The sequence below is a fragment of the Rhizobium sp. PEPV16 genome, from assembly GCF_008919455.1.
In the GTDB taxonomy this organism is placed as follows: domain Bacteria; phylum Pseudomonadota; class Alphaproteobacteria; order Rhizobiales; family Rhizobiaceae; genus Rhizobium; species Rhizobium leguminosarum_Q.
Genome location: NZ_VSZV01000339.1, coordinates 1 through 57671, shown reverse-complemented (window position 1 = coordinate 57671; position 57671 = coordinate 1). Strand labels below are relative to the sequence as shown.

General features: G+C 62.5%; 49 protein-coding genes, 2 pseudogenes and 1 riboswitch (1 of these 52 running past the window's edge). Of the genes and pseudogenes, 31 read left to right on the top strand and 20 right to left on the bottom strand.

Going from position 1 to position 57671, the window contains the following annotated elements:
- The 4 genes in view from FY112_RS25865 to FY112_RS25850 are tightly spaced (at most 11 nt apart) and all read left to right on the top strand, a layout consistent with a single transcriptional unit that may run on beyond the window.
- A protein-coding gene (locus tag FY112_RS25865; protein WP_151519598.1) for an ABC transporter permease crosses the window boundary here: on the top strand, positions 1–511 show its 3' portion. 323 nt of this gene lie to the left of the window's left edge; the window shows 511 of its 834 coding nt (coding positions 324–834); its start codon lies beyond the left edge, outside the window; the stop codon is at positions 509–511.
- Complete coding sequence (locus FY112_RS25860; protein ID WP_151519597.1) at positions 508–1299, top strand: ABC transporter ATP-binding protein; 792 nt, start codon at positions 508–510, stop codon at positions 1297–1299. The genes FY112_RS25865 and FY112_RS25860 overlap by 4 nt, the downstream gene beginning before the upstream one ends.
- The gene (locus FY112_RS25855) at positions 1296–2075 is read left to right on the top strand and encodes a dipeptide/oligopeptide/nickel ABC transporter ATP-binding protein (RefSeq protein ID WP_151519596.1); all 780 of its coding nucleotides are present in this window, start codon (positions 1296–1298) and stop codon (positions 2073–2075) included. The genes FY112_RS25860 and FY112_RS25855 overlap by 4 nt, the downstream gene beginning before the upstream one ends.
- An 11-nt stretch (positions 2076–2086) precedes the next feature.
- Positions 2087–3181, top strand: a complete 1095-nt coding sequence (locus FY112_RS25850; protein WP_151519595.1) for an aminotransferase class V-fold PLP-dependent enzyme — start codon at positions 2087–2089, stop codon at positions 3179–3181.
- A gap of 60 nt (positions 3182–3241) precedes the next feature.
- On the opposite strand, the gene FY112_RS25845 is transcribed toward FY112_RS25850, so the two are convergent.
- Entirely contained in the window at positions 3242–4645 is a 1404-nt protein-coding gene (locus tag FY112_RS25845) for an aminomethyl transferase family protein (RefSeq protein WP_151519594.1), read from the bottom strand.
- 52 nt (positions 4646–4697) lie between these two features.
- Positions 4698–5573: a methylenetetrahydrofolate reductase gene (locus tag FY112_RS25840; RefSeq protein ID WP_151519593.1), complete on the bottom strand. Its 876-nt coding sequence runs from the start codon at positions 5571–5573 to the stop codon at positions 4698–4700.
- Positions 5574–5873: 300 nt separating this feature from the next.
- On the opposite strand from FY112_RS25840, the gene FY112_RS25835 reads away from it, so the two are divergent.
- The 8 genes and pseudogenes from FY112_RS25835 (at position 5874) to FY112_RS38630 (ending at position 14109) form a co-directional block, all read left to right on the top strand.
- The gene (locus FY112_RS25835) at positions 5874–6626 is read left to right on the top strand and encodes a GntR family transcriptional regulator (RefSeq protein WP_151519592.1); all 753 of its coding nucleotides are present in this window, start codon (positions 5874–5876) and stop codon (positions 6624–6626) included.
- Positions 6627–6740: 114 nt separating this feature from the next.
- Positions 6741–7919, top strand: coding sequence for an ABC transporter substrate-binding protein (locus FY112_RS25830; RefSeq protein ID WP_003549244.1), 1179 nt, complete (start codon positions 6741–6743; stop codon positions 7917–7919).
- Positions 7920–7982: 63 nt separating this feature from the next.
- The gene (locus tag FY112_RS25825) at positions 7983–8843 is read left to right on the top strand and encodes a branched-chain amino acid ABC transporter permease (protein WP_151519591.1); all 861 of its coding nucleotides are present in this window, start codon (positions 7983–7985) and stop codon (positions 8841–8843) included.
- On the top strand, positions 8840–9886 hold the full coding sequence (locus FY112_RS25820; protein WP_151519590.1) for a branched-chain amino acid ABC transporter permease: 1047 nt from the start codon (positions 8840–8842) through the stop codon (positions 9884–9886). The genes FY112_RS25825 and FY112_RS25820 overlap by 4 nt, the downstream gene beginning before the upstream one ends.
- The gene (locus FY112_RS25815) at positions 9883–10632 is read left to right on the top strand and encodes an ABC transporter ATP-binding protein (protein ID WP_029875323.1); all 750 of its coding nucleotides are present in this window, start codon (positions 9883–9885) and stop codon (positions 10630–10632) included. The genes FY112_RS25820 and FY112_RS25815 overlap by 4 nt, the downstream gene beginning before the upstream one ends.
- On the top strand, positions 10629–11354 hold the full coding sequence (locus FY112_RS25810) for an ABC transporter ATP-binding protein (RefSeq protein ID WP_029875322.1): 726 nt from the start codon (positions 10629–10631) through the stop codon (positions 11352–11354). The genes FY112_RS25815 and FY112_RS25810 overlap by 4 nt, the downstream gene beginning before the upstream one ends.
- A gap of 107 nt (positions 11355–11461) precedes the next feature.
- Positions 11462–12325 (top strand): glycerophosphodiester phosphodiesterase family protein, encoded by an 864-nt coding sequence (locus FY112_RS25805; RefSeq protein WP_181018281.1) that lies wholly within the window; start codon positions 11462–11464, stop codon positions 12323–12325.
- A gap of 129 nt (positions 12326–12454) precedes the next feature.
- Positions 12455–14109, top strand: a pseudogene (locus tag FY112_RS38630) (GGDEF domain-containing protein).
- A 46-nt stretch (positions 14110–14155) separates the two neighbouring features.
- Here the strand turns inward: FY112_RS38630 and FY112_RS25795 are convergent.
- Genes FY112_RS25795 through FY112_RS25765 form a run of 7 tightly spaced genes read right to left on the bottom strand, consistent with a single transcriptional unit; the run spans position 14156 to position 21340 of the window.
- Entirely contained in the window at positions 14156–14965 is an 810-nt protein-coding gene (locus tag FY112_RS25795; RefSeq protein ID WP_151519588.1) for an inositol monophosphatase family protein, read from the bottom strand.
- The gene (locus tag FY112_RS25790; RefSeq protein ID WP_151519587.1) at positions 14965–15969 is read right to left on the bottom strand and encodes a LacI family DNA-binding transcriptional regulator; all 1005 of its coding nucleotides are present in this window, start codon (positions 15967–15969) and stop codon (positions 14965–14967) included. The genes FY112_RS25795 and FY112_RS25790 overlap by 1 nt, the downstream gene beginning before the upstream one ends.
- The gene (locus FY112_RS25785; RefSeq protein ID WP_151519586.1) at positions 15953–16732 is read right to left on the bottom strand and encodes a glycerophosphodiester phosphodiesterase; all 780 of its coding nucleotides are present in this window, start codon (positions 16730–16732) and stop codon (positions 15953–15955) included. The genes FY112_RS25790 and FY112_RS25785 overlap by 17 nt, the downstream gene beginning before the upstream one ends.
- Entirely contained in the window at positions 16732–17787 is a 1056-nt protein-coding gene (locus tag FY112_RS25780) for an ABC transporter ATP-binding protein (RefSeq protein ID WP_029874936.1), read from the bottom strand. The genes FY112_RS25785 and FY112_RS25780 overlap by 1 nt, the downstream gene beginning before the upstream one ends.
- On the bottom strand, positions 17787–18629 hold the full coding sequence (locus FY112_RS25775; protein WP_151519585.1) for a carbohydrate ABC transporter permease: 843 nt from the start codon (positions 18627–18629) through the stop codon (positions 17787–17789). Before FY112_RS25775 ends, FY112_RS25780 begins: the two co-directional genes overlap by 1 nt.
- Positions 18630–18631: 2 nt before the next feature.
- A complete protein-coding gene (locus tag FY112_RS25770; protein ID WP_151519584.1) occupies positions 18632–19933 on the bottom strand; it encodes a sugar ABC transporter permease in 1302 nt (433 codons plus the stop codon).
- A 60-nt stretch (positions 19934–19993) separates the two neighbouring features.
- The gene (locus FY112_RS25765; RefSeq protein WP_151519583.1) at positions 19994–21340 is read right to left on the bottom strand and encodes an extracellular solute-binding protein; all 1347 of its coding nucleotides are present in this window, start codon (positions 21338–21340) and stop codon (positions 19994–19996) included.
- Positions 21341–21588: 248 nt separating this feature from the next.
- On the opposite strand from FY112_RS25765, the gene FY112_RS25760 reads away from it, so the two are divergent.
- The gene (locus FY112_RS25760; protein WP_003549231.1) at positions 21589–22047 is read left to right on the top strand and encodes a YbaK/EbsC family protein; all 459 of its coding nucleotides are present in this window, start codon (positions 21589–21591) and stop codon (positions 22045–22047) included.
- An 84-nt stretch (positions 22048–22131) separates the two neighbouring features.
- A complete protein-coding gene (locus tag FY112_RS25755; protein ID WP_151519582.1) occupies positions 22132–23127 on the top strand; it encodes a Tim44 domain-containing protein in 996 nt (331 codons plus the stop codon).
- 27 nt (positions 23128–23154) lie between these two features.
- Here FY112_RS25755 and FY112_RS25750 read toward each other — a convergent pair whose 3' ends face one another.
- Positions 23155–24186, bottom strand: a complete 1032-nt coding sequence (locus tag FY112_RS25750; RefSeq protein WP_151519581.1) for a hydroxyacid dehydrogenase — start codon at positions 24184–24186, stop codon at positions 23155–23157.
- A 276-nt stretch (positions 24187–24462) separates the two neighbouring features.
- Here FY112_RS25750 and FY112_RS25745 point away from each other — a divergent pair, with 276 nt between their 5' ends.
- From FY112_RS25745 to cydX, 7 genes are all read left to right on the top strand, one after another.
- Positions 24463–25062: a HupE/UreJ family protein gene (locus tag FY112_RS25745; protein WP_151519580.1), complete on the top strand. Its 600-nt coding sequence runs from the start codon at positions 24463–24465 to the stop codon at positions 25060–25062.
- 296 nt (positions 25063–25358) lie between these two features.
- The gene (locus FY112_RS25740) at positions 25359–25937 is read left to right on the top strand and encodes a GbsR/MarR family transcriptional regulator (protein WP_024320112.1); all 579 of its coding nucleotides are present in this window, start codon (positions 25359–25361) and stop codon (positions 25935–25937) included.
- A gap of 4 nt (positions 25938–25941) precedes the next feature.
- Complete coding sequence (gene cydD / locus FY112_RS25735; RefSeq protein WP_151519579.1) at positions 25942–27687, top strand: thiol reductant ABC exporter subunit CydD; 1746 nt, start codon at positions 25942–25944, stop codon at positions 27685–27687.
- The gene (locus tag FY112_RS25730; protein WP_151519578.1) at positions 27684–29375 is read left to right on the top strand and encodes an ATP-binding cassette domain-containing protein; all 1692 of its coding nucleotides are present in this window, start codon (positions 27684–27686) and stop codon (positions 29373–29375) included. The genes cydD and FY112_RS25730 overlap by 4 nt, the downstream gene beginning before the upstream one ends.
- A 75-nt stretch (positions 29376–29450) precedes the next feature.
- On the top strand, positions 29451–31031 hold the full coding sequence (locus tag FY112_RS25725; RefSeq protein WP_151519577.1) for a cytochrome ubiquinol oxidase subunit I: 1581 nt from the start codon (positions 29451–29453) through the stop codon (positions 31029–31031).
- 5 nt (positions 31032–31036) lie between these two features.
- Positions 31037–32191 carry a cytochrome d ubiquinol oxidase subunit II gene (cydB, locus tag FY112_RS25720; protein ID WP_151519576.1) on the top strand — a complete coding sequence of 385 codons (1155 nt, stop codon included), beginning with the start codon at positions 31037–31039 and terminating at the stop codon, positions 32189–32191.
- A gap of 100 nt (positions 32192–32291) precedes the next feature.
- Entirely contained in the window at positions 32292–32414 is a 123-nt protein-coding gene (gene cydX, locus FY112_RS25715) for a cytochrome bd-I oxidase subunit CydX (protein ID WP_017957645.1), read from the top strand.
- Between the two features lie 42 nt (positions 32415–32456).
- On the opposite strand, the gene FY112_RS25710 is transcribed toward cydX, so the two are convergent.
- From FY112_RS25710 to FY112_RS25690, 5 genes are all read right to left on the bottom strand, one after another.
- On the bottom strand, positions 32457–34460 hold the full coding sequence (locus FY112_RS25710) for an aldo/keto reductase (protein ID WP_151519575.1): 2004 nt from the start codon (positions 34458–34460) through the stop codon (positions 32457–32459).
- 39 nt (positions 34461–34499) lie between these two features.
- Positions 34500–35582 (bottom strand): sn-glycerol-3-phosphate ABC transporter ATP-binding protein UgpC, encoded by a 1083-nt coding sequence (gene ugpC / locus FY112_RS25705; RefSeq protein WP_151519574.1) that lies wholly within the window; start codon positions 35580–35582, stop codon positions 34500–34502.
- 12 nt (positions 35583–35594) lie between these two features.
- Positions 35595–36431, bottom strand: coding sequence for a carbohydrate ABC transporter permease (locus FY112_RS25700; protein WP_003549196.1), 837 nt, complete (start codon positions 36429–36431; stop codon positions 35595–35597).
- Positions 36428–37288 carry a sugar ABC transporter permease gene (locus FY112_RS25695; RefSeq protein ID WP_020047639.1) on the bottom strand — a complete coding sequence of 287 codons (861 nt, stop codon included), beginning with the start codon at positions 37286–37288 and terminating at the stop codon, positions 36428–36430. Before FY112_RS25695 ends, FY112_RS25700 begins: the two co-directional genes overlap by 4 nt.
- An 89-nt stretch (positions 37289–37377) precedes the next feature.
- Positions 37378–38652, bottom strand: a complete 1275-nt coding sequence (locus FY112_RS25690) for an extracellular solute-binding protein (protein WP_003549193.1) — start codon at positions 38650–38652, stop codon at positions 37378–37380.
- Positions 38653–38738: 86 nt separating this feature from the next.
- On the opposite strand from FY112_RS25690, the gene FY112_RS25685 reads away from it, so the two are divergent.
- From FY112_RS25685 to atzF, 8 genes are all read left to right on the top strand, one after another.
- Entirely contained in the window at positions 38739–39656 is a 918-nt protein-coding gene (locus tag FY112_RS25685; RefSeq protein ID WP_151519573.1) for a helix-turn-helix domain-containing protein, read from the top strand.
- A 203-nt stretch (positions 39657–39859) separates the two neighbouring features.
- A riboswitch (guanidine-I (ykkC/yxkD leader) is annotated at positions 39860–39968 on the top strand.
- A gap of 74 nt (positions 39969–40042) precedes the next feature.
- Entirely contained in the window at positions 40043–41116 is a 1074-nt protein-coding gene (locus FY112_RS25680) for a putative urea ABC transporter substrate-binding protein (RefSeq protein ID WP_151519572.1), read from the top strand.
- Positions 41117–41181: 65 nt separating this feature from the next.
- Complete coding sequence (locus tag FY112_RS25675; protein WP_094088955.1) at positions 41182–42000, top strand: ABC transporter permease subunit; 819 nt, start codon at positions 41182–41184, stop codon at positions 41998–42000.
- Entirely contained in the window at positions 41997–42827 is an 831-nt protein-coding gene (locus FY112_RS25670; protein WP_131643592.1) for an ABC transporter ATP-binding protein, read from the top strand. The genes FY112_RS25675 and FY112_RS25670 overlap by 4 nt, the downstream gene beginning before the upstream one ends.
- Complete coding sequence (locus FY112_RS25665; protein ID WP_151519571.1) at positions 42824–43645, top strand: urea amidolyase associated protein UAAP1; 822 nt, start codon at positions 42824–42826, stop codon at positions 43643–43645. The genes FY112_RS25670 and FY112_RS25665 overlap by 4 nt, the downstream gene beginning before the upstream one ends.
- Before the next feature lie 11 nt (positions 43646–43656).
- Complete coding sequence (locus tag FY112_RS25660; RefSeq protein ID WP_151519570.1) at positions 43657–44307, top strand: urea amidolyase associated protein UAAP2; 651 nt, start codon at positions 43657–43659, stop codon at positions 44305–44307.
- Positions 44308–44310: 3 nt separating this feature from the next.
- Positions 44311–47850 carry an urea carboxylase gene (uca, locus tag FY112_RS25655; protein ID WP_151519569.1) on the top strand — a complete coding sequence of 1180 codons (3540 nt, stop codon included), beginning with the start codon at positions 44311–44313 and terminating at the stop codon, positions 47848–47850.
- Position 47851: 1 nt separating this feature from the next.
- Positions 47852–49657: an allophanate hydrolase gene (gene atzF, locus FY112_RS25650; protein ID WP_017957634.1), complete on the top strand. Its 1806-nt coding sequence runs from the start codon at positions 47852–47854 to the stop codon at positions 49655–49657.
- Between the two features lie 97 nt (positions 49658–49754).
- Here atzF and FY112_RS25645 read toward each other — a convergent pair whose 3' ends face one another.
- The 3 genes from FY112_RS25645 to FY112_RS25635 are packed head-to-tail and all read right to left on the bottom strand — an operon-like array spanning position 49755 to position 52302.
- A complete protein-coding gene (locus FY112_RS25645; protein WP_151519568.1) occupies positions 49755–50165 on the bottom strand; it encodes a VOC family protein in 411 nt (136 codons plus the stop codon).
- An 18-nt stretch (positions 50166–50183) separates the two neighbouring features.
- Entirely contained in the window at positions 50184–51281 is a 1098-nt protein-coding gene (locus FY112_RS25640) for a Gfo/Idh/MocA family oxidoreductase (RefSeq protein WP_017957632.1), read from the bottom strand.
- A 10-nt stretch (positions 51282–51291) separates the two neighbouring features.
- A complete protein-coding gene (locus tag FY112_RS25635) occupies positions 51292–52302 on the bottom strand; it encodes a Gfo/Idh/MocA family oxidoreductase (RefSeq protein ID WP_094088950.1) in 1011 nt (336 codons plus the stop codon).
- Between the two features lie 367 nt (positions 52303–52669).
- Between FY112_RS25635 and FY112_RS25630 the strand changes: the two genes are divergently transcribed.
- Complete coding sequence (locus FY112_RS25630) at positions 52670–53830, top strand: fumarylacetoacetate hydrolase family protein (RefSeq protein ID WP_017957630.1); 1161 nt, start codon at positions 52670–52672, stop codon at positions 53828–53830.
- A gap of 1 nt (position 53831) precedes the next feature.
- Here the strand turns inward: FY112_RS25630 and scpA are convergent, their stop codons facing one another.
- Positions 53832–55970, bottom strand: a complete 2139-nt coding sequence (scpA, locus tag FY112_RS25625) for a methylmalonyl-CoA mutase (RefSeq protein WP_151519567.1) — start codon at positions 55968–55970, stop codon at positions 53832–53834.
- Between the two features lie 230 nt (positions 55971–56200).
- On the opposite strand from scpA, the gene FY112_RS25620 reads away from it, so the two are divergent.
- Positions 56201–57559 carry an LLM class flavin-dependent oxidoreductase gene (locus tag FY112_RS25620; protein WP_131709876.1) on the top strand — a complete coding sequence of 453 codons (1359 nt, stop codon included), beginning with the start codon at positions 56201–56203 and terminating at the stop codon, positions 57557–57559.
- A gap of 1 nt (position 57560) precedes the next feature.
- Here FY112_RS25620 and FY112_RS25615 read toward each other — a convergent pair.
- Positions 57561–57671 (bottom strand): annotated as a pseudogene (locus FY112_RS25615) (ABC transporter permease); the annotation flags it as partial.

Here is a 57671-nt window from a genome sequence, read left to right as displayed (position 1 = left end):
GGCGCTGATGCGGGTGGTCGACGCCTTCCAGATCGTGCCGGCTTTCCTGCTCGCTCTCGCTTTCGTCAGCACCATCGGCGTGTCGACGCCGGTTGTCGTCCTTGCCATCGCACTCGGCACCTGGGCCGATCCGGCGCGGTTGACGAGAGCGCAGGTGCTTGCGATCCGCGAGCAGGATTATGTCGCTTCGGCAAGGGTGATCGGCATGCATCCGGCCGAAATTGCTTTCCGGGAAATCCTGCCGAACGCGTTGCCGCCGGTGTTGGCGCTTTCGGCCACCATCGTCGCCGGTGCGATCCTCACCGAGGCAGCGCTTTCCTTCCTGGGTCTCGGCAACCCCAATATCGCCACCTGGGGTTCGATGATCGCAGAGGGCCGCAGCGTGTTGCGTTCGGCATCCTATCTCTCGGTCATACCGGGTGCGGCACTCGCCGTGACCGTGCTCGGCGTCCATCTCTTCAGCGAGGGTCTCGGCAAGGCGCTTGGTGACAATGGCGTGAGGGCGGCATGAGCGGGATTTTTTTGAGCCTGCGACAGCTTTCGGTCACCTATGGGGGCAGCAGCGGTGCAGCCGCGCTAGACCATATCGACCTTGATATCGTCGCCGGCGAAAGGCTGGCGATCATCGGCGAAAGCGGTTCCGGCAAGAGCACGCTTGCCCGCGCGCTTGCCGGTCTGCTGCCGGAGGGAACGAAGGTCGGCGGCGAGATACTCTGGCCCCGCCTTGGCCATCCGCCCCGCCCAGGCCGCGATTTCGGCTTCGTCTTCCAGGATCCGGGCTCCAGCCTCAATCCCGTTTTGACGATCGGCGAGCAGATCGCCGAGGGCGCCAGGCGCCATCTCGGCCTCAGCTGGAAACAGGCCTATGTCAGGGCCGAGGAATTGCTGGAGCGGGTACGGATACCGCAGCCTGATAAGGCGATGCGGGCCTTTCCGCATCAGCTCTCCGGCGGCCAGCGCCAGCGCGTGGCGATTGCGGCGGCCATTGCCGCGAGGCCGGCGCTGCTGATCGCCGACGAGGCGACCAGCGCGCTCGACGTCGTCGTCCAGGCCGAGATCGTCCGCCTGCTCGACGGGCTGGTGCGCGAGGATGGCATGACGCTGCTCTTCATCACCCACGACATCGCGCTTGCCTCCGGCTTCGTCGACCGCATCGCCGTCTTCCGCAATGCAAGGCTGGTCGAAGCAGGCCCCGTCCGTTCGGTGCTCTCTGCGCCGAAAAGCGACTATACCGCCGCCCTCATCGCCAGCCATCGCGACCTCGCGACGCCGCCGCTGATCGAAGAGGTGGCGTCATGAACGACGGGCTGCTTTCCATCGAAAACCTGTCGAAGGGGTTTTCCTCCTCCGGCCGTCGGGTTGCCGCCCTCGACAATGTCTCGCTGACCATCGCGGCCGGGGAAACGCTCGGCCTCGTCGGCGCCTCCGGTAGCGGGAAGTCGACGCTGTCGCGCATCCTGCTGCGGCTTGTTGCTGCCGATGCCGGCTCGATTCACTTCGAGGGCGCAGACTGGCTTGCGCTGAACGGCGCGCCTTTGCGCCGCCGGCGGGCGCGTATGCAGATGGTGTTTCAGGATCCGCTCGCCGCCTTCAATCCGTTGGCGAGCGTTGATGCAGTGCTCGACGATCCGCTTCGCATCCACGGCGTCGCAAAAGACCGGCGCCGCGGGGAGATCGTCGAGCTGCTGGAGCGTGTCGGCCTCACCGCCGATCACGCTGCCCGGCCGGTGCGTTCGCTCTCCGGCGGTCAGCGTCAGCGTGTGGCGATCGCGCGGGCGATTGCGACGCGGCCGTCGCTGCTGGTGCTCGATGAGGCGGTGTCGGCGCTCGATGTGACCGTGCGCGGCAGGATCCTGGAGCTTCTGGTCGATCTGCAGAAAGAACAGGGCATTGCCTGTCTGTTCATTTCGCACGATCTTGCCGTGGTCCGCGCCGTCTCCCACCGCATCGCCGTTATGGATGGCGGACGGATCGTCGAGACCGGACCGGCAGCGGCGGTCGTTGCCGCGCCGCAATCCGATGCCGCCCGCGCACTCGTTGCCGCCGTCCCCCGTCTCGTGACCGATCCTTGCTGAAGGAAGTGCCCATGTCCGATCTTGGTTGGAATCCCCTGCATGGCGTGCTCTCCTATCCCGCGGAGCGCTACGCCGTCCTTGCCGACAGGGTCGGCGGTATCTTGCGCAGCCGCAACGACATACTGCTGGTGCAGGCAGAAGCGGTGGTGGCGCTGGAGGCGGCGGCGGTCAGCCTTGTGCGCCCCGGCCTTTCAGCACTCAATATCATCACCAGCCCCTATGGCGGCTGGTTCGGGCAATGGCTGCGGCGAGGTGGCGCGACGGTCAAGGATGTTGTCGCCGAGCCGGGCCTGCCGATCGAGATCGAATCCGTTGCAAAAGCGCTCGACGCCGGTCCTCACATCGATGTGCTGGCGCTGGTTCATGCCGAATCCGCAAGCGGCATTCTCAACCCCCTGCCCGAAATACTGGCGCTTGCCCGGGCTCGCAACATCGTCACAGTTGTCGACGCAGTCGCCTCGGTCGGCGGCCATCAGCTCGACGTCGACGATCTCGGCATCGACATCGCGGTGATCGGCCCGCAGAAAGCGCTCGGCGGGCCGGCCGGCGTGTCCGCGCTCTCGGTCAGCCCTGGCGCCTGGGATCTGATCCTCAGAGACGGTGCACCGCGCGATTCGATCCTGTCGCTGGCCGATCTGAAGGCTTGGGTCGACGGTGGCCGGCATGGCCTGCCGGGAACGCCGGCGCCGCTGGAATTCTTCGCACTGGAGGCGGCGCTCGACCGGATCGAGGCCGAGGGCATGGAGAATATCGTCGCCCGCCATGTGCTGGCGGCATCGGCGACACGGGCGGGGCTTGCCGCACTCGGAGCCCCGGCCTGGGTGCCGGCAGCAAAGGCTTCGAACCTGGTGACGGCCGTACCGGTGCCGGAGGCGCTGGCGCCTGCCGCGCTGATCGCCACCGCCGGGCAGCTCGGGGTCGAGCTGAGCGAAGGCGTCGGAACCGCGCCGGCCCGTCTCCTGCGGCTGAACCATACTGGGCCGCGCGCTGCATTCCAGACGGTACTCTCGAATGTCGTGGCGTATGGCGCGGCCCTCAGGCAGGCCGGCCATCCCTCGGACATAGCCGCCGCTTCGGAGGCGATATCCGCAGCCTACCGATCCTGAGAGGATGCTCTCAGGAGCGGGAAAGCGGCATCGGCGAATCCGCTTTCAGGGCGCCCTTGCTTACGCCGTCTGCCGGGTGCGCCAGCTGTCGGCATAGGCCTCGCGCGCATCGCGAGCATAAGGAACCGGCGCGACCTTGACGCGGATCTCAAGCTGCTTGTGACGTTCGACGGTGGTCTTACGGGTCCCACCGTCCGGTTCGCCCCAGACGAGGGTCAGCACGTCGCCGACCTCCACATCGGGCTCGACCGTACCGAGTGAAAGCATGGTGCGTTCGTTGTGGCTGTAGCCTGAGAACATCGACAAGCCGATCGTCCGGCCGTTCTTCAGCACCTTGTCGTAGCTGGACGAAGCATAGTTCGACAGTGGCAGATCGATATACTTGTAGTTATCGGCGGAGGGGTCGAACAGCGATTGGAAGACTTTGGCGACATCGTCCTGGTTCCAGGCAAATGTCACCTTCCTGCGATGCGGCTTGTCGGCAATCTTTTCGAGCGCCGCGCGGCCGATGAAGTCGTGATCGAACTTGACGAACGGGCCATAGCCGAGTTCGTACGGGGTCAGGTAATAGTCCTCGATATTGTCGGAGACGAAGCTGCCGCCGATCGAGCCGGTCGCTTCATAGCTGTCGGCGCCCAGCCATTCGCGGAAGGATTTCATGCGCTCGTCGGTATACACCGCCGGCAGCGGCGACGGAATCCAGCCGGATTCCAGCGTGTTGGTCGCATAGGCGCGGGCACCGACCTGGCGCAGGCCGAATTCTTCGCCCGCTTCCAGGATGACGTTGCGGATCTCGTCACCTTCTTCATAGGGTCCGAAAATCTCGAGGCCGGGGGCGCCTGACATGCCGTGGCGCAGCGTGCGCACGCGGCGCCCGCCGATGTTCATCGTATCCATGTTGAAGAACTTGACGTCGGCGAGCGGTCCGCCGTTGACCTTTTCGAGGATCTTCCAGGCGTTCGGTCCCTGGATCTGGTAGCGGTACCGCCGGCGCACGACCGGTTTGCCGCCGGGGCGCGATGGTGACCGGTCGTCGCGGTCGAGCTTCACGTCGTAGCCGCCGGTCTGCCCGTGGAACTCTACCCAGTTGATCGTCGGTGCGCGGCCGACGATGAGATACTGGCTTTCGGCAAGATGGAAAAGAATGACATCGCCGATGACGTGGCCGCTATGGCTGACCGGCACGAACTGCTTGGCGCGATTGACCGGGAAATTGGCGAAGCTGTTGATGCCGAGATGCGAGATGAGCTTCAGCGCATCCGGCCCCTCGATCATCAGTTCGGCCATATGGTGCGACTGGTCGAAGAGCACGGCGGTTTCGCGCCAGGCGCGCTGCTCGTCGCGCCAGTTGCTGAATTCCGGCGGTACGACAGGATAGATATAGGCGCCGATCTGCGAATTGCGGAGCATGTCCACCGTGTCGCCGGCGGCATTCAGCTTCTGCTCGAGGCTCTGTTTCGTCATGATATTCCTCCCATTGAAAAGATGCTTGTCGAGGCCTTGCGGCCGGTTTCAGTCAGCGATCCACCTGCTGCTCTGCCCAGCGGATGGATTGGGCCGGATCGCCGAAGGTGAAGAAATGCACGCCGCTGATGCCGAGATCCGGTTCGGCGGCCCGTGCTGCGGCAATCTCCATCAGCAACTCTTCCGGTGTTTCGCCCGAAAGTACGTTGCGGGCGATCTCGCTTCTTTCGCGCAGCGCCCGCAAGGATGCACCGACGCCGCAGCGAAGCGCGTATTTGAGAAGCTTTGTGCGGCTGGCCGGCCCGGCGATGCCGACGCTCAGCGGCGCCGTCACGCCCCGTTCGCGAAGCCGCCTTGCAAAGTTCAGGAGCGGTTTCGGATCGAACAGGAACTGGCTCACCAATAACACATCGAGCCCCGCACGTGCAGCCGCATCGATCTTTGCCGTCAGTGCCGCATCGAGGATGGCGCCGGCGATCCGGGGATGCCCTTCCGGGTAACAGGCGATGGCGATCCGGTCGATGCCATATGCCTGAAAGAGCCCTGTTTCGATCAGTTCCAGGCTGGAGCCGAAGGCTCCGGCGGCATCGTCGCGATCACCGCCGAGGACGAGCGTATGGCGGACGCCGGCCTCCTCAGAAAGCCGGGCAAGCATAGTGTCGAGTTCCAGGCGGTTTCGGATGTTGCGGGCGACGATGTGGGGAATCGGCATGAAACCGGCATCTCTCAGCCCCGCCGCGGCCCTTACCAGAAGGCCGATGTCCTCCTTCGGAAGATGGGCGATGAAGACCTCGCAACCCTGCGGCAGGGTGGCCGTCATGCTCTCCAGCGACTGGAGGTCCCGCGACGTCACCTCGATGGAATAATGCGAGAGAAGATCGGCAAGCGGCGCCTCCTCCCGGCTCTCGCTTTGCGGCGCAATCATCATAAGCCTCTCTCCTCACCCTGTGGGATTTATATGTGTCCAGGCTGTATACAATGATAGGCCGAAATTTGTGCCGTCATCAAGTGACATAACGAATATTGCGAAAAAATACCAAAATATAGTCATATCGATAACCATCTGGATATGAAATGATGTGGCATTGATCATGTAATAATCACTTGACAGGCGTTGGTATACACGTCGTACTCTTTTCGAAAAGGAATGGGGAATATCGTCCGCGACACGTGAAGGCCCAAGCGCCCGAATAGGCCGCGGACCGCAAATTTCGGGATGGAACGGGAGATGGTTGCGGAAAAGAGAACCGTGGATCGCAAGCGCGACAGCCAGGCCTTGAAAGGCCTTCTTGGCGTGCGTGATCTCGTGCTCGGCGGCGGAGTCTCGCCGGGCGAACGTCTTTCGGAAGTCTGGCTCGCCGAAAAGCTCGGCATTTCGCGCACACCGCTGCGCGCCGCGCTTGCGCGTCTCGAACAGGAAGGCCTGCTCGAGCAGATCCCCTCCGGCGGTTACGCCGTGCGCGGTTTCACCACCGCGGATGTTTTCGACGCCATCGAGCTGCGTGGTGTGCTTGAGGGCACGGCGGCGCGTCTCGCCGCCGAACGCGGTGTCACGCCAGCCAAGCTCAAGGCGATCAAGGGTCTGATCCTCGAGCTCGACAAATGCTTTCGCGATCGGCCGGAGGACATGCTGTTTGACCAGTATGTCGAGCTCAATGCGGAATTTCATTCCATGCTCGCCGGTCTTGCGGGCAGCGAGATGATGCGGCGCGAGGTGGAACGGGCGACGCAACTGCCCTTTGCCTCGCCGAGCGCTTTTCTGGAAAAGCAGGAGGACGTGCTCGCCTTCCGCCTGTCGCTCGTGCATGCGCAGCGTCAGCACCGCGACATCGTTTCGGCGATCGAGATGCGTGAAGGCACCCGCGCCGAGGCGCTGGCGCGGGAACATGCGCGCCTTGCGAAGCACAATCTGGAATTCGTCATGGAAGAGGATCGCAGCCTGATCACCCGCGTTCCGGGATTGACACTGATATCGACGTGAGACGCGGCCGGCGATCGAGGGCGAGGAGGCCCCCGGCTGACCGACGAGAATGCCGATTGGAGAAAGAGGAGGCCGGCGGATCGCGCAGATCGCCGGTAAAAGGAGGAGAAAGCCGTGATTGCCAGAAGAAGTCTGATCGCCCTGTCCGCGGGGCTTGTCATGTCGGCCGGCCTTGGCCTGCCGTCCTATGCCGAGGATACATTCAAGGTAGGTCTCATCCTGCCGATGACCGGCCCCTTCGCATCGACCGGCCGCCAGGTGGAGGCCGGCGCCAAAGCCTATATCGCTGCGCATGGCGACACCGTCGCCGGTAAGAAGATCGAACTCGTGGTGCGCGACGATGCCGGCACCGCCGACCAGACCCGCCGTATCGCCCAGGAACTGATCGTCAACGACAAGGTCAATACGCTTGCCGGCTTCGGACTGACGCCGCTGGCGCTTTCCGTCGCGCCCGTGATCACGCAGGCCAAGGTGCCCGCCGTGGTCATGGCCGCCGCCACCTCATCAATCACCCAGGCATCGGAATATTTCATCCGCACCAGCGGCACCCTGCCGCAATATTCGGTGCCGGTCGCGCGCTGGGCGCATGAAAACAATATCAAGAAGGTCGTAACCCTCGTGACCGATTACGGCCCGGGCATCGATGCGGAAACCTGGTTCACCAAGGAGTTCAAGGCAAAGGGCGGTGAGGTCGTCGAGGCCGTGCGCATTCCCCTGCAGAATCCGGATTTCGCGCCTTTCCTGCAGCGTGTGCGCGACGCCAAGCCGGATGCGGTCTTCGTGTTCCTGCCATCCGGTGTCGGCTCGCTGTTCATGAAGCAGTTCGTCGACCGCGGCCTTGCCGAAGCGGGCATCAAGCTGATCGGAACCGGTGACATTACCGACGACGATATCCTGAACGGCATGGGCAAGCCTGCGCTCGGCACCATCACCGCGCATTTCTATGCGGCTGCGCACGACAGCCCTGAGAACGCCGAATTCGTCAAGGCCTTCAAGGCCGCCAACAACAATATGCGCCCGAACTTCATGGCGATGGGCGGTTATGACGGCATGCATGCCATCTATGCCGCGCTCGAAGCCACCAAGGGAGATGCGGACGGTGCGGCGCTGATCAAGGCGATGAAGGGCCTTGCCTGGACGAGCCCGCGCGGGCCGATCTCCATCGATCCGCAGACCCGCGATATCATCCAGAATATCTATATGCGTGAAGTCAAGGACGTGAACGGCGAACTGCAGAACGTCGAATTTGCGACCTACAAGGATGTGAAGGACCCGGTCAAGGCCGGCCAGTAAGCTTTACGATAAGATGCGGCGGAGGCAGCTCCGCCGCTTTACTCCTGGAAAGTCGGGTTTGTCATGCTGACTATTCTGTTCGACGGTATCGCCTATGGAATGCTGCTGTTCATTCTCGCCTGCGGATTGACCATCACGCTTGGATTGATGAATTTCATCAACCTCGCCCATGGCGCTTTCGCCATGGCGGGCGGCTACATCACCGTCGTCCTGATGAACAGCTATGGCGTTTCCTTCTATTGGTGTTTGCCGATCGCCTTCCTCGCAGTCGCGCTTGCCGGCCTGGTTCTGGAGCGCCTGCTCTACCGGCATCTCTATTCCAAGCCGCATCTTGACCAGGTGCTGTTTTCCGTCGGCCTGGTCTTCATGTCGATCGCCGGCGCCTATTATTTCATGGGCGGCCAACAGCAGATGATCCAGCTGCCACAGGAGCTCTCCGGCCGCTGGGATCTCTACGGCGTTGGCATCGGCCGCTACCGCCTCTTCATCATCCTTGTCTGCATCCTTCTGACGATCACGCTGCAGCTCCTGCTGACGAAAACCCGTTTCGGCAGCCAGCTGCGTGCCGCTGTCGATGACGGACGGGTCGCCCGCGGGCTCGGCATCAATGTCTCGGCGGTCTTCGCGCTGACCTTCGCCGTCGGCTCGGGCCTTGCCGGCCTCGGCGGCGCGATGGGCACCGAGATTCTCGGGCTCGATCCGAATTTTCCGCTGAAATTCATGATCTACTTCCTGATCGTGGTGACCGTCGGCGGTACCTCCTCGATAACTGGGCCGTTTCTTGCCGCCCTCCTGCTCGGCGTCGCCGATGTCGCGGGCAAATATTACGTGCCTGAGATCGGCGCCTTCGTCATCTACGGCGTCATGGTCGCCGTGCTACTCCTGCGTCCGCATGGGCTGTTCTCGCGGGAGGGTGGCCGATGAGCGACGCGCGCAGCGAGGCGAGAAAGCGCGCCGTCGAACAGCTTCGCCGCGGCAATGCCTGGCGGCTCTATGAGATCGTCCTCTGGATTGCGGCGGTCGCTGCCATCTTCGTGCTGCCTTCGAAGATGCTGCTGCTCACCGAAATCGCCATCACCGCGCTATTTGCCTTATCCCTCGATCTGGTGCTCGGCTACGCCGGCATCGTTTCGCTCGGTCATGCCGCCTTCTTCGGCCTCGGCGCCTATGCTGCAGGTCTCTTTGCCAAATATGCCATCGCCGAACCCGTCACCGGCCTCTTCGCCGCAGCCGCGGTCTCCGGCCTTGCCGGCTTCGGAGCGAGCTTCCTCGTCCTTCGCGGCTCGGATCTCACGCGGCTGATGACGACGCTCGGCATTGCCTTGATGCTCGCCGAACTCGCCAACCAGATGGCATGGGTGACGGGCGGCGCGGATGGCCTCAGCGGCGTCACCATCGGGCCGATCCTAGGCCTTTTCGAGTTCGACCTCTGGGGCCGCACCGGCTATGTCTACAGCCTTGCTGCACTCTTCATCCTGACATTTGTTGCACGGCATCTGGTGAATTCCTCCTTCGGCCTGTCGCTGAGGGCGATCAAGGCCAATCCGATGCGTGCCGCGATGGTCGCCATTCCGGCGAGGAACCGGATCATCGCCATCTATACGATCGCCGCCGCTTATGCCGGCATTGCCGGCGCACTGTTGACGCATACGACGAGTTTCGTTTCGCCCGATGTCCTCGCCTTCCATCGTTCGGCGGATGTGCTTCTGGTCCTGGTCATCGGCGGCGTCGGTTATCTCTATGGCGGCATCATCGGCGCGGTCATCTTCACCGTGCTGCGCGACTGGCTCTCCGTCTCCACGCCGCAATACTGGATGTTCTGGATCGGCTTGATCCTGATCGCCATTGTGCTCGTTGGCCGCGAGCGCATCGCCCGCTGGCACACATTTTTGCCGGCCTCGCTGCAGGCCGGCATCAAGCGGCTGGCGACATGGCGGCCTGGCGTGAAGCTGAAAGAAAGCCGATGACCGTCGCCCTTGAAACCCGCAACCTCGTCAAGCGTTTCGGCGGCTTCACCGCCACCAACGATGTCTCGCTGACGATCGAAAGCGGCGCACGTCATGCGCTGATCGGCCCGAACGGTGCCGGCAAGACCACACTGATCAATCTGCTGACTGGGGCATTGAAGCCGACCTCCGGACAGGTGATCGTCGACGGCGAGGATATCACCGGCCTTTCCTCGCACAGGCGCGTGCGGCGCGGTATCGCCCGCACGTTCCAGATCAACCAGCTCTTTTCGGGCTTTACGCCGCTGGAATCGGTTCTGCTGGCGATCAATGAGCGGGACGGTTTTGGCCGCTCCGCCTGGCGCCCGCTGGCAGCCCATCTGGATGCGACCGATGAGGCAGTGGACCTCTTGGAGCGTTTTGGCCTTTCCGGCGTCATGGGCGAGAAGACCGGCCGGATTGCCTATGGCAAGCAGCGGCTTCTTGAAATCGCGCTTGCCTTCGCGAGCCGGCCGCGGGTGCTGCTGCTCGACGAGCCGGCGGCCGGCGTCGCCGAAGAAGAGCGCAGCGAGGTGCTCGCCATTGTCCGCAGCCTGCCCGCCGAGGTGACGGTGGTGCTCATCGAACATGACATGGATCTCGTCTTCTCCTTTGCCGACCGCATTTCGGTTCTGGTCGCAGGTGCTGTGATGGTCGAGGGAACGGTCGGCGAGATCGCCGCCGATCCGCGCGTCAAGGCGGTCTATCTCGGGGAGGATGGGGCATGACGGCGCTTTTGCGGATCGACAGGCTCGTTTCCGGCTACGGCGAGGCCCGGGTTCTCGGCGGAGTGAGTTTCGAGCTCGATGAAGGCCGGTCGCTGTCGCTGCTCGGCCGCAATGGTGCGGGCAAGACGACGCTGGTCGACACGATCATCGGCGTCACCACCCATCATTCCGGAACGATCAGCTTTGCCGGCGCCGATCTGACGCGCACGCGGCCGGAACGACGGGCCGCCGCCGGCATCGGCTGGGTGCCGCAGGAGCGCAACATCTTCAGGTCGCTCACCGTCGAGGAGAACCTGACGGCGATTGCCCGCCCCGGTCCATGGTCGGTCGAGCGCGTCTATTCGATGTTCCCCCGGTTGAAGGAGCGGCGCTTCAATCGCGGCAACCAGCTTTCCGGCGGCGAGCAGCAGATGCTGGCGCTCGGACGGGCGCTGATGCTCAATCCGAGGCTTCTGCTGCTCGACGAGCCGCTCGAAGGACTGGCGCCGATCATCGTCGACGAACTGCTGGCGGCGCTCCGGAAGATCATCGACGGCGAAGGCATGTCGGCAATCATCATCGAGCAGAAGGCGCGCAAGATCCTGCCGCTGACCGATCGCACCGTGGTTCTGGAGCGTGGCCTTGTCAGCTACGCCGGCGAGAGCGCGCCCTTGCTGGCCGACAGCCAGATGTTCGACAGGTATCTGGCGCTCGGCGACCATAAGGCCGCCAACCCGATTTAGGCCCGGCCTGACGAAAACTTTCCGGAACCTCGATGAAAGCCGTATTCGGCCCTTGATAATCACGGCTCGTCAAGGCAGGAAAGTGGCATCGCGGAGACTTGGTGCAGATGACGAGATTGCTGGATGCGCAGGGCCTGGAGATTTCGCATGAGGGGCATCGGATCCGCCTGAAATGGCACCGCTTGCGCAAGCAGTTTGCCGATCCGCTGTTCTCAGCCGACGTGATGGCGGAGGGCTTTGCGGCGGGCGCTTCGATGGAACTCGATCTGCGCGTGCGCGCCGATGGTGGTTTCGTCGTGCTGCACGACAAGGAACTCGAAGGCGAGACGACAGGACATGGACCGGTCGCCGAAAAGAGCGTCAGTGACCTTAGCGATATCAGGATGCTAGAGGGCGACCGGCCGCTGATCCTCAGCGAGGATCTGGCTGCCATGATGCAATCGACGCATCCAGCCGCATTGCTGCAATTCGACATGAAGGACGGCTACGAAGCGATCGGCGCCAGGGGCGTCGCGCATCTGGCCACGCATTTCCGCGATATCGCCGCCTCGGTGATCGTCAGCGGCGACAGTCTCGACCTCATCGTCGCGGTCAAGGAGAAGCTTCCACATCTCCTGCGCGGCATCGATCCGACCGACAAGCTCTACGATATCAGGATGGCCAAGGGCTGGAAGGCGGTCGAGACGGAATTGCGCGCTGACCTCAGCGGCCCGACCGAACCGGACACGATCTATCTGCACTGGCCGCTGATCCTTGATGCCGCCAGTGCGGGGCTGGATATGATCGCGCTCTGCCAGGACGAAGGCAAACGTGTCGATGCCTGGACCTTCACTCTGAAGGATCCGGAGGGCGGCTTCAGCGAAGAGGAATGGCAAAGCTTTTCGGCGCTGATGGCCCTGAAGCCGGACCAGATCACCACCGACGAGGCGCCGGCGACCGAACGCGCCTGGCGCCGCCGCATGGTGGTTTAACCGGCGAGCGTTGGAGCATCATTTCGAAAGGTGTGAGCCGCTTTCGATACCCTGGTTCTGGGTTTGTCGCCTGTTTTTTGCAGTTTGCATCATTTTAAACTTCTGATGCTATCCGTAGCCAGCAGACAAATGTTGGTGTTCGATATGCAAGTTGTTGATACTAAAGCAATTGCGCAACAAGCACATTCCAGCTTGCAGGAAGCGTGGCATCTTGGGTGCACGGGCCGGTCGGTTGAGGCACTCACACTGGCCGGCGAAATTCTTGCTGATGCCAAGGCGCGAGGCGACGATCGGCTCGCCGCGCAATGCGACACCGACATTGCCTGGTACTGCTTTCAGATCGGCAAGGCCGAACTTGGACTGACGCATGTCCGCCGGGCGGTAGACTTCTGGAAATTGAGCGGGGAGCGCAAACAGGAATCCTGTGCCCGGGCCTATTCCGGGTGGTTGCTCTTGGAACTGGGCCTGCCCGAGGAAGCGATCGAAGAAGCCACCCGCGCGTTGGATCTGGCCGACAAGACCGCAGACTTGAAAGCTCAAAGCCTGGCGACCAACGTCATTGGAATTATCTTCTGGTACAACAAACAGCCCGACCGGGCCATCTTGATGAGTGAGCGGTCCGTCGAACTCGCCAGATCGATCGGCAACAAGACCTACGAATGCTGGTGGCTCATCAATCTCGGCGGCGCTCATTCGGAAGGCGGATATATCGCGGAGGCGCTCGGCCAGCCGGGGAAGGACGCCAGATGCTGGTGAGAGCGCTGGAACTGACCGAACAGGCGCTCGACATTGCAACTGAGACCGGTGACAGCTGGGCTGCTCGCATCTGTCTCGGCAATAAAGCCGAATTCCACAGCCACCTGGGCGAACATGACAAGGCGCTCCAGTGCATGGACTGCTACCGGCTATTTCAAGAGAACAGCTATGTCAGGGACAGGCAGCAATATCTCTACACTTTGGGCCAGATCTACAACAATTCCGGAAAATTCGCGGAAGCCCTGTCGCCGCTCCTCGAGGCGACGGAGCTGATCGACGACGGCGGCAGTTTCGATTCCTGTATCCAGATCTATCTTTATCTGTCGCAGGCCTATGAGGGGCTGGGACAGTTCGATCCGGCGCTGGCGGCACATAAGAAATACCACCAGGCCTATTTGCGCAATAGCGCTGAGAGAACCCAGCAGCGCGCACGTCTCGCCGAGATCTACTATGAAACCAGGCGGTTCAAGGAAGTTGCCGAAACGGAGACGAAGCGCGCAGAAACGCTGGAGGCCTCCTATCAGAAATTGCAGGAGCAAACCGATATCCTTGCCAGCGCCGTCTATCTGGACACGCTGACCGGGCTCTATAACCGCAAATATCTCGACAGCCGCTTTAAGGAACTGACGTCTGAGAAGCGTCCATATTCCATCGCGATGCTGGATGTCGACCACTTCAAGTCGATCAACGACCACTTCTCTCACATGATCGGCGACCGGGTCCTGAGTACCATTGGGGCCATATTGCGCAGCCAGTTGCGAATTACCGATCAGGCAGTTCGCTTTGGCGGCGAGGAATTCGTCGTCCTGCTCGCCGGCGCTCCCCGAGGCGCCGCCGATCTCTGCGAAAAGCTGCGTTCGGCCATTGAACAGTGGGACTGGTCCGAGATCTGCAACGGGCTGCACGTCACGATCAGCATAGGTAGTGCCAGTACCCTGTCTGCCAAGTCTCCGAACGAGATTTTAGCGATCGCCGATCAGAATCTCTATGCGGCGAAAAACAGCGGTCGCAATCGCGTTGTTTCGTAGCGCTCGCAGTTCCCCAATCGGGGTCGCGTCTCTGGGAACGGTGTATCTATAGCCCCTCGATGTCGAGGATAAAGGCGAATTCGCCGGCAAGCCCCGGCGAATGGGCGATGACAGGCCCGCCTTGCGCAAGCAGCTTGTCGACCGGCGGCATCGCCACCATCGCGCCGGCCTCTTCGGCGATCAGCGCGCCGGCGAGCATGTCCCAGGCATTGAGATGGCGTTCGTAATAGAGATCGGCAGCCCCCTCGGCGACGCGGACGAGGTCGATGGCGGCAGCACCCATGCGGCGATAGTCCATGCCGCGTTCGTGGAGCCGCCGCGAGAGCGCGAGATGGTCATCGAAGCTCGTCTTGCGGGAATGGCCGAGAATGACAAGCGCATTGGCCGGATCGACGGTCGCAGCCGCATGCACCGAAAGCCCGTCCTTGAAGGCGCCACCGCCGCGGACGGCGTGAAAGACTTTGTCTCCGGCGGCGTCGTAGACCACGCCGATCTCGACCTTGCCGCCGACGACGAAGGCGATCGAGACGCCCCAGTGCCGGAAGCCTCTGATATAGTTGGTCGTGCCGTCGATCGGATCGACGACCCAGGTGCCGCCCTCGCCCGATCGTCCGCCGCTCTCCTCGCCCATGAAAGTGTCATCCGGAAAGCGCGAGAGCAGCCCCTCGCGGATCGCCTGCTCGGCCCTCCTGTCGGCGATGGTGACGAAATCCTGCAATCCCTTGTTCTCGACGGCAAGCGAGCCGGGGGCAGAGTCGCGCCGAAACCGGGCCGTTTCCCGCCCGACCTCGAGGGCAACGGTGATCGCGGCCTCCGCCCGTGCGCGGATGGCGGCGGCATCGAATGCGGAATTCATCAGGCAGTCCTTCTTCTGATCAGTGTCACAGGCGTGAATTCGACACGCGCCGTCAGGTCCGGCTCGACGATGCGGCTCATCAGCAGGTCGACCGTCTTTTCGGCCTGGAGGTCGCAGGGTTGGCGGATGGTCGTGAGATCGTAGGCGGTCCAGCTCGCCTGAGGAATGTCGTCATGGCCGATGATGGAGAGCGGCGGCGCATCATCGCGGCCGCGGCCCTGCATGACGCGGTCGATGACGCCGCAGGCCATGTAGTCGTTGGCGCAAAACAGCCCGTCTATGCCGGATGCGGCAAGGTCGGCTGCCGCATCATAGCCGCTCCGGTAGTCGTTGATTCTGACCTGCAGGAACTGCGCCTCGACGCCGAGCTGCTTGCAGCGCGCGATGAAGGCCTCGCTGCGCCGTCGAGCCGTGTAAGATATGGCAGGGGCGGCCATCACGGCGGGCCTTCGCGCGCCGCTGTCGATCAGGTGGGTGGCGGCGAGATGGCCGGCCATGCGATCATCGGAGATGATGCGGTCGACGAAGGGAATGTCATTGCCCTTGTTGATCAGCACGATCGGCACGCCCTCGGCGGCGCATTGCTCGCAGATCTCGGTCGGCGGCGCGTCCGAGGTGACGATGACGCCTGAAACGGCGTAATGCAGCAACTGGCCGATGACCGTCGAGGTATCGGCCTCCGGCGAGGTCGGCAGCAGGATGGGGCGGAAATTGCGGGCAAGCAGCACTCTTGCCAGATTCTCGATCTGCAGCGTGCGGAACGGATTGTCGAGGCCGGCGGCGACCAGGCCGACAAGATCGGAGCGTTTGTTGGTGAGGCTTCGGGCAAGATAATTCACCCGGTAGCCGAGTTCCTTGGCCGCCTGATAGACCTTCTCGCGCGTCTTCGGCGAGACACTGGCATCCGGCGTGAAGGCGCGCGACACGGCCGCGCGCGAGACGCCGGCCACACGCGCCACGTCGAAGGAGGTTACCTTGCGCGGTCCCTTATCCTTGTCTGCCAACTGCTTTTTCCTTGACCGCCGATGGCCGCATCAGATCGGGCAGATCCGTGCAGATGCCGAGAACCGGAAGCTTCATGAGGTCATCGAGAATGGCCGGCCGTTCCTCATGCCAGAGCACGATCTCGCGGCCCGCATCGAAGGCGCGGCGCAACAGCGCGTCGCTCACCAGATCCTGCGGACGTTCGCCGGCCCTCTCCCAGCATAGATGCAGGATATCGGCGCCGGCCTCGTCGCCGAGCGTGTGCGGATCGTGGCCGACCCGGATCAGCACCGAAAGCGGAAAATCGCAGGCCGCGTCGCGGAGCTCGCGCACCTGAGCCGTATCGAAGGAACCGAGACAGGCGAAACGCTGGTTCATCTCGGCAAGGTGCCGCCAACAAAGCAAGCCGGTTCCGGGCGCTTTGAGTTCGACGTAGAGACCGGTTCCGGTCTCGCGGCCGAGAGCGGCCACCTCCGAAAAACTCGGCACGTCGACGCCGTCGAGCCCTGCAAGCTCCGCCGCCGTCATCTCGGAAATGCGGCGGTCGATGCCGAAGACGCGCTCGAGGTGATCGTCATGCGAGACGACGACCACGCCGTCCTTGGTCAGCTGCGTGTCGAGCTCCCACATTTCAGCGCCGAGTTCCGCGGCGCGGCGGAAGGCGGCGATCGTGTTCTCGCGTTCATGGCCGCTGGCGCCGCGATGGCCGATGCAGAAGGGAAGCCGGCCCTTGCCCGATGGCCAGCCGTAATGCTCGAAAAATGCCGAGAAATCGCGGGTCATCAGAGCCTCCTGCCATTTTCGTCGAAGATGAACACGCCGCGGCTGTCGATCGCCCAGCGGACGTCGTCGCCCACATGGATATCGCTGCGCACCGGCTGGATCGAGCGCAGCAGCGGTCCGCCGGCAAGAGCCACGTCGTAGAGGTTCTCGCGACCCTGTGTTTCGGCAAAGGTGACCTTGCCCGGCACGGCGATGTCGCCTGCCGGCGTAAAATGCTCCGGCCGGACGCCGAGCATCAGCTTCGTGCCCTCGGCGGCACCGACAGAATCCGGCAGCGGCACGCGGATCTCGCTTTGCGGGATGATGAAGGCGCCCTTGTCCACGACGCCGCGCAGGAAGGTGATCGGCGGATTGCCGAGAAAGCCGGCGACGAAGGCGGTCTTCGGATCATTGTACATTTCGGCCGGCGTGGCGATCTGGACGATCTCGCCTTCCTTCATGATGGCGATGCGGTCGCACATGCTCATCGCCTCCACCTGGTCGTGGGTGACGAGAATGGCGGTGATGCCGGTTTCGCGTTGCAGGCGGCGGATTTCCGAGCGCATTTCGAGGCGCAGCTTGGCGTCGAGATTGGCGAGCGGCTCGTCGAGCAGCAGCACATCGGGCTTGCGGATCAGCGCGCGGGCCAGGGCCACGCGCTGCTGCTGGCCGCCGGAAAGCTCGGCCGGCCTGCGGCCCATCAGGTTGCCGATCTGAACGAGGGCGGCGATGCGGTCGACTTCCTTGCGGATCTCGGCGGCCGGCATGCCCTTCACCTTCAGCGGAAAGCCGATGTTCTCGGTAACCGTCATGTGCGGATAGAGCGCATAGGACTGGAAAACGACGCCGACATTGCGGGCCTGGCTCGGCAGGTCCGTGACGTCGCGGTCGCCGAAGAGGATGCGCCCGCCGCTCGGCCGGTGGATGCCGCAGACGGAAAACAGCGTCGTCGATTTGCCGCAGCCGGAAGGGCCGAGCAGCGCCAGCATCTCGCCGTTGCCGACTTCGAGCGTCATGTTCTCGATGACCTTGGTGGAGCCGAAGCTCTTCGAAAAATTGTCGAGGAGGATGCGCATCAGCCTTTGCTCCCGCCGCCATAGATGTTCATGAGATATTTGTTGAAGAGCGCGTAAACGATCAGCACCGGAACGAGATAGAAGACGCCGACCGCTTTGAACATGTTGAAATCATAGTTGTTGTCGTCGGCGAGGAATGCCGCGAGATAGACCGAAAGCACCTGCACCTGATTACCGGGCGCCAGCACTTGCGGCAGAATGAACTCGCCCCAGCCGGAGAGGAAAGAGAAGAGGCCGAGCGCCATGATCCCGGGCTTGACCTGCGGCAGCACGAGGCTGCGCCAGACCCGGAAGCGCGAGGCGCCGTCGACGACACCGGCCATTTCGATTTCCCACGGCACTGTGTCGTAGAAGCCCTTCATCAGCCAGATGCCGAGCGGCAGGTCGATTGCCGCCTTCACCAGGATGACGCCGATCAGCGAATTGTAGAGCCCGATCATCTGCAGCACGATGAAGATGGCGATGATCAGCGTCACCGACGGGAAGGCATGCAGCACCATGACGCCGGCAAGGAAGAAGCCGCGCGCCGGCACATTCAGCCGCGAAAGCACATAGCCTGCCATCGACGAGACGATGAGCACGACGCTGGTCGTGCAGGTGGCGAAAAGCAGCGTGTTGAGCGTCACCTGCCAGATGTTTGCCTTGCCCTCCGTCGTCTGCCAGAGGAATCGCCAGTGACTAAGCGTCAAGCCCGAAGGCAGCAGCGCGTCCGCCTGCTTCACCGTCACGGTGTCGAGGAAGAGATAGACATACATCAGCAGCAGCGGCAGGCTGACGATAGTCAGCGCCGTTATGACAGGCCAGCTGCGGTAATTTGCCGAAGGCTGCGATCGTTCGGCCATGGTCAATCCTCGATCAAGGGCTTGGCGACAAGCGTGCCGTAGTTGAAGACGCGTAGATAGAGGAGCGACAGCATCACGCCGATGACGACGAGCACCAAGGCCATGGCGGCACCCAACCCGTATTCGAGGTTGCCGGCATAATTCCTCAGCGCAGTGTGATAGGCCGATAGCGCCCAGACCTCGGTCGCATTGCCCGGTCCGCCATTGGTGGCAAGCAGGATTTCATTGAAGGAGGCAAGCAGCGACAGCGTCTGGTAGCAGGTGACGAAGAGGATCGGCCAGCGCATCTGCGGCAGGATGATGTAGCGGATCTGCTGCCAGCGCGAGGCGCCGTCGACCTCGCTCGCATAGAACTGGCTCTTCGGAATGGCCTTCATCGCCGAAGAAAATACCAGCATGCCCATCGAGGCGCCGATGAAGCCGTTGATCAGCACGACGAAGAACCAGGCGTTATAGGCGTTGTCGAGAAGGTAGTTCTTTGGCGGATAGCCGAACTTGCCCATCAGGATCGAAATGAACCCGGTGTCCCAGGCGAGCCACTTCCATAGCATCACGTAGATGACGACGGGGGTGATGCGCGGCAAGAGCCAGATTCCGCGGAAGATCGAGGCCGGCGTCGGCGGCATGTAATGCGTCCAGATCGCCAGCAGCAGCGCATAACCGACATTGAACAGCATCAGCACCAGCGCGACGTAGAGCACGGTATTCAAGAGGACGCGCGCCATGTCGGGTGAGGTGGTCATGCGCGAGAAATTGTCGGTCGTCCAGACCCAGCCGGTATAAGTGGCCTTGGCGACCGTTTCCTTTTGCTCGGGTGTGAGTTTGAACCCCAGACTGTCCAGTGCCGAAAAGAGCTGTTCCTTGCTGTCGAAGCGGGTGTTGAGGACTGAGCGGTTGAATTGTTCGGAAATCTGTTTGACGTCGCGCGTCGAAGGCCGGTCGGCGAGATCCTTGAGCATGCGCTCGACGTCGCGGCGCGCCGTGAACACCTCACCTGCATGTTTGGCGCGCAATTCCCCAGCAATCCCCGGCGCAAGCCCGAGTCCTTCGACGGCCTTGAGGCCCGCCTCGTCGATCGTGTAGCGCGGTTCGGCCATCTCGGCGGCAATGTCCGGTATTGCCGATTTTAGCGCAATCATGGAGTTGGGTGCGATCTGATAGACACCGCCGGAAATACCGGTCGCCGTCGTCATGCTGGTCATCGAAAAGACCGCCGTCAGAACGACCGGCATCAGGAAGAAAAGAACGATCATGATCGCCGCAGGCGCGATCATCACCAGTCCGAGCGTTCTGGACGATTTCATGGAAGCCTCCTCGCGGACCGACCGGGCAGCGTTGCCGCCGCCCGGAAGAGTGCTTCGATCTTAGCGGATGACGATCTTGTCGCCGAGCGTGCTCTTCAGCTCGCTCTCTGCATCACCGACCGCGGCATCGACGGTCTTGGCGCCGGTCCAGGACGCTTCGAGGTTCTTCCACATGATGTTCCAATATTTGCCGAAATCGGAATTGTTCGGCATCGCATTGGCATGCGGTAGCAGGCGCTCGGTGGCTTCGCGCGTCCAGCGGTCGGCCGAATAGAAGTCGACCGTGGCTTCCGACTTGGAGATGCCGAGATGGGCCGATTTGACCGCATGCAGCGCGTTGGTGCGCGGCTCGGAGGCGATCTTGACCAACTGGGCGGCGATCTCGGTGTCTTCCTGGTCGTGACCTGCGGTCAGCAGGTAGACGAGCGGATGGGTCAGCGTGTTGGCCTTGCCGCCTTCGCCGGCGGGGATCAGCGTGAAGATCACGTTGCCGAAGAAGTCCTTCAGGCCTTCCTGGTTGACGAGGCGGGCATAGTGCCATGTGCCGCCGTCCCAGATGCCGGCCTTGCCGGTGGCGACTTCCTTCCACCACTGGTCGCCCGGCATGCCGATGTGGTTCTTCTTGGTAACACCGGTCTTCACGGCGTCGGCGAAGAACTGATAGGTGCGGGTCATCGCGGCCTTGTCGAAAACGAGCTTGCCGCCTTCTTCCATCGTGCCGCCGAAGCTGGTGTAGAACTGCCAGTAATCAGGGCCGTTGCTGGTGCGCGGATAAAAACCGTAGCCGGCCTGAACGAGGCCCTTGTCCTGCATCTTCTTGGCGTCTTCGAGCAGGTTCTTCATGGTGTACTTGCCGTCCTGGACGCTCTGCGGCAGCGCATCCAGATCAGCGTCGCTGTAGCCGATCGCCTTCATGTAAGGCTTCCAGAAGAACATCGGACGGGATTCGGCGTCCTGCGGGATGCCGTAGACGGTGCCGTTATAGGACGCGATCTGCAACAGGTTTTCATAGATGTCGCTGAGCGGCCAAGAGTCGAGATCGACATAATCCTCGATCGGAACGATCAGCCCGGCCTGCGACCAGGGCGCGATGTCTTCATGGCCGCTGACGACGATATTCGGAGCGGTCTTGGCTTCGGCGGCGAGGGTCAGCGCCTGCTTGAAGTCCTCCCAGGCCGAATAAGGCTTCTTCTCGACGGTGATCTTCAGCTCTTCGCCCTTGAGGGCGGCTTCGCGCTGCAGCTGCTGGGCTGCGATCTCGATGGCGTCGAGGCGATAGACGTCGTTCGGGCCGGTACCGCCGGCCCAGACGCTGATATGAACGTCCTTGGCGAGTGCAATTGCGGAGGTCGAAGCCAGGATGGCGGCTGCGACGGCAAGCGATTTCAATGTCGGCAAAATGGTCATCTTCTTCATCTCCCTGGAAGAGCAGTGTGAGGCCTCTTGACGGGTCATCACTGTTGCGTGACGGCCGTTCCGAAAACCCCGCGAAAACGTGGCGTATCCCGCTCTAGGGGTTGAACGTAACGGCCGAATGACAAAATTGAGCACGTGTGCAAATTATTATGACGATGTCCGCACGACTTGCAAGCGGCGGTTTTTGACAGGCGTCTTTTACGCTTCAAATTGCGTATTTCCTGGGCTAGCATCGCGTCATGAGCCTTGAATCCGTCCGCGCCTTCCTCAGCGCCCACGCACCCGATATCGAAATCATCGAAACCGCCGAGAGCTCCTCGACGGTGGCGCTTGCCGCCGAAGCCCATGGCGTCGAGCCGGCCCAGATCGCCAAGACGATCTGCCTGCGTGTCGGCGAGCAGATGATGCTGGTCGTTGCCGGCGGCACGGCACGGCTCGACAATCGCAAGTTCAAGGACACGTTCGGAGCCAAGGGGCGAATGCTCGATGCCGAAGAGGTTGTGGCCGTCACCAGCCATCCGGTCGGCGGCGTCTGCCCCTTCGGCCTGCCCTCGCCGTTGCCCATCTATTGCGATATCTCGCTGAAACGCTTCGATGAAGTCGTGCCGGCCGCCGGCTCGACGAACTCGGCCGTGCGCATCGAAACCGGACGGCTGGCGGAGCTGACCGGCGCCAGCTGGGTCGATGTCTGCCAGTAATGGCGGCGAAGAGCTTCACACGGCGGAAAGAGTCCCTATATTACATCTCGACATGCCGTGATTGCGCATGACAGGAGATCAGGAATGCCGAGTGCCGTTTCGCGTTTTGCCAAGATCGCGGCCATTGCCGCTCTGACGAGCGCTACCGTTTTTGCTTCCCTTGACGATGCCGAGGCGCGCCGCGCCGGCAGCGGCGGTTTCGGAAGCCGCGGCACGCGCACCTTCCAGGCTCCGCCGGTCACAAGCACCGCACCTGGGACTGCAGCACCGATCGAACGGTCGATGACGCCGCGTTCGCAGACCACGGCACCTGCTGCCGCGCAACAGCCCCTCGGCGCTCAGCGCCCCGGTTTCTTCGGCGGCTTCGGCCGTTCGATGATCGGCGGCCTGATTGCCGGCGGCCTTCTCGGCATGCTGCTCGGTCACGGTTTCGGCGGCGGCTTCGGCTTGCTCGGCATGCTGTTGCAGATCGCGCTGATCGGCGGCGCCGTCATGCTCGCCATGCGTTATTTCGCCAACCGCCGCCAGCCTTCCTACGGCGTCGGAGGCCAGAGCCGGTCCTATAACATGTCGCCCACGAATAATTCGTCCTTCCAGATCCCGACGATCGGTTCGGGGGGCGGTTTCGGCGGGCAGTCGCGCGGCAATCGGCCGAGCGACGAGATCGGGCTGGCGCAGGCCGATCTCGATCAGTTCGAGGAACTGCTGACCCAAGTGCAGACCGCTTACGGTGCCGAGGATTACGGCACCTTGCGCCGGCTGACGACGCCCGAGGCGATGTCCTATCTCGCCGAGGAGCTTGGCGAAAACGCCACCAACGGCGTGCGCAACAGCGTCTCCGACGTCAAGCTGCTGCAGGGCGATATCGCCGAGGCCTGGCGCGAGGAAGGCCAGGAATATGCGACGCTCGCCATGCGTTATTCCTCGATCGACGCGATGGTCGAACGTGACAGCGGCCGCGTCGTTTCCGGCGACGACCGCCGTCCGAGCGAAAGCACCGAGGTTTGGACCTTCGTGCGCAAGTCCGGCGCCGACTGGAAGCTTGCGGCGATCCAGGGTGCCGAGCAACGCGCCGCCTGAGGCGACGCGTCACGTCGGCATTCTGTTCTAATTCACCGCCACCGGTTTGGAACGCATGCGGGAGACGGTCTCGCGTTCCGCCCGCTTGCAGCGCATCGGCGGCAGGCCGCGATCCATCAGATCCATGTCTTCGAGCACCATGTCGCCCATTTTCTTGAAGGCGCTGTCGAGGGCGCCAGCCCTATGCGCCGAGCGGATGAAGCCTTTCAGGCTCCGCACCGGATGATCGGGCGGCAGCGGTTCCTCAGGGTAGACGTCGCTCGCCGCGACGATATGGCCTGACGAGACGGCCGCCATCAGCGCATCGAAATCGACGACATCGGCGCGGCTGAGCAGGATGAAGGCCGCGCCCCTGCGCATGCTGGCGAAGGCCTCAGCACCGAGAAATCCCCTGTTCTCGCTCGTGACGGCGGCGACGACGAAGACGAAATCGCTCTTCGTCAGGACGTCCTCCATGCTTGCCGGCTCGACACCGTTTTCCTCGAGGATCGATTGCGGCAGCCAGGGGTCGAACACCCGGATGCGGGCTCTGAAGCCGGACAGCACTCGGCGTAGTGCCTTGCCGAGATCGCCGAAGCCGACGATGCCGATCTCGGAACCGGCGAGCAGCCGCGCACTTGCATTCCCCTCCCCTCCCCAGAGTTCGTTGCCTTGGCGAAAAGCCACATCCGCGTCGACGATGCCGCGCGCCAAGGCCAGGGCGAAACCGAGGCCGATTTCGGCAACCGGCTCGGCAAAGACCTGCCCTGTCGTCACGACGTGGATACCGCGCTGGAAGAGCACCTCATAAGGCATGTTGCTGAGCAGATTGCTTTCGACATTGAGGATCGAGCGCAAGCCCGGCATTCTGGCCAGCGTTTCCCCCGAAAGTGGCGGCTGGCCGATGATGTAGCGCGCCTTGCCGAGGATTTCGTCGCCGAGACCGGCGATGTTCTCGGGATCGGCCTCGACGATCTCATATTTCGCCTGCAGTTCGGCGCGCGCACTGTCGCTGAAGATCAGATCGAGCGTGCGCGGCTCTGGCGCGCTGATCGCCAGCGGCCGTTCGGTATTCATCATGGCGTCTCCTCTATCGCGGCGGCCTGCGCCGTCTTTGCCGGACGATTGATAGCCTCTGTACGGAGTTGTTTCCAGTTCGATCTTGAGGCGCGGCGCGCCGGGAGAAGCTATCGAAAGTGGCATCTGCCTATCAGATAAGCAGTTGAATTGGCTCGGCATTTCATGGCATTTTCGTTGACGGCGCGAATTCTTTGAATTAGCGTGATGCGCGCGACTTGGAACCGTGCCTGTGTTCGGCGGCCGCAGGATATTCGAAAACTCACGAGGGAATGAGCAATGAAATCAGCAATCAAGAGCGGCCTGCTTGCCTTGGCTGCCGCAGCGCTTCCAGCCGTCGCCTCCGCCCATCCCGCCATCGGCGAAGCTGCCGGCTTCAGCCACGGCTTTGCCCATCCGATCTCTGGCCTCGATCATGTCCTCGCCATGGTGATGGTCGGTGTTTTCGCATTTCAGCTCGGCGGCCGCGCCACCTGGCTCGTGCCGACGACCTTCGTTTTGGTGATGGCGCTCGGCGGTGCTCTCGGCGTTGCCGGCATCAATGTTCCCTTCGTTGAAATCGGCATCGCGCTTTCCGTCGTCGTCCTCGGCGCCGTTGTTGCGCTCAACGTCAAGGTGCCGCTCGCCGCAACACTTGGTGTCATCGGCGTCTTCGCCATCTTCCACGGTCACGCACATGGCTCCGAAATGCCGGAAAATGCCGCCGGTGCCGCCTATGCCGCCGGCTTCATGATCGCAACCGCACTGCTGCATCTCGCCGGCCTCGCCCTTGGTTACGTCATCGGCCGCGCTGGTGAACGTCAGGGCGTTTTCGTGACGCGTACGGCCGGCGGCATTGCGACGATTGCCGGCGTCGGCATCCTGACCGGCTTGATCTAAGCCGGGCCGCATTCCTGAAACCTGGGCGGCAGCGATTGCAGGCCCTAACATCTCAATCCGACAGAACGCCCGGCATGCGTAACGCATAGCCGGGCGTTTCTGCGTCATTGCGGTAAAGTGCTGTGGACTTGACCCAGGTCAAATCCAGCGACGTCGCACCCGGCTATATCTAGCCAACGATCAACGAACGGACATCCAAATTGACGCAGGGCTGCCTTGCCGATTGCTGGCGAGACGCGAAAGTCAGTATAGTGATTTCAGAAATTTCTGAAATCACAGACGCAACGGAAACGACCATGAACCTTCCGCCTCTCGTCCAGTCCTTCGTCCTCCACTTCGGCGAAATGGGGTCGCGCTGGGGGATCAACCGCACGGTTGGCCAGATCTATGCCCTGCTCTTCGTCTCGCCCGCGCCGGTCTGCGCCGAGGAGATCGCCGAGTCGCTCGGCATCTCGCGCTCCAATGTGTCGATGAGCCTGCGCGAATTGCAGGCCTGGAACCTTGTCATCCTGAAACACAAGCCGGACGACCGCCGCGATTTCTTCACCACGCCTGATGATGTCTGGCACATATTGAGGACGCTTGCCGAGGAGCGAAAGAAGCGCGAAGTCGATCCGACGCTGTCGGTTTTGCGCGAAATCCTGATGCAGCGGCCAGCCAGCGACGCCGAGCGCCACGCGCAGCAGCGTATGAGCGAGATGCACACGCTGATCGAGCAACTGACGCATTGGTATGAAGACGTAAAACAACTTGAAACAGAAAGGCTCGCAACGCTACTCTCGCTTGGCGCGAAAGTGACCAAGCTTCTGGAGGCCAAGGACCGGGTCGTTTCGCTCGGCCGCAGCCGCCGGCCAAATCCTGCGAACAAGAGTTAGCGCCATGGGCACTGCTTTCTTCGACGCGAAGGACGGACGGGGCGCCGAGCCGGTGCCGGACGGTGATACAGTCTCGCCTGTCACCGGCCCCGATGATGTCAAAGGCGGGCTGCGCAGAGCGGCAATGCTGCAGGCGCTGGCCGCCGCCATCTGGATCCCGCAGGCGGCATTGCTGGCTGTCTCCGTCGGCCGCATCGCGGACAGCGGCGGATTGCATGACGTTGTCTGGCCAGCCCTCGGCATCCTCGCCCTCGGATTTGCAAGAAGCTGTCTCGACGCGGCCGGCGGCCGCCTGGCTTTTCAAGCCGCCCGCGCCGAACTCAGCCGCAGGCGGCAGATCGCCGCCGCGGCACTTTCCATGTCGTCGCCGGTCGATCGTGGCCGGCCTGCCTCCGGCAAAGCCGCAAGTGTCATTGGCGAACAGGCCGAACTGATCGTGCCTTATCTCGCCCGTTTCCAGCCGGCACGCATGAAGGCGAGTCTCGTGCCACTCGTCATCCTTGCCTTCATCCTTCCGGTCTCCTGGATCGCCGCGCTGGTTCTGCTGTTCGCCGCGCCGCTGATCCCGATCTTCATGGCGTTGATCGGCTGGCGCGCCCAGGCGGCCAGCGAAAGGCAACTCGTCGCGACCGGCGGCCTCAACGGATTCCTGCTCGATCGCCTGCGCGGACTGGCGACCATCCGCGCGCTCGACGCAGTCGATGCAACGGCACTCCGCCTGCGGTCGGAGGCGGAGTCGCTGCGTGCGCGCACCATGGCGGTGCTGAAGATCGCCTTTTTGTCCTCGGCGGTGCTCGAGCTTTTCGCCGCACTCGGCGTGGCGATGATTGCCGTCTATGTCGGCTTCAGCCTGCTCGGCGAGATCCGCTTCGGCACTTGGGTAGGCAGGCTCGACCTGACCGAGGGATTGTTCATCCTGCTGCTTGCACCGGCCTTCTTCGAACCGCTGCGCGAACTCTCGGCCGTCTGGCATGATCGGGCGGCCGGCGAAGCGGCGCTGAAGGCCCTGGACACCCTCGCTGCCGGCGGCCTGTCCATCCGAGGAGCAGCCGACGTCGCGCCAGCGGCATCTGCCGTCGCCGAGGCGCCGGCCATTCGTCTTGAGAATGTCGATTTCCGCTACGACGCCGACGAACCGTTGATCCTCGACGGTTTCAACCTCGATATCGCGGCCGGTGAACATCTGGCGCTTCTCGGCGCCAGCGGCTCCGGCAAGTCGACGCTTCTTTCGCTGATTTCAGGGCTGGCGCCCTGCACCGGTGGCCGCATCGTCATCGGCGGCATCGAACTTGTGGATGACAGCGCCCACGCCTTGCGCGCCAGCATGGCATGGATCGGCCAGAGACCGCATATTTTTGCTGGGACCATCGCCGGCAATATCGCGCTCGGCAGGCCCGGTATCGCGCGCGGCGACGTGACGGATGCGCTCGATGCCGCCAGGCTCGGAAAAGTCGCCGCCGCCTATGGCAACCGGCCGCTCGGCGAAGGCGGGATCGGGCTTTCCGGCGGCGAGGCGCTGCGGCTGGCGATCGCGCGGGCGGCCTGCAATCCGCATCTCCGGATCATCCTGGCCGACGAGCCGACCGCACATCTCGACGCCGCCACCGCCGCCGAGGTGACCGAGAGTCTGCTTTCGCTCGCCAGGGGCCGCACCCTTATTGTTGCGACCCACGATCCGCTGCTTGCCGCCCGCATGCATCGCACCATTCGCGTCGATGCCGACATCGTTATCAGGGAGGCCGCCGAATGAGCGGATTTGCAGCTGACCTCAAGCCGATCCTGTGTCTGTTCCTTGCCGAGCGCCGGCGTGCGCTGCTGCTCGGCGCAGTACTTTCGGCGGCGACGGTGACCGCCGGCATCGCCCTGCTCGGCCTGTCCGGCTGGTTCATCACCGCCGCCTCGCTCGCCGGCCTTTCGGCTGCTGCCGCCCTCACCTTCGACGTCTTTGCGCCGTCAGCCGGCATCCGCCTGCTCGCCATCGTCCGTACGGCCGCGCGCTACGGCGAAAGGCTTGCGACCCATGACGCAACGCTCGGCGTGCTCGCCGCGCTGCGCGAAAAGCTATTTCGCGGCTTTGCCGAACCGGGTGCGGCTCGCACCCTGTTGCATCGTCCCGCACGGCTGCTTTTCCGGCTGACGGCCGATATCGATGCGCTCGATTCCCTCTATCTGCGCATCCTCGTGCCGGCTGCTGTCGCGATCGGTGCAGCACTGGCGGCAAGCCTCGTGCTGGGGCTGATGCATCCCCTGTTCGGCCTGTGTTTCGGCCTTTTTCTCGCCGGTGCCGGCCTCGGCCTGCCTGTCATCGCCGGGCGAGCGGCGCACAAACATGCCCGCAGACGCGCCCATGGCATCGAGGCGCTGCGGTCGCGAACGATTGATCTCGTTGCCGGCCAGACCGATCTGCTGATGGCCGGTCGGCTTGCCGCGCAGCGAGAGACGATTGCCGCGGCAGACCATTACGCCGCCCGCGCCGACGATCGGTTGAACCGCGTCGAAACCGGCCTGACATTCGGCTTCGGCCTTGTCTCGACCTTGCTGCTGACGGCTTCGCTGCTCGCCGTCGCAGCACTTGCGGAAACGAAGGCGATCACCGCCCCTGTCGCCGCGCTCGGCCTGCTCGTCGCCTTTGCGGCAGTCGAACCCTTCGCAGCGCTGCGCCGTGGCGCCCTGGAACTCGGCAGGACGCTGCTTGCGGCACGGCGCATCGTGCCGCGGCTTGCCGCAGTCGCAGCACAAGAACCCCTAGCGGCGGCGCTGCCGGGATGTGCTTTCTCGGTAGCGAAGGTTTCCGCCTTTCATGAAAATTCCGCCGTGCCGGCGCTCCAGGACATCGAGCTTGCACTTGCGCAAGGCGAATGTCTGGCCGTCATCGGCTGCAGCGGCGCCGGCAAATCCAGCCTGCTCGCCCTGCTTTCCGGCGAATTGCCGGCGCGGGCGGGAAGCGTTGCCGCGGCAAGGGGAACCCTGCTGACGCAACGGACGGAACTCTTCCAAGACAGCCTGCGCGGCAACCTCTGTCTTGCAAACCCGGATGCGAGCGAGGCCCATCTTCGCGAGGCGCTCGCTGCTGCCGGCCTGCTTGCCGATGTCGAGGCCATGCCGCGGGGGATCGATACGCGGCTCGGCGAAGGCGGGCTCGGCCTTTCGGGCGGCCAATCGCGCCGGCTGGCACTGGCCCGGCTCTTCCTGCGCGACACGCCGCTCTGGCTGCTCGATGAGCCGACCGAGGGCCTTGACGGCATCACCGCCCGCGACGTGCTCTGCCGGCTGTCGGCAATGGCGGCAGGCCATTCGCTGGTGATCGCCACGCATATCCGCCGCGAGGCGGCGATCGCAGACCGCATCGCCGTCATCGAAGGCGGCCGCATCACAGAAATTTCGCGCCGCGGAGAGGCGGCGTTCGAAAAGGCGCTCGACCGGCTTCGGCCGGACTGAGCGAACTGCATGCCCTCACGCGCCGGTCGGCGCTGAGGAACGCCCTGTACCCCGTGGGACCGTGGGAGAAAAACAATGGAACTAGATATCGTCGCGTTATCGCGCTTCCAGTTCGCGCTGACGGCGCTTTACCACTTTCTGTTCGTGCCTCTGACGCTCGGCCTGTCCGTGCTGCTGGCGATCATGGAAACCGTCTATGTCATGACCGGTCGCCAGATCTGGCGGCAGATGACCAAATTCTGGGGTACGCTGTTCGGCATCAATTTCGTGCTCGGCGTCGCCACCGGCATCGTCATGGAATTCCAGTTCGGCATGAACTGGAGCTATTACAGCTATTATGTCGGCGACATCTTCGGTGCGCCGCTGGCGATCGAAGGCCTGATGGCCTTCTTCCTCGAGGCGACCTTCGTCGGCCTGTTTTTCTTCGGCTGGGACAAGCTGTCGAAGGTCGGGCATCTGGTCGCCACCTGGGCGGTGGCGCTGGGATCGAACTTTTCGGCACTCTGGATCCTGATCGCCAATGGCTGGATGCAGAACCCCGTGGGATCGGCGCTCAATCCGCAGACGATGCGCATGGAGATCACAAGCTTCTTCGATGTGGTCTTCAACCCGGTGGCTCAGGCGAAATTCGTCCATACGGTATCGGCAGGTTACGTCTGCGCCTCGATCTTCGTGCTCGGCGTCTCGGCCTGGTATATAATCAAAGGCCGGCATATCGAGCTTGCCAAGCGCTCGATGACGGTTGCCGCCTCCTTCGGCCTCGCTTCGGCGCTTTCGGTCGTTGTCCTTGGCGATGAGAGCGGTTATCTCGCCACCGAGAACCAGAAGATGAAGCTCGCCGCGATCGAGGGCATGTGGAAGACGGAACCGGCGCCGGCGGCCTTCACCGCCTTCGGCTTCCCCGACCAGGAGGCGCGCGAAACGCATTTTGCCGTGCACATTCCCTGGGTCATGGGCCTGATCGGCACGCGGTCGCTGACGACCGAAATCCCCGGTATCGACAAGCTCGAACAGCAGGCCGAAATCCGGATCCGCGACGGCATCAAGGCCTATGACGCGCTGATGAAGATCCGTGCCGCGCCGGCCCAGGACCAGGTTGCACAGGAAGTACGCACCTCCTTCGAGGATCTCGGCCATGATCTCGGTTACGCCCTTCTGCTGAAGCGCTATGTCGACGATCCGCGCCAGGCGACCGAGGAGCAGATCGTCCAGGCCGCGCGCGACACGATCCCGCACGTGCCGACCCTCTTCTGGTCCTTCCGCATCATGGTTGGTCTCGGCATCTTCTTCATCCTGCTGACGGCGACCTTCTTCTGGCTGTCGGCGCGGCGCCATCTCGACAAGTATCCTCTGCTTCTGAAGGTCGCGGTGTTTGCCATTCCGCTGCCCTGGGTCGCGATCGAATTCGGCTGGATCGTCGCCGAGTTCGGCCGCCAGCCCTGGGTGATCGAAGGCGTGTTGCCGACGGCCGCCGCCGTCTCCAGCCTCGGCGCCGGCACCGTGCTTCTGACCATCATCGGTTTTGCGGCACTCTACACGACGCTGATCGTCATCGAGATGGGCCTGATGATCAAGGCTATCAAGCAAGGACCGGAGCCGGACGACGAGCCGGAAGCGGTTCTGATTTCCGAAACCCTCGTCCCGGCCGCGGAGTGACTGCCATGATCCTTCACCAACTCATCGACTATGAAACCCTGCGTCTCATCTGGTGGTTACTGCTCGGCGTCCTGCTGATCGCCTTTGCGACGACGGGCGGCTTCGATCTCGGCGTCGGCACGCTTCTGCCTTTCGTCGCCCGGACCGATACGGAACGGCGCGTGGCGATCAACACCGTCGGCGCCACCTGGGAGGGCAATCAGGTCTGGCTGATCCTCGGCGGCGGCGCCATCTTTGCCGCCTGGCCACCGCTTTACGCGGTCTCCTTCTCGGGCTTCTATCTGGCGATGTTCGCGATCCTCTTCGCGCTCATCCTGCGCCCGGTCGGTTTTAAATACCGGTCGAAGCGGGAAAGCGCCAATTGGCGCAACGGCTGGGACTGGGCGCTCTTCATCGGCGGCTTCGTGCCGTCGCTGATCTTCGGCGTTGCCGTCGGCAATGTGCTGCAGGGCGTGCCCTTCCGCTTCGCCGACGATATGCGGATCTTCTACGAAGGTTCGTTCTTCGCCCTGCTCAACCCCTATGCGCTGCTGTGCGGCCTGCTCTCGGTCGCCATGCTGACGATGCACGGTGCGGCCTGGCTGGTGCTGAAGGCGAGCGGTCCGGTCGCCGACCGCGCCAGAAGCTATGGCAGCATCGCCGCCCTTGCCGTCATCGTGCTTTTCGCACTCGGCGGCCTCTTCCTGTGGATCGGCGTCGGTGGCTATCGCATCACCAGCGATATCAGCCCGATCGGCCCCTCCAATCCGCTGTTGAAAACCGTGGCGTTGGAGAAAGGCGCGTGGCTTACCAACTATGCCGCCCATTCGTGGATGATCATCGCGCCCGTCCTAGGCTTCGTCGGCGCGGCACTGGCCTTCATTGCCATGCGGGCAAGGCGCGAGGTCATGACGCTGCTCTTCAGCAAGGTGGCGATCTTTGGCATCATCTCGACGGTCGGCCTGTCGATGTTCCCGTTCATCCTGCCCTCTTCGCTCGATCCGCGATCGAGCCTGACGGTCTGGGATGCATCCTCCAGCCACATGACGCTGTTCATCATGCTGGTCGTGACGGTCATTTTCCTGCCGATCATCTTTGCCTACACGGCCTGGGTCTACAAGGTCCTATGGGGCAAGGTCGACGAGAAATCAGTCACCGATAAAAATAGCCACGCCTACTAGAGCGATTCAGTAGAACCGCTCTAACCTTTTGTTTTTACGCAATTCCGGACGGAAAACCGCTTCGCACTTTTCCTGGAATTGCTCTGAGGGAGATGAAACGATGTGGTATTTTGCATGGATCCTCGGCCTGCCGCTGGCCGCCGCCTTCGCCGTCCTCAACGCCATGTGGTATGAGCTGATGGACGACGCAGCCAGGAAGAAAGCGTCCGAGCCGCGCAAGTAGAAAAATAAGGGGCGCGGTTCAAACCGCGCCCTCTCGCTTGCTTCAGCCTTCCAGCCACTTCACCTGCTCGGGCGTCAGCCTGATGTCGAGCGCCGAGAGGCTGTCTTCCAATTCGGCGACGGTGCGCGGCCCGATCAGCGGAATGACCGGGAAAGGCTGGGCGATCACATAGGCGAGCGCGATGTGGATCGGATTGCGGCCGAGCTTGTTGGCAAGCTCGATAGCGCGGTCGCGGCGTCCGAAATTGCGCTCGGAATACCAGACCCGGACGATCTCCTCATCATCGCGCTTGTCGCGGCCGGCGCGGTCGGTAAAGAAGCCGCGGCCCTGGCTCGACCAGGCAAAGTTCGGGATCTGCTTCTCGTTCAGCCACTTTTTCCAGTCGTCATCGGAAGCGGCAACGCAGCCGGCCCAGATCGGATCGAGCATCTCGGCAAGCGAGAAGTTGTTGGAAAGTGCTGCCGGCGCCGTCTTGCCGGTCTTTTCGGCATAGGCGATCGCTTCGTCGAAGCGGGCCCGCGTCCAGTTCGAGCCACCGAATATGCCGCGGATGCGTCCGCGCTTGACCTCGGCATCCATGGCATCGACGAACTCGCCGACCGGCACGTCGGTATTGTCACGATGCATGAAATAGATGTCGACATAGTCGGTCTTCAGCCGGGAAAGCGACTGGTCGAGCTGCTTTGCGATCATATCGGGATAGCAGAGCGGCGAATGCGCGCCTTTGCCGATCAGCACGATCTCCTCGCGCGGTACCTTGCGGCTCGTGTGCCAGTCGCCGAAGATTGCCTCCGTCTTGCCGCCGCCATAGACATAGGCCGTGTCGAAGGCATTGCCTCCGGCTTCGTAGAAGGCGTCGAGCGTCAGCGAGGCGGCAGCGAAGTTCGGGAAGAACTCGAAGCCGAGCGTCACGACCGAAGCCGGCTTGGAAATGCCGGGAATTTGACGCTGCGGAACGCTGTTGCCGCGCGCAATCGCGCCGCCGGCAATGTTTGTCGTGCGTTTGCCGGCTTTTTCCACGCCGTATTCGAGGCCGACCGAGGCACGCCACTGGTCGAGCACACGCAGGTTTCCGATCGAATCTGCCCAGCTCATGCCTGGAGAGCCGAATTCGGTCTTGCCGGCGCGGATGGCATCGCCCGCCGCGTCCGCCTCGAAGGAATAGAGCCAGCGATCCTCCCTGAGTTCGACGGTTTCTCGGCTGCCGCCCTTGAAGATCTCGATCTTGCCGACGCCGCCCTTGTGGCCGGAGGCAAACCAGAAGTCCTGGACCTCGATCCGGCCTTCCGAGCCGATGATGCGTAGCACATTGTCCTGCTGCGCCATGATCGAGCAGGAGACTTCGGCGATGATCTCGTTCGGGAACTTGAGCACGGCAGATGCCCATTCATCGACGCCGCTCTCTCCGAGATGGGCGACGCCCGAGACCTTCTCCGGTTCGAGGAAGGCCTTGCCCTCTGCGGCGCCTGATATCAGTCTGGCCATCGAGACCGGATAACCGCCGACATCGAGAATGCCGCCGCCGGCGGTATCGTTGGCGAAAAGCCGGTGTTCCGGCTTGTAGCTGCCCATGTTGAAGCCGAAGCTCGAGCGGATGATGCGAACTGTGCCGATGACGCCGCTTTTGACCAGTTCGACCAGCTTCTCCGTCTGCGGATGCACGCGGTACATGAAGGCCTCGCCGGCAAAGACACCGGCCTTTTTCGCCTCGTAATAAACCGCTTCGGCATCATAGGCCGAAAGCGCGATCGGCTTTTCTACCAGGATGTGCTTGCCGGCGCGTGCCGCCTTGATCGCCCATTCCGCATGGCCGGTATGGGGCACGGAGATATAGACGGCATCAACCTCGGGGTCGGAAAGCAGCGCCTCGTAGCCGTTGACGATGCGGGCGCCGGGGAAACCTTCGGCAAGGCCCGGCTTTGCCGGATTGCGGGTGGCAATCGCCACCAGCTTCCCCGTGCGCGAATGAGCCACGCCGTCTGCAAAGGTACGGGCGATGGTGCCGGGGCCGATGATGCCCCAGCGGATCGGTTGATCTGAAGTCATGGAAAATCCTCTTTCGTCTTTCTGTCCTGGGATTTTAGTTCAGCGAAGCCGCTTGCCGGCGCCGTCGAAAAGGAATGAGCGGTTGGCGGGAAGGCCGACTGTCAGCGTGTCGCGATTGCCGGCGACGCGCGATTCCGGCCGCTCGATGATCAGTTGCTCGGGACCAATGGTGGCGTAGATGTAACTGGTGTTGCCGAGGTGTTCGGCGACGTCGATGGTGACGGTGAGGTCGGCATCGCCCGTGCCCGCATCGACGAAATGTTCGGGACGGATGCCGAGCGTCACCTTTGCGCCGGTTTCGACGGGATCGGCGACCGGCAGCGTCAGGCGCGTTTTGGTGTCACTTTCCAGCGCGATCACCGCCCTGCCCGGCTGCGTCTCAACCACTACGGCCTTCAGGAAATTCATCTTCGGCGAGCCGACGAAGCCGGCGACGAACTGATTGGCGGGATCGTCGTAGAGGTCGAGCGGCGCGCCGATCTGCTCGATATTGCCGGCGCGCAGCACGACGATCCTGTCGGCGAGCGTCATCGCTTCCGTCTGGTCGTGGGTGACATAGATCATCGTCGTGCCGAGCTTCTTGTGCAGTCTTGATATTTCGACGCGCATCTGCACGCGCAGTTCGGCGTCGAGGTTCGACAAAGGTTCGTCGAACAGGAAGACCTGTGGTTCGCGAACGATGGCGCGGCCGATCGCGACACGCTGGCGCTGGCCGCCGGAAAGCTGCTTCGGCCGGCGCTTCATCAACTCGGTGATCTGCAGAATCTCGGCGACATGTCGCACGCGCCGCTCGGTGTCGGCCTTCGGATTGCCATTCATGCGCAGGCCGAAGCTCAAATTTTCCTCGACGGTCAAGTGCGGATAGAGCGCATAGGACTGGAAGACCATGGCGATGCCGCGATCGGCCGGCTCGACGTCGTTGACGACCCTGCCGCCGATCTGAAGCTCGCCTGACGTAATGTCCTCGAGGCCGGCGATCATCCTGAGCAGCGTGGACTTGCCGCAGCCGGAGGGGCCGACGAAGACAACGAATTCGCCGTCCTTAACCTCCAGATTGGCGCCGTGGATGATCTCAAAGCCGCCGAAGCGCTTGACGATGTTGCTGAGTGAAAGCTCTGCCATGCAGCCTCCCGATTATTTAATTGCGCCGGCCGCGATGCCGGCGATGAAATGGCGCTGAAGAGCCACAAAGATGACGAGGATCGGCGCCGTCAGCAGTACCGCGCCGGCCATGATACCGCCCCAGGAGACCTTGGTGAGGCCGATCAGCGTTCCCAATGCCACAGGCGCCGTCATCATCCCCGGTCTGGAATTGATCAGCAGCGGCCAGAGGTAATTGTTCCACGAGTGCAGGAAGAGAATGATCGCCAGTGCCGCCATGGTCGGGCGCGCCAGCGGCAAGGCGATGCGCAGGAAGATCTGCCATTCCTTGACGCCCTCGACCCGGGCCGCATCGAAGAGCTCGCCCGGCATCATCGAGAAGGATTGCCGCATGAACAGCACGCCGAGCGAATTGAACAGCGGCGGCACGATCAGAGCTACCCAGGTGTTTGCCAGCTTGAACTCGCGCGCCACCATGATGAATTGCGGGATGACGACCACGGAGAAGGGAAGCGTGATCGTGCCGAGGATGATGGCGATGACGACGGAGCGGCCGACGAAACGGTAACGTGCCAGTGCCCAGCCGGCCATCGAAGTCAGCAGCACCGAGAGCACTGTATAGATCAGCGCCACGCCGATGGAGATCACCATTGCCCCGATGAAATCGGTATCGGCCTGCAGGTTTTTGAAATTCTCGACGAAGTTGGTCGATGGCCAGAGCACGATGTCAGGGCTGAAGATGCCGTTGTCGGGCATGGTCGAGAAGACGAACATCATCCAGAGCGGAAACAGCCAGATTATCGCGAGCGGCGCCAGTGCGGCATGCAGCGCGATCTGGCGCAGCAGAAGCGATTGCGATTTGGATTTCATTTCGGATCCCTCCCGACCCAGAGATTGAGAAGCGAGATCGCCACGGCAAGGGCCGCCATCGTATAGGCGATCGCCGAGGCATAGCCGAAGTTCAGCGAGGTAAAGCCCTGGCGATAAAGCAGCAGGCCGAGCGTCTCGGTGCCGCCGCCGGGACCGCCGCGATTGGTGATGAGGAAGGGCTCGGTGAAGAGCTGCATGGTGCCGATCACCGAGAGCACCACGCAAAAGAGGATGATCGGTTTCAGGAGCGGCAGGGTGATGTGAAAAAACTGCTGGACCTTGCTCACCCGGTCGAGCGTCGCCGCCTCGTAGACATCGTCGGGAATCGACTGCAGACCGGCGAGGATGATGATGGCGTTGTAGCCTGCCCAGCGCCATGTGACGGCGAGGATGATCAGCGCCATGGCGGCATTGGCATTGTCGAACCAGGAGACCGGGCTGAGACCGACGGCCGAGATCAGCTTGTTGATGATGCCGAAATCGAGGCTGAACATCAGCCGGAAGACGGCAGCATAGGCGACCTCGCCGACGACGACAGGCGCAAAGAAGGCGAAGCGGAAGAGCGGCCGCGCTTTCAGCAGCGGCGAATTGAGCATTACGGCCATGACCGTCGCAAGCGCGATCATCACAGGCACCTGGATCACCAGGATGATCAGCGTATTGTAGAGAGCGTTGTAAAAAGCCGGGTCATAGAAGAGCCGGCCCCAATTGGCCTGGAAACTATATTTCCACGGGTTGATGCGGGTGTTCTGAAAGGAAATCAGGAACGAATTGATGATCGGCCAGACCCAGAAGGTGGCAAAGATCAACAGATAAGGGGCGAGGAACGCATAAGCGCTCCGGGTTCTGAACGGCATCGAGCCTCCTCCTCACAAAAACCAATGAATGGTCGCCCGCATCGCACGGCGGGGGGAAGCCGGGCGCGCCAAGCGCCCGGCTTCGTCATTCACTGCGCGATCGGAAGGCCGGTCGCCGAAGCGATCTGGTTGGCGGCATCGTCGAGAGCCGCCTTCGCATCTGGATAGCCGCCGGAGAAGAACTTCGTCTGCGTCGCCTTGAAGATGGCTTCGGCATCGCTCTGGAAGGCGGTGCCGCGGCTCGGCACGATCTTCGGCAGCGTCGCCAGGATATCGGCCCAGACCTTCTGACCGCCCCAATAAGGCTGCGGTTCGTTGACGAAGGGATCTTGTACGGCGGAGAGCAACGATGGCACCAGACCGAATTCCTTCAGCATCGTAACCTGACCCTCATTCGTGCCGAGGGCGTAGTTGACGAATTTCCAGGCCGCTTCCTTATTTGCGGAGGTCGCCGAAATGGCGAGCGACGAACCGCCGAGATTGGCGGCATGCGGGCCATCGGCCGTCAGGCTCGGCATTTTGTAGACGCCCCACTTGCCCTTGAGATCGGGCGAGGTCGAGCGGACGGTGCCCTCGTACCAACCGCCGTACAGCTGGCTCGCGGCCTTGCCGGCAGTGTTGGCTTGGATCTTTTCGTCCCAATTGGCCGCCGTCAGCGTGCCGGCATCCTTCATTTCCTTCACCTTTTGCAGCGAGGAGACGCAGGCCGGCTGGTTGATGGTGATATTCTGGCCGTCGGCCGAGTAATAGCCGCAGCCCTGTTCATTGGCGATCATGCGAAACCATTCGCTGTCGCCATTGAAGTCCGCCTGCGCCATCACGGTGCCGGGGTTGGCGGCGGAAATCTTCTTGCCGGCGGCAATAAAGTCGTCCCAGGTATTGATCGTGCTCGGGTCGACGCCGGCCTTTTCGTAGAAATCGCGGCGATAGAAGACGGCGACAGGGCCGGAATCCCACGGCATGGCATAGGCGACGTCGCCGACCTCAAGCTCGGTGCGCTTGAATTCAGGGAATTTCGCCTGAATGTCGGCCGTGTAACCGAGCTCCTTCAGATTGGCGAAGCAATCCGGGAAACGGCTCCAGAAGATCTCGGCCTCGAAGTTTTCGATGGTGACGATGTCAGGCAAGCCGTCGCCGCCAGCGGCGCAGGCAGCCAGCGTCTTATCGAAGACCTGACTGTTGCCAAGATCCTCGACGGTGATCTTGATATCGGGAAACTGTTTGTTGAAGCCTGGAAGCGTGGACTTCAATGCCGACGCGGCGACATTCCAGCTCCAGATGGTGAGATTGGCCGACTGCGCGTATGCGGAGCCGGAAGCAAGCACTGCGACAGCTGCGGTCGCAGCGAGAAGTTTGAAGCGCATTGAAAATCCTCCCTTTTCAATTGCCGATCTTTCACGAACGCGGTTAGACTATCTGTAAGGGAGCGGGTGTCTCCTAAAAAGGGAACATGAATTTGGCGGAAAGTAAGGTCGGCACACGCGCAATCTATCAGCCCGGCGCGAGCAGCATCGAGGGTTTGCCGACAGCGCTGCAGATGTTTCATGCCCATCCGCCTGTTATGGCCATGCCGCACTGGCATGCGCAGGTCGAGGTCAACTACGTGATGCGCGGCACCGTGCACTACCGGATGAGCGATCACGAATTCCGGCTGAACGCCGGCGAGATGTGCCTCTTCTGGGGTGGTCAGCCGCATCAGATGGACGAATCCTCAGACGATTCGCTCTATGCCGGCGCCCATCTGCCGCTCGTCTATTTCTTTCGGCTGCGCCTGCCGATCAGCGTTTCCAGCCGGCTGATGAAGGGTGAGACGCTGCTGACCTCGGCAACGGATGCTGCAGACAACGAAAACTTCACCCGCTGGTTCCGCTATGCCAACTCAGGCGATCCCGCCAAGGCCCAGCACGCCGTCGACGAGCTGCTGCTGCGCATCGAGCGGATTGCGCTCGAACCTTATTCGATGACGTCGCAGGCCGTCATCAGTCTCCACGGCGATCACCCGTATCCGCATTCCTCGCGCAGCGTCGCGCGCATGTGCGATTTCATCGCCGCCAATTTCCTGCACGACATCGATTCGGTCGATATCGCCCGCGCCGCCGACCTGCATCCGAAATATGCGATGAACCTGTTCAAGCGATCGACCGGCATGACGCTCAGCAAATATGTGACGCTGCTGCGGCTGTCGCGCGCCCAGGCGATGCTGATGAGCGAGGGCGCCAACGTGCTGCAGGTGGCGATGGACAGCGGCTTCGGCTCGATCAGCGCCTTCAACAAATCCTTCCGTCACATCGCCGGCATGTCGCCGTCGAATTTCCGCCGCGATATCCGGCTGGTGACGACGATCCCCTCCGGGACCTTTCGGAACTAGCTCAGATAGAGTCGCAACGCGGCGTTCTGCGTGCTGCTTTTTTTCACTGGGCAAAAAAGAACCAACGCCTAAGGCGGCGGCAGAATGCGCACATTTTCTGTGCAAGTGCATGCACTATTGCTTTTGCCGGGAATTTAATGTCGGCGCACCCTAAATAAAATCAATGGTTTATAATTTGGCACACACTTTGCTTCGATAGTTGCAGAGTTGGTGGCTAGGGTTCCGGCGTCGCAAGGCGTGGCTGGTCCGAGAGCTACCACCGGCGAGGGAGACATCCCGCCGGGTGCACGGCGGGACAAAAGCCCGGGAGACCTCGTAAGCCAAGGGATTGGCGGCACGATGGTCATTGCCGATCCCTTTTGAAGAAAAGCAAAAGGGGAATTTCAATGCAGACTTTTTCGAAGATTCTATCGATGACCGCCCTGACGGCGTCTCTGGCGCTGGGACTCGGCTCCATCGCCAAGGCTGAACAGAAGACTGACTTCAAGGTCGCCTGGTCGATCTATGTCGGCTGGATGCCCTGGGGTTATGCTGCTGATCACGGCATCGTCAAGAAATGGGCCGACAAATACGGCATCAAGATCGAGGTCACCCAGTTCAACGACTATGTCGAATCGATGAACCAGTATACGGCCGGCGCCTTCGACGCCGTGACGCTGACCAACATGGACGGCCTGTCGATACCGGCTGCCGGCGGCGTCGATACCACAGCCGTCATCGTCGGCGACTTCTCGAACGGCAATGATGCCGTCATTCTCAAGGACAAGGCGAGCCTTGCCGACATCAAGGGACAGAACGTCAATCTCGTCGAATTTTCCGTCTCGCATTATCTGCTCGCCCGGGCGCTCGAAAGCATCAAGCTGACCGAGCGCGACGTCAAGGTGGTCAACACCTCCGACGCCGATATGGTCGCCGCCTACAAGACGGCTGACGTGACCGCGGTTGTCACCTGGAACCCACTGGTCTCGACCATCCTCGAAGATCCCACGGCCAAGAAGGTCTTCGACAGCTCTCAGGTGCCGGGCGAGATCATCGACCTGATGGTCGCCAATACAGGCGTGCTGAAGGACAATCCGAATTTCGGCAAGGCGCTCGTCGGCATCTGGTATGAAACCGCAGCACTGCTGACTGCCGACAGTGCCGACGGCAAGGCTGCACGCGAGGCGATGGGCCAGGCATCGGGCACCGATCTCAAGGGCTTTGAATCCCAGCTTGCCGCCACCAAGCTGTTTGCCAAGCCGGCCGATGCCGTTGCCTTCACGGCCTCGAGCAACCTGCCGAAGACAATGGATCTCGTCCGCAACTTCCTGTTCGAAAAAGGCCTGCTCGGCAATGGTGCGCCATCGGCCGACGTCATCGGCATCGAAATGCCGGATGGCAAGATCCTCGGCGATAGCGGCAACGTCAAGCTGCGCTTCACCGAGACCTACATGAAGGCCGCCGCCGACGGTTCGCTCTGAGCCATGTCAAAGCAGCGGTGCGGCATTGACCGCACCGTCCACCCTTCATCAGCGGAGCTTTCCCTATGCGCTGGATCAACACGAGGCCGAGCCGGGGCGCGCAGCTTGCCTTGACGCTGCTGCCCTTCGTGCTGCTGATCATTGCCTACACGTTCGGTTCGGCAGCACGGCTGGCGGAAAACGCCAACGACAAGCTGCTGCCCGGTCTTGCCGGTTTTGCCGATGCAATTGACCGCCTGGCCTTCATCGCCGATCCGCGCACCGGTCAATACCTGCTCTGGTCCGATACGGGCGCGAGCCTGATCCGCCTGTTGGCCGGCCTCGGCATCTCGACCCTCACGGCGCTCGTCGTCGGCATGCTGATCGGCATGCTGCCTTATCTCCGAGCCCTGCTCTCGCCCTTCGTCGCCGTTATCTCGATGGTGCCGCCATTGGCGCTGCTGCCGATCCTCTTCATCGCCATGGGGCTTGGCGAAGCCTCGAAGATCGCGCTGATCGTCATCGGCGTTGCGCCAACGATGATCCGCGACCTTGCGCTGAAAGCGCTGGAGCTGCCGCGCGAACAGATCGTCAAGGCTGAAACTCTTGGCGGCTCCTCCTGGCAGGTCGGCCTTCGCGTCGTGTTGCCGCAGATCCTGCCGCGGCTGATCACCTGCCTCAGGCTTCAGCTTGGTCCCGCCTGGCTGTTCCTGATCGCGGCCGAGGCGATCTCGTCGGATTCCGGCCTCGGCTACCGCATCTTCCTCGTCCGCCGTTATCTCTCGATGGACATCATCTTTCCCTATGTCGTCTGGATCACGCTGCTCGCCGTGGTCATGAATTACATCCTCGACCGCATCCGCATTGCCGTCTTCCCCTGGTCCGAGCTGGAGAAGCAGGCATGAGCGAGTTGGTGATCGAAAAGGTCTGGAAGGAATATGGCGACCAGATCGTGCTCGAGGACGTATCGCTGACCGTCGCCTCGCGCGCCTTCGTCGCGCTTGTCGGCCCGTCCGGCTGCGGTAAGTCGACGTTCCTGCGCATGCTGCTCGGCCAGGAGCGGCCAACGCGCGGGACCATCCTGCTGGACGGCGAAGCTCTGCCGCAGGAGCCAGGGCCGGATCGCGGCGTCGTCTTCCAACGCTACTCCGTCTTCCCGCATCTGACCGTCCTCGGAAACGTGCTGCTCGGGCGGGAACTCTCGGCGTCCCGCTACAAGGCGAAACTTTTCGGCACCGCCCGCCGCAACGCCATCGACGAAGCCCGGCGGCTGATTGCCGAAGTCGGTCTTTCCGGCGCCGAGGGCAAATATCCGGCGCAACTATCAGGCGGCATGCAGCAGCGCCTGGCGCTGGCGCAGGCCTTGATCATGAAACCGAAAGTGCTGCTCCTCGACGAGCCCTTCGGCGCGCTCGATCCCGGTATCCGCGCCGAAATCCACACATTGATGAAGCGGCTCTGGCACGAAACGCAGATGACCGTCGTCATGGTGACGCACGACATGCGGGAGGCCTTCACGCTGGCAACGCGCGTCGTCGCCTTCGAGCGCAAGCGCGACCGCCCGGAGGAAAAGGAGCGCTACGGCGCGACGATCACCAAGGACATTTCCATCTGGCCGCCGAGGCTCGCCGGCGCGCCCTCCGTCTTCAGCCCCGACCGGGACGGCCCGGTCATTTCTCTGGGCCTTCGCCGGGACGACCCGGCTTCCAGTCCGTCAGGAGAAAAACCATGATGCATGTCAGACGTTCGCCCAAAGAAATTGCCGCTAACCGGCAGCGCTATGAGGAACATCAGAAGAAGGGGCTGGAATTTGCCCCTAAGGCCCTGCCGGCGCCGAGCCCCCTTCCCGCCCCCGCAATCGATGCGGCTGCGATCATCCATCAGGAAACCATTCCCGGCGGCTGGTACTGGTCGACCGCGCTGAAGCGCGGCGAGGCTCTCCGCATCGATCAGGGTGAAGGCGGATCGACCGTGGCGCTCGTCGCCTGGAACTCTGGCGATACGAGTGAACGGCTCAATCTCGTCGATACGGTCAAGGTGCAGTGGACAACCGGCCTCGGCAAGGGCCGCGTCATCTTCTCGGATATGGGCCGGGTGATGTTTTCGCTGATCGAGGATAGTTCCGGCGCCCATGACTGCCTGATGGGTGGCTCGACGGCAGCTTCGAACGCTGCAAAATATCCTGGCGTCAAGACCCGCAACACCCGCGACAATCTCGTGCTCGTCGCCGGCAAGCTTGGTCTCGAACGACGCGACATTCCTGCGATTCTCAATCTTTTCGCCCCCGTCCGCGTCGACGATGACGGTGGCTTCCACTGGCGCGGCAAGCTTTCCAACAGCGGCGACTATGCCGAGCTGCGCGCCGAGATGGACATGATCGTCGGCTTCTCCAACTGCCCGCATCCGCTCGACCCCGACCCGGTCTATGCGCCGCAACCGGTGATCGTCACGCGCTTTCGCGCAGCCGCGCCTACAGTCGACGACCTCTCGCACTCGGCAACCGCCGAAGCCCTTCGCGGCTTCGAGAACAACGCCGCCATGTTGGCCTGAGGGGGATGACGATGACCGATTTCATCAATACTTCAGCTTCGCACAGCCTCAAAAACGCCGTGCAGGATCATTTCATCCCGGCCGAAGCGCCATGGTCCGGCATCGTGCGCAAGGGCCAGACCATCCGCATCGAGGATAGTTACGGCCAGCAGGCGATCGACACGCTGTTTTATCGTGCCGACGACTTTGCCGAGCGTTATTCCAACCAGGATACGATGCGGGCGCAGGGTGGCGCCTATATCGGCACCGGCACGAAGATCATCTCGAACGAAGGCAACGTCATGCTGGTCATGACGGCCGACAGCTGCGGCCGGCACGATACATCTGCCGGCGCCTGCTCCTGCGAGAGCAACACGGTGCGCTTTGGCCACGGCACCAAATACCTGCATGCCTGCCGCGACAACTTCGTGATCGAAGTGACCAAACACGGCATGAGCAAGCGCGACATCGTGCCGAACATCAATTTCTTCATGAACGTGCCGATCAAGCCGAATGGCGAGATGACCATCGTCGACGGCATTTCCGCGCCCGGCGACTATGTCGAACTGGTGGCGGAAATGGACGTGCTCTGCGTCATCTCCAATTGCCCGCAGATCAACAATCCCTGCAACGGCTTCGATCCGACGCCGATCCGGGTGCTGATCTGGGACGGCGAGGACTGATCGATGTTCACCAAGGTCCTGATCGCCAATCGCGGCGAAATCGCCGTCCGGGTTATCCGGACATTGAAGAGGATGGGCATCGCCTCGGTCGCCGTCTATTCCGATGCCGACCGGTTCTCGATGCCGGCGCTGACCGCCGACGAGGCCATCCGCCTCGGACCGGCGCCAGCCGCTGAGAGCTATCTTAACGTCGATGCCGTCATTGCCGCCTGCAAGGCGACGGGCGCTGAGGCCGTGCACCCAGGCTACGGCTTTCTCTCGGAGAATATCGGCTTTGCCGAGCGGCTCGCCGCTGAAGGCATCGCCTTCATCGGCCCGCGGCCGGAACATCTGTCGGCCTTCGGCCTGAAGCACACGGCGCGTGAATTGGCAAAAGTCAGCGGCGTACCGCTGCTGCCCGGAACCGATCTCTTGCAGAGCGTCGAAGAGGCGCTTTCGGCCGCAGAAACCGTCGGTTATCCCATCATGCTGAAAAGCACGGCCGGTGGCGGTGGCATCGGCATGCAGCTCTGCGCCGATGCGGCCGGCCTCAAGGCTTCCTTCGAAAGCGTGCAGCGGACCGCGCGCGCCAGCTTCGGCGATGCGCGCGTCTATATCGAGCGTTTCGTTGCCGAAGCGCGCCATGTCGAGGTGCAGATCTTCGGCGACGGCAAGGGCGGAGTGATTGCGCTCGGCGAACGCGACTGCTCGCTGCAGCGGCGGAACCAGAAGGTCGTCGAGGAGACGCCTGCGCCTGGCCTTTCTGCGGAGACAAGGGCGCGGCTGCACAAGGCGGCAGTCGATTTGGGGGTTTCGGTCTCCTATGAATCGGCCGGCACCGTCGAATTCATTTATGATCCCCAGCGCGAGGAATTCTATTTCCTTGAGGTCAACACCCGCCTTCAGGTCGAGCACCCGGTGACGGAAGCCGTCTTCGGCATCGATCTCGTCGAATGGATGATCCGGCAGGCGGCGGGCGAGGACGTGCTCTCGGGTGCGAATGCCCTGACGCCGAAGGGTGCGGCGATCGAGATGCGCATCTACGCCGAGATGCCGCATGCCGATTTCCGCCCGAGCGCTGGCCTGCTGACCGAGGTTGTCTTCCCTGATAATGCTCGCGTCGACGGCTGGATCGAGACGGGAACCGAGGTCACGCCCTTCTATGATCCGATGCTCGCCAAGCTGATCGTGGCGGCGGGAGACCGGCGGGCGGCGATCGAGAAGCTGAAGGCAGCACTCGCCGAAACGTCGATATCAGGCATCGAGACCAATCTCGATTATTTGAGAACGATCGCCGCTTCCGAGCTGCTCGCCGGCGCCAAGGTGGCGACGACGGCGCTGCGCGACTTCACCTTCGTTCCCGATGTCGTCGAGGTTCTAGCACCCGGCGCGCAGTCGAGCATTCAAGAACTGCCGGGCCGGCTCGGCCTTTGGCATGTCGGCGTGCCGCCAAGCGGTCCGATGGACGAACGCTCCTTCCGCCATGCCAATCGGCTGGCCGGCAATGCCGACGTGACGGCTGCGCTTGAATTGACGGTTTCCGGCCCGACATTGCGGTTTTATGCCGATCAGACGATCGCGCTTGCCGGCGCGCGGATGGCGATGACATGCGACGGGACACAGTTGCCGCATGGCGAGCCGGTGCTGATCCGGGCAGGCCAGGTGCTGTCGATCGGGACGATCGAAGGGCCGGGGCAGCGCGCCTATCTCGCTGTCGCCGGTGGTTTTGCGGCACCCGTCGTGCTTGGCTCGCGGGCGACGTTCGGCCTCGGCCAATTCGGCGGTAACGCCACAGGCACGTTGAAGACGGGGCATGTGCTTCATTTTGCCCGGCAGGTGGCAACCGAACCGGCGACGCCCGCAAAGGAGCCGGCCACCTTGACGCGCGAATGGGATGTCGGCGTCGTCTACGGCCCGCACGGCGCGCCAGATTTCTTCGAGGATAACGATATCGAGACGCTGTTCTCGACGGCCTACGAGGTGCATTTCAACAGCGCCCGCACCGGCGTTCGCCTCATCGGCCCTGCTCCGGTTTGGGCACGCCACGATGGCGGCGAGGCGGGGCTGCACCCCTCCAACCTGCACGACAATGCCTATGCGATCGGGGCGATCGATTTCACCGGCGACATGCCGATCATTCTCGGCCCTGACGGCCCGAGCCTTGGCGGCTTCGTCTGCCCGGCGGTGATTGCCCGCGACGAGCAGTGGAAGATGGGCCAGTTCAAGCCCGGCGACCGTATCCGTTTTCATGCAGTGGCGCGGCCGGAAGACCCGATCGCCGGCCCGGCGGTGCGGCGGCCCACGGAAGAAACAGGTTCGCCGATCCTCGGCATCAGCGAGGATGGCCCGGTTTCTGTCGTTTATCGCCGCCAAGGCGACGACAATCTGCTCGTCGAATATGGGCCGATGACGCTCGATATCGCGCTTCGCCTGCGGGTGCATCTGCTGATGCAGGCGGTCATCGAGGCTCGCCTTCCTGGCATCGTCGACCTTACCCCCGGCATCCGCTCGCTGCAGATCCATTATGACGGCACGCAGCTGACGCGAAAGCGCCTCCTCGGGCTTCTCTCCGAAATCGAGGCGGCGCTTCCGGCGGCGCAGGAGGTCACGGTGCCGAGCCGCATCGTGCATCTGCCGCTTTCCTGGAGCGATCAGGATGCGGAGCTTGCGATGCGCAAGTATCAGGAACTCGTGCGCCCGAATGCGCCCTGGTGCCCTTCGAATATCGAGTTCATCCGCCGCATCAACGGTCTTCCCGACGAACAGGCCGTCCGCGATATCGTCTTCGATGCGAGCTACCTGGTGCTCGGTCTCGGCGATGTCTATCTCGGCGCGCCGGTTGCGACCCCTGTTGATCCACGCCATCGCCTCGTGACGACGAAGTATAATCCCGCCCGCACCTGGACGCCGGAAAATGCCGTCGGCATCGGCGGCGCCTATATGTGCATCTACGGCATGGAAGGACCGGGCGGCTACCAGCTCTTCGGCCGCACCATCCAGGTCTGGAATACCTGGCGGGAGACGCCGGCCTTTGCCAAGGGAAAACCCTGGCTGCTGAACTTCTTCGACCAGATCCGTTTCTTCCCGGTCAGCAATCAGGAGCTGACGGAGGCGCGCGCCGCCTTCCCGCATGGCGGCTATCCGATCAAGATCGAGGAGACGGAATTCTCCTATGCCGCCTATGAGAAGGAATTGCAGGCGAACGCGGCGTCGATCGGCCGTTTCAAGGCAACGCAGCAGGCCGCCTTCGATGCCGAACGCCAGCGCTGGAAGGAAGCCGGGCTCGACAGCTTCGTCACCGACGAAGGCACGGGCGAAAGCCCGGATGGGGATATTCCCGACGGTTGCTTCGGTGTTGCCAGCGCCGTGCCCGGCAACATCTGGAAATTGCTGGTCGAGCCGGGTGCCTCGGTTGCGGCCGGCGATACACTCGCCATCATCGAATCGATGAAAATGGAAATCAACGTCACCGCCCATGCGGCAGGCCGCGTCCGCGACCTGCGCGCCGGGCCGGGAAGAAACGTCAAAGCCGGCGATATCATCGTCGTTCTGGAGGAATGCTGACATGCTGCCGACCATCCTCGATCTCTCAAGCCTTCGCGCCGCCTATCAATCCGGCCTGACGCCGCTCGACGCCATCGAAGAGGTGATCGCGCGGCGTGCCGCCTCGAAGGATCCGGCAATCTTCATCACCCCGGTGCCGGATGAGGAGCTGCGCGCTGCCGCGAAAGCCTTGATGGCACGCGCGCCCGAGGCAAACAGCCTGCCGCTCTGGGGCGTTCCCTTTGCGGCCAAGGACAATATCGACGCCGCCGGCCTGCCGACGACGGCCGCCTGCCCGGCCTATGCTTATCGGCCGGAGGCGGACTCCACCGTCGTTGCCCGGTTGAAGGCGGCCGGCGCCATCATCATCGGCAAGACCAACCTCGACCAGTTCGCGACCGGCCTCAACGGCACGCGCTCGCCCTATGGCGCGCCGCGTTCTGTCTTCGATGCGGCCTATATCTCCGGCGGTTCGAGTTCCGGATCGGCGGTCACGGTGGCCTCCGGCCTTGCGGCCTTCGCGCTCGGCACCGATACGGCGGGCTCCGGCCGGGTGCCGGCTGCCTTCAACAATCTGGTCGGCATCAAACCGACGCCGGGTCTCTTGCCGAATACCGGCGCGGTTCCGGCCTGCAAGAGCGTCGACTGCATCACGATCTTCGCCGCGACCGTCTCTGACGGTGTTGCGATCCGCAAGGTTGCCGAAGGCTTCGATGCCGCCGATCCTTTCTCGCGTCGCGCCGTGCCGGCGAACCTGCCGGTATCGGGCTTGCGCATCGGCGTTCTGACCGATGCCGAGCGAGAGTTCTTCGGCGACAAGGAAGTGGAGGCACTCTACGACCAGGCGATTGAGCGGGCCAGAGCGCTTGGCGCGACCATCGTGCCTTTCGATTACGCGCCATTCCGCGAGGCTGCCGCGCTTCTCTATGACGGGCCGTGGGTCGCCGAGCGTCTGGCAGCGGTCGAGACCTTCCTCGCCACGAACGCGGCCGATTTCGACCCGACGGTCAGAGGGATTATCGAAGGCGCCAAGGGCAAGACCGCGGTCGAGGCCTTCAACGGCCGATACCGGCTGGAAGAACTGCGCCGCAAGACCGAGGCCGAATGGGAAAAGGCCGACTTGCTTCTGCTGCCGACCGCACCGACTACGTACACAGTCTCCGACATGCTGGCCAATCCCGTCGTGCTCAACGGCCGCCTCGGTCGCTACACCAATTTTGTCAACCTGCTCGATTGCGCAGCGATCGCCGTTCCGGCCGGCTTCGGAAAAGGCGGGCTGCCGGGTGGTGTCACCGTCATCGCGCCTGCCTTCACCGACGATGCGCTGGCGCCGCTTGCCGATGCGCTGCACCGTGCAGCAGGTTCCGGCATGGGCATCGACCGGCAGACGGCAATACCGGAAGCGAGCCGTGTTGTGCCTGGCGATGACGGTTTCATCGAAATCGCGGTCGTCGGCGCGCATCTGACCGGCATGCCGCTCAATCACGAACTGGCAGGCGCCGGCGGGCGTCTGGTCAAGACCTGCCGCACGGCCGGGGATTATCGCCTCTTCGTTCTGCCCAATACCACGCCGCCGAAACCGGGACTGCTGCGCGAACCCGGCCATAAGGGTCAGGGGCTGGAGGTCGAGGTCTGGGCACTGCCGGCCGATGCTTTCGGCAGGTTCGTCCAGAAGATTCCGGCACCCCTCGGCATCGGTAAGCTGACGCTCGAAGACGGTTCCAGCGTCTCCGGCTTCGTCTGCGAGGCCCATGCGGTGAAAGGTGCCGAAGAAATCACCGCGCTTGGCGGCTGGCGCAACTATATCAGCGCCAAGCTGGCGAGCTGAGGAGAGCCTTGCGTGGCAGCAAAGCTCATCCGGCACCTGATCGATCTGCTGCGGGACGGTCTGATCGCCCGCAGCGAAGCGATCGGCGGCGACTGCGTCAGCCCTGGCGGTTCTGAGAGCGTTCGGCAAGCTCGACGATGATGCCGTCGGGATCGCGAACGAAGGCGATCTTGTTCAGCATCTCGGAGTGGACAGCGAAGCGCGGCCGCTCCTTGATCTCGACGTCCGCCTGTTCAAGGCGGGCGAAGGTCTCGTCGACATTGTCGAAATGGAAGGTGAGGTGCCGGACGCCGGCCGTATCGTCAGGCATGTCGACCGCTCTCGACGCGCCGCCGGGCGGCGCAAAGACCTCCAGCATGCCGCCGCCTGCATCGAGGAACGCGACCTGCATGCCATTCGCCATCGTCTTACGCAGCACGAGGCTGAGGCCGAGCAGGCCACAGTAGAAATCGACGGTGCGGTCCATGTCGCTGACCGTCATGCCGACATGCTCGAAGGATTTCAGCATCGGAGCGCCCTTCCCGATTCAGACTGTGGCCGCAGCCCGCCATTCCCCTGCCGGCAGCCAGGAGCGATAGAGCGGATGATCGGCGGCGATCGGCATCGGCGTCGGTTGTCCGGTTCGCTGCGAGAAATAGGCGGCCGTTACCAGTTCCAGCGAATTGCGGGCATCCTGCAGCGTTACAGGTGGGTCGGTATCCTCGACGATCGCCTTATGGAAGAGCTCGAACTGACGGGTGTAGCCATCCTCGCCAGGCACATAGGCGGCGAGCACTTCGTCGATCCGCGCCTGATGTTCCTCTGTCCCGGCGACGAACGTCCACGGATCGCGGCCCATCGTATAGGGTTCGATGATGCTTTCGGCGACGAGGTCGTTGAAGCAGAAGCGCAGCCGCGAGATCTCCTTGCGCGAACCGAGCGTCATCGACAGCGTCGCCAGCGAGCCGTTCTGCATCTTCACCGAAAGGGCTGCCGTATCCTCGACCTCGATCGGATTGACCAGCGTCGCCCCATAGGAAAACACCTCGGCGCAGGGACCATGCACATAGTTCAGCATGTCATGGGCGTGGATGGCGTGGCCGAGAAGGCCGCCGCCGAGTTCGCTCGCCCATTTGCCGCGCCACGGCACGGCATAATAATCCGGGCCGCGCCACCAATGGGTTTCGATCGTTGTCAGGAACGGCTTGCCGGCGAGGCCACGTTCGATCAGCAGCTTCAGCTTCTGCAGGCCGGAACCATAGCGATACTGGAAGATCGGCATCAGCTTCCTGCCGGGGTAACGATCGAGGATGCGCCCCATCTCGTCGACCTCGGCGATCGAGCCGAAGAGCGGCTTCTCGCAGATGACGTGCTTGCCGGATTCGATGCCCTTGCGGCAAAGGTCGAAATGCGAACTCGGCGGCGTCGAAATGTCGATGATGTCGAGATCGTCGCGGGCAAACAGCGCATCCGCATCCTGCGTGTATTCGCCAATGCCGTACTCCTCGCACAGCGCCCTGCCGCGTTCCTCGTCGAGCGAGCAGAGCACGGGGACTTCGAAAAGCTCCTTGTTCCAACCGAAGCCGGCCAGATGCCGCGCAGCGATGCCTGCGCCGATGACACCGACGCGCAATTTTCTGGTCATGATATCCTCCTCAGCGAGCGCCGATGCGCGCGGCTTTCGCCTGGGCTTCGAGCGAAAGACGACAGACTTCAAAAACGTGATCCTGGGTCATCGCCGTTTGTGTGCGGTTGCCGACGTCGGCGGTGAAAGCGTCGAAATAGTCGAGTTTTTCGCCGCTGCAATCGATATGGGTCATTTCCTTGCCGTTGACCAGGAAGAGATGATCCTTGCCCGGCCGGCCGGCAATGTCGATATATTTGCGCAGTTCGATGTAGCCTTCGGTGCCGAGGATGGTCAGGCGCCCGTCGCCCCAGGTCGGCAGCGCCTCCGGCGTGAACCAGTCGACACGGACATAGCCCGCCGCTTTGTCGGAACGCAGAAGCACCTCGCCGAAATCCTCGAAGGCGGGCTTGTCAGGCATGCCGAAATTGCCGATCGAGCTTGCGATGATCTCGCCCGTGGTCGAGCCGGTATAGAACAGGAACTGGTCGACCTGGTGTGAAGCGATATCGACGATAATGCCCCCGAAGGCTTCGGGATCGAAGAACCAGTCCGGCCGGGTAGGCAGCTGCAGCCGATGCGGACCGACGCCAAGCGTTTGGATCACCTTGCCGATCGCGCCTTCGGCGACGAGCTTGCCGGCCTTGACGGCGGAGCGCACGCAGTGGCGCTCGGAAAAGCAGATCGAGAAGATCTTACCGGTCTCGGCAACGGTGCGCCTGACGTCCTCAAGTTGGGCGAAGGTGGTCACGCCCGGCTTGTCGGTCATCACGTCCTTGCCGGCCTTCATTGCGCGGATGGCAAGCCCGGCACGGTCACGCGGAATGGCGGAAATGCAGATGACGTCGATCGACGGATCGTCGAACAGCTTTTCCCTGTCGATCTGCGGCGCGTCAGGATAGGTCTTCTCAAAGGCCTCGCGCAGTGCCGGCACCGAGGTCTGCGGGCAATAGCCGACGAACTCGCCGCCTGAAGCAAGCAATCCCTTCACGTGATCGAACGTATGCCCATGGTCGATTCCGACGACGGCAAATCTCAACATCGCTGCAATATCCTCCTGGGATTTTCGTGCGGCCGGCTGATGCCAGCCTCCTCCATGTTGGGCAAAACAGATAACGAAAGCCGGCTCCTGTCAAGGCGAGATGGAGGGCAAAATCGTCGCGACCTATATTTAAATATTTGAAATTTAACAGTTATTTTGTATCTAAATAGTTATTTTGTGGGCTTTTGCGATTGGATTCCCGAGGAACCCCGCCGCTTGAGCCGATCAGGCAAAGGTCTTTTTCCCCTGCGCATCTTGCCCCGTCTTCATGAATGTGATCGATTTCGGCTGCCGCCGGGCTGGAGGGCGGCAACACCCCGCAATGTTTTGAAGAGCGCTCCCCGCTCGCCTGTGACGGAAGATCACCATGTCTCAACCTCTGCTCGATGTCGCCGCTTCGGATGGTCTGTTTGTCGGTCGCATCTGGAATCCCGAAGTGCAGGGACCGAGCATTGTGACGTTACGCGAGGGTATGCTGGTCGACATCACGTCGCGCGAGACGCCGACGCTGAGCGCCCTGCTCGAGCGGCAGGATGCCGCCACCTTCGTCCGTGCAGCAAGTGGCAAGGCGGTTGGCTCGCTGGCGGACATCGCCGCCAACAGTACCGGAGCTCCGGATCAAACGTGCCCGTATCTCCTTGCGCCTGTCGACCTGCAGGCAGTCAAGGCCTGCGGCGTTACCTTTGCGCAGTCGATGATCGAGCGGGTCATCGAGGAGAAGGCCGCCGGCAGTCCGGAACGCGCCGCCTCGATCCGCGAGCGCGTCAGCACGCTGATCGGCGGCAGCCTCACCAATCTGAAGGCCGGCTCGCCGGAGGCCGCCAAGGTCAAGCAGGCACTGATCGACGAAGGCATGTGGTCGCAATATCTCGAGGTCGGTATCGGCCCGGATGCCGAAGTCTTCACCAAGGCGCCGGTGCTCTCCTCCGTCGGCTGGGGTGCGGATGTCGGCCTGCATCCGATCTCGACCTGGAACAATCCCGAGCCGGAAATCGTACTCGCGGTCAACAGCCGCGGCGAAATCAAGGGTGCGACGCTCGGAAACGACGTCAACCTGCGCGACGTCGAGGGTCGCTCGGCGCTGCTGCTCGGCAAGGCGAAGGACAACAATGCGTCTTGCTCGATCGGTCCTTTCATCCGCCTGTTCGATGCCGATTACAGCCTCGATGACGTCCGCAAGGCCGAACTCGACCTGAAGGTGTCGGGCAAGGACGGTTTCGTGCTGCACGGCAAGAGCTCGATGTCGCAGATCAGCCGCGACCCGACCGATCTCGTCAAGCAGACGGTCGGCGCCCATCATCAATATCCTGACGGTTTCATGCTTTTCCTCGGCACGCTGTTTGCGCCGACGCAGGACCGCGACGCGCCGAAGCAAGGCTTCACCCACAAGATCGGCGATGTCGTCGAGATTTCCTCGGCAGGCCTCGGCGCCCTCGTCAACACCGTGCGGTTCTCCACCGAATGCCCTCCCTGGACCTTCGGCATTTCGGCGCTGATGAGCAATCTGGCAAAGCGCGGTCTTCTCTAAATTACTGATTCCGTCGCCTGCCCTGCAGCAAGTCGAGGACGGAGTTTGCCGCCTCGAGAACGTTTGTCCCCGGGCCGAATACGGCTGCAACGCCGTGTTCATGCAGGAATTCATAGTCCTGCCGCGGGATGACACCGCCGCAGACGACAATGATATCACCACTGCCCTGTTCCCTCAGCCTGTCGATCAGCTGTGGTAGCAGCGTCCTGTGACCGGCGGCCAATGACGAGACGCCGACGACATTGACCTTTTCGCTGAGCGCGACGCCGGCGGCTTCCTCCGGTGTCTGGAAAAGGGGACCGGCGAGCACATCGAAGCCGATATCGCCGAAGGCCGAGGCGATCACCTTGGCGCCTCGGTCGTGTCCGTCCTGGCCGAGCTTGGCGACCATGATCTTCGGCCGGTGACCCATGGCTTCCGTCACTTCGGTCATGCGAGTCTTGAGCACGGCGAGCTCCGGCTCATTTTCATACGCTTGGCCATAGACGCCCTTGATCACCACAGGCGTGGCGGCATGATCGCCGAAGGCATCGCGCATGGCATCCGATATCTCGCCGACCGTGGCGCGGGCTCGGGCCGCCGCGATGGCGGCTTCCAGCAGGTTGCCCTTGCCGTTCTGTGCGATCTCTGCCAGGGCCGCCAGCGTCTCGCGCACGGTTCCGCCATCGCGACGCCGCTTGGTTTCCTCGATACGTCTGATCTGAGCTTTGCGCACCGCGCTATTGTCGATCTCCAGAATGTCGATCGGCTGTTCGTTGTCGAGCCGGTATCGGTTGACACCGACGATGACCTCCTCGCCCTTGTCGACGGCTGCCTGGCGGCGCGCCGCCGCTTCCTCGATCAACCGTTTCGGCAGGCCGTCATTGACGGCTTTCGTCATGCCGCCGAGTGCTTCCACCTCCTCGATCAACGCCCAGGCTTTGTCGGCAAGCTCCTTCGTCAGGCTCTCGACGTAATAGGAGCCCGCCAGCGGATCGACCACCTTGGTGACGCCGGTTTCGTGGCTCAGGATCAACTGCGTATTGCGGGCGATGCGGGCGGAAAATTCCGTCGGCAGAGCGATCGCCTCGTCGAAGGAGTTGGTATGCAGCGACTGCGTGCCGCCGAGCACGGCCGACATCGCCTCGAAAGCGGTGCGGATGATGTTGTTATAAGGATCCTGTTCCTGCAACGAGACGCCGGAGGTTTGGCAATGGGTGCGCAGCATCAGCGAGGAAGCCTTCTTCGGCTGGAACTCCTCCATGATTCGGGCCCAGAGCAGGCGGGCGGCGCGAAGCTTTGCCGCCTCCATGAAGAAGTTCATGCCGATCGCGAAGAAGAAGGAGAGCCTGCCGGCGAAATCATCGACATTGAGGCCCTTGGCAATCGCCGCCCTGACATATTCGCGGCCGTCGGCCAGCGTGAAGGCAAGTTCCTGCACCAGCGTCGCGCCGGCTTCCTGCATGTGATAGCCGGAGATCGAGATCGAATTGAATTTCGGCATCTCCTTGGCCGTATATTCGATGATGTCGGCAACGATCCGCATCGATGGTTCGGGCGGATAGATATAGGTGTTGCGAACCATGAACTCCTTGAGGATGTCGTTTTGGATGGTGCCCGAAAGGTCGGCTCGTGGAACGCCCTGCTCCTCGCCGGCCACGATGAAGGAGGCTAGGATCGGGATGACGGCGCCGTTCATGGTCATCGACACCGACATTTCGCCGAGCGGAATGCCGTCGAACAGGATCTTCATGTCCTCGACGCTGTCGATTGCCACACCCGCCTTGCCGACATCACCTTCGACGCGCGGATGATCGCTGTCATAACCGCGGTGGGTGGCAAGATCGAAGGCGACCGACAGGCCCTTCTGGCCGGCGGCGAGATTGCGGCGATAAAAGGCGTTCGATTCCTCTGCCGTCGAGAAGCCGGCATATTGGCGGATCGTCCAAGGCCGGCCGGCATACATCGTCGCCCGCGGGCCGCGGGTGAAAGGCGAAAAGCCGGGAAGCGAACCAAGGTGCCCGGCGCCGTCGAGATCTTCGGCCGTATAGAGCGGCTTGACGGCAATGCCTTCCGGCGTCTGCCAGGTCAGCTTCTCGGGCGAGGTGCGCAGTTCCTTTTGAGCAAGCTCCGCCCAATCCGACAGCGTCTTCTTCGTCATGTGGTTCCTCCGGCTTTTTTCATCCCCACCCTACCATTTCACAGGCTCCTCGTGCGATAGGGTCCGAACAGGATGACTTTAGGCCGAGCCGGCCTAAAGTCATCCTGTTCTACATTATAGAGTTAGAGCATGATGTCGTCCGAAAACTGCTCACACTTTTCAGCATCATGCTCTTGGATAATTAATGCCAAAAATCCTTGCTTTCTATTGCCGGCTTTGGGAACCGCCTCATGAAGACAATGCAGATCTATGCCTTCGACATGAACTGCGTCGGGCACATCAACCACGGTCTGTGGACGCATCCGCGCGACCGCTCAGCGCACTATACCGATCTCGACTATTGGACGGAGTTTGCCAAGACCGCGGAACGCGGCAAGCTGGACGGCATCTTCCTGGCCGACATCGTCGGTGTCTACGATGTCTACAGGGGTAGCCCGTCGCCGGTGATCGAGACGGGCGCGCAGATCCCGGTCAATGATCCGATGATCCCGATTTCGGCGATGGCCTATGTCACCAAACATCTGGGTTTCGGCGTGACCGTCAACACGACCTATGAGCCACCCTTCCTGCTGGCGCGGCGGATGTCGACCCTCGACCACCTGACCAAGGGACGGATCGGCTGGAATATCGTCACCGGTTATCTCGACAGTGCGGCTCGCAGCATGGGTTTCGACAAGCTGCCGGAACATGATGCGCGTTACGACGCAGCGGAAGAATATCTCGAAATTCTCTACAAGCTCTGGGAAGGCAGCTGGGACGACGATGCGGTGCTGCGTGACAAGGCAGGCGGCGTCTATGCAGATCCCTCCAAAGTGCGCTCTGTCCGTCACGACGGCAAATATTACCGGATGGAAGGCATCCATCTTTCCGAGCCATCGCCGCAGCGAACTCCCCTGCTCTTCCAGGCCGGCGCCTCGGCACGCGGGCAGGATTTCGCCGCACGTCACGCCGAATGCGTCTTCATCGCCGGCCCGAATCCCAAGGCGGCCAAGCCGACCGTCGATGCGCTGCGGGCGAAGGCGAAGGAATTCGGCCGCGGCGCCGACGCATTGAAGATCCTCAGCCTGATCACCGTCGTCGTCGGGCGGACGGAGAAGGAAGCACGGGACAGACTGGAGGACTATCGCCGCCATGCGAGCGTCGAGGCTTCGCTTGCGCATTACTCCGCTTCGACAGGCATCGACTTTTCGAAGTATGGATTGGACGACGTCATCGACCAGAGCTCGACCAACGCCAATCAGTCGGCGCTGGCGGCCATCACGAAACAGGCGCCAAAGCCGGTGACGCTGCGTGACATCATCGACCAGATGGTGCTCGGCAGCCGGATGAAGCCTATGGTCGGCTCGCCCGACCAGATCGCCGATCATCTCACGACATGGATCGAGGAGGGCGACATCGACGGCTTTAATCTGGCGCGGACAGTGGCGCCGGAAAGCCTGCGCGATTTCGTCGACCTGGTCGTGCCGGTGCTGCAGGAGCGCGGCATCTTCAAGGCGGACTATGCTGCAGGACCCTTGCGGCAGAAGCTTTTCGGTGGCGGGAACGGCAGGTTGCCCGCCGCTCATCCCGCCGCCCAGTTTCGGCGCTGACTTATCGATGGTCCAGCCTGGCGACCAGCCGGTCGCCAAGCCACTGGATGCCGCAGACGAGCACGATGAGGACGGCCACCACCGCGATCATCACACTGGTTTCGAAACGTTG

Coding starts and splice junctions, on each gene's coding strand:
- FY112_RS25635 (WP_094088950.1), bottom strand. CDS start 52,302: ATGTTGAGATTTGCCGTCGTCGGAATCGACCATGGGCATACGTTCGAT.
- FY112_RS25820 (WP_151519590.1), top strand. CDS start 8,840: ATGAGCGACGCGCGCAGCGAGGCGAGAAAGCGCGCCGTCGAACAGCTT.
- FY112_RS25745 (WP_151519580.1), top strand. CDS start 24,463: ATGAAATCAGCAATCAAGAGCGGCCTGCTTGCCTTGGCTGCCGCAGCG.
- FY112_RS25640 (WP_017957632.1), bottom strand. CDS start 51,281: ATGACCAGAAAATTGCGCGTCGGTGTCATCGGCGCAGGCATCGCTGCG.
- FY112_RS25645 (WP_151519568.1), bottom strand. CDS start 50,165: ATGCTGAAATCCTTCGAGCATGTCGGCATGACGGTCAGCGACATGGAC.
- FY112_RS25675 (WP_094088955.1), top strand. CDS start 41,182: ATGCGCTGGATCAACACGAGGCCGAGCCGGGGCGCGCAGCTTGCCTTG.
- FY112_RS25630 (WP_017957630.1), top strand. CDS start 52,670: ATGTCTCAACCTCTGCTCGATGTCGCCGCTTCGGATGGTCTGTTTGTC.
- FY112_RS25750 (WP_151519581.1), bottom strand. CDS start 24,186: ATGATGAATACCGAACGGCCGCTGGCGATCAGCGCGCCAGAGCCGCGC.
- FY112_RS25825 (WP_151519591.1), top strand. CDS start 7,983: ATGCTGACTATTCTGTTCGACGGTATCGCCTATGGAATGCTGCTGTTC.
- FY112_RS25815 (WP_029875323.1), top strand. CDS start 9,883: ATGACCGTCGCCCTTGAAACCCGCAACCTCGTCAAGCGTTTCGGCGGC.
- FY112_RS25805 (WP_181018281.1), top strand. CDS start 11,462: ATGACGAGATTGCTGGATGCGCAGGGCCTGGAGATTTCGCATGAGGGG.
- FY112_RS25665 (WP_151519571.1), top strand. CDS start 42,824: ATGATGCATGTCAGACGTTCGCCCAAAGAAATTGCCGCTAACCGGCAG.
- scpA (WP_151519567.1), bottom strand. CDS start 55,970: ATGACGAAGAAGACGCTGTCGGATTGGGCGGAGCTTGCTCAAAAGGAA.
- FY112_RS25775 (WP_151519585.1), bottom strand. CDS start 18,629: ATGGCCGAACGATCGCAGCCTTCGGCAAATTACCGCAGCTGGCCTGTC.
- cydD (WP_151519579.1), top strand. CDS start 25,942: ATGGGCACTGCTTTCTTCGACGCGAAGGACGGACGGGGCGCCGAGCCG.
- FY112_RS25860 (WP_151519597.1), top strand. CDS start 508: ATGAGCGGGATTTTTTTGAGCCTGCGACAGCTTTCGGTCACCTATGGG.
- FY112_RS25660 (WP_151519570.1), top strand. CDS start 43,657: ATGACCGATTTCATCAATACTTCAGCTTCGCACAGCCTCAAAAACGCC.
- uca (WP_151519569.1), top strand. CDS start 44,311: ATGTTCACCAAGGTCCTGATCGCCAATCGCGGCGAAATCGCCGTCCGG.
- FY112_RS25850 (WP_151519595.1), top strand. CDS start 2,087: ATGTCCGATCTTGGTTGGAATCCCCTGCATGGCGTGCTCTCCTATCCC.
- FY112_RS25835 (WP_151519592.1), top strand. CDS start 5,874: ATGGTTGCGGAAAAGAGAACCGTGGATCGCAAGCGCGACAGCCAGGCC.
- FY112_RS25690 (WP_003549193.1), bottom strand. CDS start 38,652: ATGCGCTTCAAACTTCTCGCTGCGACCGCAGCTGTCGCAGTGCTTGCT.
- atzF (WP_017957634.1), top strand. CDS start 47,852: ATGCTGCCGACCATCCTCGATCTCTCAAGCCTTCGCGCCGCCTATCAA.
- FY112_RS25770 (WP_151519584.1), bottom strand. CDS start 19,933: ATGAAATCGTCCAGAACGCTCGGACTGGTGATGATCGCGCCTGCGGCG.
- cydX (WP_017957645.1), top strand. CDS start 32,292: ATGTGGTATTTTGCATGGATCCTCGGCCTGCCGCTGGCCGCCGCCTTC.
- FY112_RS25620 (WP_131709876.1), top strand. CDS start 56,201: ATGAAGACAATGCAGATCTATGCCTTCGACATGAACTGCGTCGGGCAC.
- FY112_RS25670 (WP_131643592.1), top strand. CDS start 41,997: ATGAGCGAGTTGGTGATCGAAAAGGTCTGGAAGGAATATGGCGACCAG.
- FY112_RS25710 (WP_151519575.1), bottom strand. CDS start 34,460: ATGACTTCAGATCAACCGATCCGCTGGGGCATCATCGGCCCCGGCACC.
- cydB (WP_151519576.1), top strand. CDS start 31,037: ATGATCCTTCACCAACTCATCGACTATGAAACCCTGCGTCTCATCTGG.
- FY112_RS25685 (WP_151519573.1), top strand. CDS start 38,739: ATGAATTTGGCGGAAAGTAAGGTCGGCACACGCGCAATCTATCAGCCC.
- FY112_RS25765 (WP_151519583.1), bottom strand. CDS start 21,340: ATGACCATTTTGCCGACATTGAAATCGCTTGCCGTCGCAGCCGCCATC.
- FY112_RS25725 (WP_151519577.1), top strand. CDS start 29,451: ATGGAACTAGATATCGTCGCGTTATCGCGCTTCCAGTTCGCGCTGACG.
- FY112_RS25780 (WP_029874936.1), bottom strand. CDS start 17,787: ATGCGCATCCTCCTCGACAATTTTTCGAAGAGCTTCGGCTCCACCAAG.
- FY112_RS25855 (WP_151519596.1), top strand. CDS start 1,296: ATGAACGACGGGCTGCTTTCCATCGAAAACCTGTCGAAGGGGTTTTCC.
- FY112_RS25730 (WP_151519578.1), top strand. CDS start 27,684: ATGAGCGGATTTGCAGCTGACCTCAAGCCGATCCTGTGTCTGTTCCTT.
- FY112_RS25760 (WP_003549231.1), top strand. CDS start 21,589: ATGAGCCTTGAATCCGTCCGCGCCTTCCTCAGCGCCCACGCACCCGAT.
- FY112_RS25840 (WP_151519593.1), bottom strand. CDS start 5,573: ATGATGATTGCGCCGCAAAGCGAGAGCCGGGAGGAGGCGCCGCTTGCC.
- FY112_RS25755 (WP_151519582.1), top strand. CDS start 22,132: ATGCCGAGTGCCGTTTCGCGTTTTGCCAAGATCGCGGCCATTGCCGCT.
- ugpC (WP_151519574.1), bottom strand. CDS start 35,582: ATGGCAGAGCTTTCACTCAGCAACATCGTCAAGCGCTTCGGCGGCTTT.
- FY112_RS25785 (WP_151519586.1), bottom strand. CDS start 16,732: ATGACCCGCGATTTCTCGGCATTTTTCGAGCATTACGGCTGGCCATCG.
- FY112_RS25740 (WP_024320112.1), top strand. CDS start 25,359: ATGAACCTTCCGCCTCTCGTCCAGTCCTTCGTCCTCCACTTCGGCGAA.
- FY112_RS25845 (WP_151519594.1), bottom strand. CDS start 4,645: ATGACGAAACAGAGCCTCGAGCAGAAGCTGAATGCCGCCGGCGACACG.
- FY112_RS25810 (WP_029875322.1), top strand. CDS start 10,629: ATGACGGCGCTTTTGCGGATCGACAGGCTCGTTTCCGGCTACGGCGAG.
- FY112_RS25700 (WP_003549196.1), bottom strand. CDS start 36,431: ATGAAATCCAAATCGCAATCGCTTCTGCTGCGCCAGATCGCGCTGCAT.
- FY112_RS25795 (WP_151519588.1), bottom strand. CDS start 14,965: ATGAATTCCGCATTCGATGCCGCCGCCATCCGCGCACGGGCGGAGGCC.
- FY112_RS25695 (WP_020047639.1), bottom strand. CDS start 37,288: ATGCCGTTCAGAACCCGGAGCGCTTATGCGTTCCTCGCCCCTTATCTG.
- FY112_RS25680 (WP_151519572.1), top strand. CDS start 40,043: ATGCAGACTTTTTCGAAGATTCTATCGATGACCGCCCTGACGGCGTCT.